This window comes from Qipengyuania sp. GPGPB31 (assembly GCF_038396345.1).
GTDB classification, from domain to species: domain Bacteria; phylum Pseudomonadota; class Alphaproteobacteria; order Sphingomonadales; family Sphingomonadaceae; genus Qipengyuania; species Qipengyuania citrea.
The window spans coordinates 840,884-898,244 of sequence record NZ_CP149572.1 but is presented as its reverse complement, the minus strand read 5'-3'; the positions used below and the strand labels follow the sequence as shown (position 1 = coordinate 898,244).

Genomic DNA, 57,361 nt, shown 5'->3' with positions numbered 1-57,361 from the left:
ATGACGCGATGCTGTGCATTGCCGGCTCGACGCATGTCGATGCGGAGGAACGCGCGCGGTCGAACCCCGAAAGCTATGTGAAGACCTACCACATGATGGAGGAGGCCTTCGCCGACCTGCCCGAAGCGGTGCAAAACACCGTGGTGGTGGCGCAGCGCTGCGCCTATGCGCCGCCCTATCGCAAGCCGATCCTGCCCAGCCTCGCTGGCGACCTCGAAGGCGAGGCGCGCGCGCTGGAGGAAGATGCGCGCAAGGGGCTGGAGGCCCGGCTAGAACCCTATGGCGAGATGAGCGAGGAGGAACGCAAGGTCTATTTCGACCGGCTGCAGTTCGAGGTCGACATCATCAACCAGATGGGCTTCCCGGGCTACTTCCTGATCGTTGCCGACTTCATCAAATGGGCCAAGGACCACGATATTCCCGTGGGACCGGGGCGTGGTTCGGGCGCGGGCAGCCTCGTCGCCTGGGCGCTGACGATCACCGATCTCGACCCGATCCAGCTCGGCCTGCTGTTCGAACGCTTCCTCAATCCCGAACGCGTCTCGATGCCCGACTTCGATATCGACTTCTGCGAAACCCGCCGCGGCGAGGTGATCCGTTACGTCCAGCAGAAATACGGCCACGACCACGTCGCGCAGATCATTACCTTCGGCAAGCTCAAGGCGCGCGCGGTGCTGCGCGATACGGGGCGCATCCTGCAGATGAGCTACGGCCATGTCGACCGGCTGTGCAAGATGGTGCCCAATCACCCGACCGACCCCTGGACGCTGCCGCGCGCGCTCAATGGCGCGGCCGATTTCAAGAACGAATACGACAATGACAACGAGGTGAAGCGCCTCGTCGATTTGGCAATGCAGCTCGAAGGCTTCCCGCGCAACAGTTCGACCCATGCGGCGGGGGTGGTGATCGGCGACCGGCCGCTGGCCAAGCTCGTGCCGCTCTACCGCGATCCGCGCTCGGACATGCCGGTGACGCAGTACGACATGAAGAATGTCGAGAGCTCGGGACTGGTCAAGTTCGACTTCCTCGGGCTCAAGACGCTGTCGGTGCTCAAGAAGGCGGTCGACCTGCTCAAGCGGCGCGAGATCGACATCGACCTGTCGCAGCTGCCGCTCGACGATCCCAAGGTCTACGAATTGATGAAGGCGGGCAACACGGTGGGCGTGTTCCAGCTCGAATCGGAAGGCATGCGGCGCACGCTGACAGCGGTGAAGCCGACCAATTTCGGCGACATCATCGCGCTCGTCTCGCTCTACCGCCCGGGCCCGATGGACAACATCCCGCTGTTCGGCAAGCGCAAGGCGGGCGAGGTCGCGATCGAGTTTCCGCATGCCAAGCTCGAAGGCATCCTGGCGGAGACCTACGGCATCTTCGTCTACCAGGAACAGGTGATGCAGGCGGCGCAGATCCTTGCCGGCTATTCACTCGGCGACGCCGATTTGCTGCGCCGCGCGATGGGCAAGAAGGTCCAGGCCGAAATGGACATCCAGCGCGAACGCTTCGTCACCGGGTGCAAGGAAGTCAGCGGGATCGAGAAAGCCGAGGCCAATGCGCTGTTCGATTTGATCGACAAGTTCGCCGGTTACGGTTTCAACAAGTCGCACGCCGCCGCCTATGCGCTGCTCGCCTACCAGACCGCGTGGCTCAAGGCGCATTACCCGGAAGAATTCTACGCTGCCTCGATGTGTTTCGACATGCACCAGTCCGAAAAGCTGGCGGTCTTCGTCGACGATGCGCGCCGCGGAGGGATCACGGTGCTGCCGCCCTCGCTCAATCATTCGGAGGCGGAATATACCGTCGAGCAGACCGACGATGGTTACGCCGTGCGCTATGCGCTGGCGGGGATCCGTAATGTCGGCGAACGCGCGATGGAAGCGATCGTCGAGGAACGCGAGGCGGCGGGTCGGTTCGAAAGCCTCAAGGACCTGTTCGAACGCCTGCCCAAGGGCTCGATGAATTCGCGCCAGCTCGAGGCCTTGATCAGCGCGGGCGCGCTCGACGAATTCGAAGCAAACCGCGCCAAGCTGATGGCCAATGCGGACATGCTCTTGGCGGTGGCCGACGCGGCCGAGCGCGAGCGCTCGAGCGGGCAGGCGGGCCTGTTCGGCGGCGAGGACGCTGCGGTCGATGACGATCTGCGATTGAAGGACGCGGAAGATTGGTCGCTCAGCGAAGCGCGCGCCCGCGAGAAGGAGAACATGGGCTTCTCCTTCAAGCAGCATGCGACCGCTGCCTATCGCGAGATCGCCAGCGCACAGGGGGCCCGTTCGCACGCCTCGCTGATGTCCGGCGGCGTGCCCGGTGGCGGCCGCATGGGCGCGGTGATGGCGGTGCAGGTCGAAGGCGCCAGCAAGGGCACGACCAAGCGCGGCAAGCCCTTCATCCGCGCCGATTTCTCCGACGCCTCCGGCCAGTTCAGCGCCGCCTGTTTCGAAGAGGGGCTGGTCGAGAAGTTCCTCGAATGGGCCAGGAATGGCACCTGCGTGAAGCTCGATGTCGAACTCGACAGCCCGAGCCCCGACGAACCGCCGCGGATCACCGTGCGCGGGGCGGTCCCGCTCGACGCGGTGCGCGGGAGCATGGCGATGCTGCTGACGCTGGAGGTCGAGAGTGTCGAGGCGGTGACCCAGCTGGCGCTGGCGCTGGGCGAGAGCGGGCAGGGGGGCGACGAGGCGGTCGCAACGCTGCTCACCGGCGACCCCACCCCGCCTGTCGTGCGGCTGGGCCGAACATTTTCTATCGACGGCGAGCTCGCCGAACGCTTGGCAAGCGTGCCCGGCCTTGCCAAGGTGCAGTTAACCGCGCGACGAGGGAAGGCAAACCTGCGCCTCGTCGCTTGATCTGGGACCTGATTGGGTGAGAGGAATACATATGTCGCTTGGCGCGATGCAGGACTGGAGCATGCGGATCTCGCATGTGATTGACCACGCAGCCCGGGAAGCCCCGAACCGTGAAATCGTCACCCGCTGGGCGGATGGCAGCGAGACCCGCACCGACTGGGCGGGCGTACGCCAGGATGCGAAGAAGATGAGCCAGGCGCTGCAGGCGCTGGGCCTCGGCAAGGGCGACAAGGTTGCCAGCCTCGCCATGAACCACGCGCGCCACCTGGTCAGCTGGTTCGGCGTCGCGGGGATGGGCGGCGTGCTGCACACCTGCAATCCGCGCCTGTTCGAGGACCAGCTCGAATACATCGTCAATCACGCCGAGGACAAGGTGATGATCTACGATGCGGCGTTCCAGCCGATCGTGGACAAGATGCGCGACAAATGGCCCACGGTCGAGCATTACATCTGCTTCGACAGCGGCGAGCACACCACCAGCTTCGAAGACTGGATCGGCGAGCAGGACGGCGATTTCGAATGGGTCGATGGCGACGAGCGCGATCCCTGCATGATCTGCTATACCAGCGGCACCACGGGCAATCCCAAGGGCGTGCAGTACGAGCATCGCTCGACGCTGCTGCATGCGCTGGCCGGACTGCAGCCGTCGACCTTCAACTTTACCGCGTCCTCGGTGATGCTCCCGGTGGTGCCGATGTTCCACGCGGCCAGCTGGGGCCTGCCCTATGCCGGGGCGATGGCGGGGATCAAGTTCGTCTTCAGCGCGGTCAACGACCCGGCGGTGCTCGACGAGGTGATGAAGACCGAAAAGGTCACCGATTCCGCAGGCGTGCCCACGGTGTGGCTGGCGCATTTCCAGTATTGCGACGCCAACAATCTCGAACTGCCCAAGCTGCGCGCGGCGACTATCGGGGGTTCGGCCGCACCGCGCTTCATGATCGAACGGCTGATGAAGAACGGCACCCGCGTCCAGCATGCCTGGGGGATGACCGAGACCTCGCCGATCGGCACCGTTGGCGGCCCCACGGCCGACTGGGACCAGCTGACCTTCGACCAGAAGGTCGAGAAGACGATGAAGCAGGGTCGCCCGATCTTCGGCGTGGAACTGCGGACGGTGGATCTCGATGATCCGACCAAGGTACTGCCGCGCGATGGTGAAAGCTCGGGCGCGCTGCATATCCGCGGGCCTTGGGTGGTGAAGCGCTATTTCAAGGCCGAGGAAGACGCGATCGATGCGGACGGCTGGTTCAACACCGGCGACGTGGCGATCCTGCATCCCGACGGCACGATGCAGATCACCGACCGGACCAAGGACGTGATCAAGTCGGGCGGCGAATGGATCAGCTCGGTCGAACTCGAAAACGCCGCGGTGGGCCACCCGGCGGTCGCCGAAGCCGCCGCGATCGGCATGATGCATCCCAAGTGGGACGAACGGCCGGTGCTGTTCGTGGTCAAGCAGGAAGGCAAGGAAGTCACCGCGGAAGAGGTGATCAATTTCCTGTCCGACAAGGTCGCCAAGTGGTGGCTGCCCGATGCGGTCGAATTCGTCGACGACATCCCGCACACCGCGACGGGCAAGATCAGCAAGAAGGATCTGCGCGACCGGTTCAGCGACTACGCGCTGGAGATCTGACCATGGCCAGCAGCTATATCGATCCGAGCCCCGCGAACTTCCAGGCGTTCAAGGACCTGCCGCGCGACGAGCCGATCCACATGCTCAACCTGCTCGAATATCGCGAGCAGGCGGAATATCCGGAAGGTCACGAACACGTCGGCAAGGGCTGGAGCGGGCGGCGCGCCTATGAGGAATACGGCAAGACCAGCGGCCCGATCTTCCGCCGCGTGGGTGGCACCATGGTCTGGCGCGGTGCGTTCCAGACCATGGTCACCGGCCCCGATGCCAAGCGCTGGCACGACGGCTTCATTGCGCACTATCCCAATGCCGGCGCCTTCTTCGAAATGATCAAGGATCCCGAATACCAGCAGGCAGTGGTCAACCGCACCGCCGCGCTGGTCGACAGCCGCCTGATGCGCTTCACGCCAGGCGAGGCGGGCGAGGGGTTCTAGCCTCCGCGGATCGGGGAAAATGTCATAGCAACCGCATCTGACCGCCCAACGTGGGCGGCCTGAACTGCGTGCAATCCAGCTCGAACTTCGCCTTGCCCATTCCGGCGCGCTTGCAGGCAAGGCGGAAGCGCGCGCGGAAGAGGTCGGCCCACACGCCGCTGGGCTTCATGCGGGTGTTGAAATCGGGATCGTTGTCGCGTCCGCCGCGGATCGAACGGACGATGCTCATCACCTTGTCGCCGCGCTCGGGATAATGGACCGACAGCCATTCGCGGAACAGCGGGGCGACCTCGTGCGGCAGGCGCAGCGGGATCCAGCCGACGCTGTCGACCCCGAGCGCGGCCGCGCGCTGGACGATCTCCTCCATGAACTCGTCGGTAATCGCGGGAATGATCGGCGAGACCGAGCAATGCGTCGGGACCCCCGCCGCGGCCAGCCTCCCCAGCGCCTGCAGCCGCTTGGCCGGGGCCGCCGCGCGCGGTTCGAGCTTGCCCGATAGTTTCGGGTCGAGCGAAGTGACCGAGATCGCCACCGCCACCAGCCGCCGCTCGGCCAGCTCGGCCAGCAGGTCGAGATCGGCGAGCACGCGGTCGGACTTGGTGGTGATCGTAACCGGATGGCGCGCGTCGAGGCACACTTCGAGCACCTGCCGCGTGATCCGGTAGCGCGCCTCGATCGGCTGGTAGGGATCGGTATTGGTCCCCATCGCCAGCGGGCGCGGGCGGTATTTGGGCTTGGCCAGCGTGGCACGCAGCAGCTCGGCCGCATTGGGCTTCGCGAACAGTCTGGTTTCGAAATCGAGCCCGGGCGAGAGATCGTGATAGGCATGCGTGGGGCGCGCAAAGCAATAGACGCAGCCATGTTCGCAGCCACGATAGGCGTTGACCGAGCGGTCGAAGGGCACGTCGGGCGACTGGTTGAAGCTGAGGATGGTCTTGGGGAATTCCTCGGTCACTTCGGTGCGCAGTTTGGGCGGAGCATCGCCCTCCAGTACGGCGAGCTGCTCCATATGATCGCGCCAGTCGCCGTCTTCGTCGCGCGTGGCGAGGCCGAAGCGCGTAGGCACCGACGCGCCCTGTGCGCCGCGGCCTGATATAGCAGGGGCGAGTCGTCGTTCCATATGTGAGAACATATATAGAACACGAGTGGTGCGCCAGTCGGAATTGGTGGGCGGCAGCGGGCTAGCGCGGCAACCTACCGCGCTCTTACTATTATTCCGTCATCCCCGCGAAGGCGGGGATCCCGCTGCTGTTTGGCATCCCCAAGGTTAGCGGGACCCCCGCCTTCGCGGGGGTGACGGGGGTGGATGGGGTTCGAAGCGTCCTGGTCGGGCCCGTGCCCCTCTGGTTGCGGCTGCTAGCCTCAGCCATCTCCCATTTGGCGGACGCAGAACGGGGAGGATACTTGGTGCCTATCGTTCCCTGAGCCGCGGCATCAGTTCGACGAAATTGCAGGGGCGGAACCGGCTGTCGAGCTGGTGGTGGAGGATCTTGTCCCAGCCGTCCTTCACCGCGCCGTTCGATCCGGGCAATGCGAAGATATAGGTGCCGCGCGCAAGCACGGCGCAGGCGCGGCTCTGGATGGTGCTGACGCCGATCGTTTCGTAGCTGAGCCAGCGGAACAGCTCGCCGAAGCCGGGAATGTCCTTGTCCTTCACGCGGTCGAGTGCTTCAGGCGTGACGTCGCGCCCGGTGAGCCCGGTGCCGCCGGTGGTGATCACGCAATCGACCATTTCATCGTCGATCCAGCGGTGCAGGTGTGCGGCGATCTCGTTCTTGCTGTCGCGGCTGATCTCGCGCGCGGCGAGTTCGTGCCCGGCATCGGCGATGCGCGCGGCGAGGATGTCGCCCGAGCTGTCGTCGGCCAGCGTGCGCGTGTCGGAGACGGTCAGCAGCGCAATACGCACCGGCTGGAACGGGCGGCTCTCATCGATCGGCATCAGCGCACCTTCGGGAATTGCGGCCAGTCGTTCTCGGCCAGGTCGATCCGGCTGGGCGCGGGGGCATCGGCCTGCCGCAAATACATCCAGTAATTGCGCATAACCACCGCGACATAGCCGCGCGTTTCCCAATAGGGGATGCTTTCCATGTAGAGTAGCGGGTCGCCCGCATCGCGGATTTCGCTTTCCCAGCGCGCCACGGGCGAGGGACCGGCATTGTAGGCCGCCATGATCTTGGGCAGCCGCCCCTGCGTATAGCCCGCGGTCGAAAGCGATTCGAGCGTGCGCTGGCCGAAGGCGAGATTGACCGCGGGGTCCTTGAGATCGGCATCGCTGCTCATGTTGATCGAGGCGGCATATTCGCGCTGCGTGATCGGCATGATCTGCATCAGCCCGATCGCGCCCGCGGGGCTAACTACGCGTTCGCGGAAATTCGATTCCTGCAGCGCATGCGCGAAAGCAAGCGCCGGGTCGACGCGCCAGCCACCCACCGGGGTGCGGAAGGTGACGGGGTAGCGCAGGCTGGGATGCGCGCCTTCGCCGCGCGGCGCGTTATAGGCCATGAAGGTCTGCGCGCCGGTCAGCCCGAGTGCGCGCGCCAGCCGCGACAGCGCGGGGTAATCGTCGGGATCACCCGTGCGAACCAGCCAGACCAGATCGTCCGCCGCCTCGTCGCGCCGCCCGATTTCGGCGAGCATGACTGCCTGCTGGACCGCATCTTCATCGCGCAGCCGCCGCCAGTCGGCTTCGGTCAGGTCGGGCTGGGCGTGCGTTTCGGGCAATTCGCGGCCCAGTTGCTCATACGCGAGCATGCCATAGAGCGTTTCGGGGAAGCGCGCCGCGCCGCGCAATTGTTCGTCGGATTTTTCGGGGAAGCGGCAGCGGATCAGGGCGCGGCTGGCCCAGTAATGCGCAGCGGCAGTGAGGTTGGGATTGGTCGATACGGCGGCGCTGCGCTGGAACGCCTCGGCCGCCTTGTCGCAATCGCCCAGCCGCCATGCCGCGAGCCCTGCGGCCCAGTCGCCCTCGGCGACCCACGGGCCGCTGCCATTGTCGCGCACGGTATCCGCCAGTACCCAGGCCTGCGCATCCTGGTTCTCGATATAATAGCTCCACGCGACGCGGTAGCGCCATTCGGCGCGCGCCTGCGGGCTCAGCGTGGCATCGACCCCGTCGAGCAGCAGCCGGGCGCCGTCGGGATCGTCATTGGTGATATGCTCGAGGATTGCGGCCCGCACGCTGGCGGGCATGGTCCCGTCGTTGATCGTGCCGGGGCGGATGCGCTTGCTCGACCCCGGCTGGCGGACGAGATCGCGTGCGCCGGGTAGGCGCGGCGGATTTTCCAGCCCGCGCGTCTGCCCCAGCCGGACCATCGCCTCGGCCTGCGGCAGCTGCGCATAGCGCGCCAGCCAGGCCTCGATCCGCGGCAGTTCGACCCGCGGGCTTTCGGGGTGCAGGTAATAGGCCGCCAGCGCGGCGCCATGCAGCGGCCCTTCGCTGCGGCCGGCAAGCATGACTTCGACCCGGTCCCAGTTGCGCGCCTCGATCGCGGCGAACAGCGATGCGTAATAGCCGCGCTCGTCAGCCGACAGCAGCTGCGGCAGAGCGGCGGCGTGCGAGCGGGTAAAATAGTCGACGCTGTTGCCCTGGCCCATCACGGGCGCGGCCGAGGCGAGCGCGGATGCCGCTAGAGCAGCGGCGGCGAGGGGGCGTAGGATCATCGGGTCCAGTCCAGCCAGCGGTTCCAGAAATTCTCCCGGCGCACGGCCGAGCGGGCGAGATTGCGCAGGTCGGGTGCGGCCAGCAGCGCATGGGGCGAGCCGTTGCAATCGACCGACAACGGCTCTCGCGCCTGTTCGGGCGCGATGCCGAACAGCGCGAGCTGCGCGCGGCCGCAAAGCAGGACTCGCTGCGGCGCGGCGAGCGCGATGTGGTGTCGCAGGACCTGGCCCAGCCCGGCCGCAGCCAGTCGGTCCCATTCGGGCATGGCCATCGGCGCGGGCAGCGCGCTGGCGAAATAGACCTCGTGCTCGGCGATCCCCATTGCGCGCAGCATGGCCGCGCAGAAGGGGCGGCGCCGCCGGTCAGCAGGCCATCGCCATCGTCGTCGAACGGCTGCGGCAGGACAATCATCAGCCGGGCTCCGGCGACCCCGCGCGGCGGCACGCGGCGGTCGAGCGCGCCCTCGGCCAGTGCGGTGTCGGTCATCCACCATTCGCGAAATTTTTCGAGCGTGGCGGGCAGGGCTGCGGGGTCGATTGCGAGCGAGGGGGCGCCGGGCTGTTCGAGCGCGCGTTCGAGTGCGGTCTTGCGCTGGATCGGCGGCGGGGCGGGCGGGGGCGGGGCCGCTACGGCATTCTCGCTCTCGGGCTCGACCAGCCAGCCGCTCGCCTCATCCGCGAAATCGGCATCGACCCCGGCCTCGCGCCACCAGTCGAGCGCGCCTTCGAGGCTCTCCAGCGCGGTGAAATCGCGTGTGTTCAGGGGATCGGCGTGCATCATTCCTCGGTCCGCAGGTCTTGACCTCAATAGCGCCACCAATCAAGGCACTCTCACAAGTTACGCGACGAAAAGAGAGAGTCATGAGCGAACGCGAATCGATGCCCTGCGACGTCGTCATCATCGGCGGCGGTGTCGCCGGCCTGGCAGCGGCAATCCGGTTGAAGCAGATCAACGAGGACCTCGAGGTCGTGGTGCTCGAGAAGGGCAGCGAAATCGGTGCGCACATCCTGTCGGGCGCCGTGGTCGACCCCCGGGCATTGGACGAACTGCTGCCCGAATGGCGCGACATGGACTGCCCGATGGCGGAAACCCCGGTGACCGAGAACCACCACTGGGTGCTGTCCGAAACCGGCCAGTCCGACCTGCCCGAATTCCTTCTTCCCCCCTTCATGGGCAATCACGGCAATTACACCGGTTCGCTGGGCAATCTGGCGCGCTGGCTGGGCGAACAGGCCGAGGGCCTGGGCGTGATGGTCTTCCCCGGCTTCCCCGCTGCCGAAGTGCTGTTCGACGAGCAGGGCGCGGTTACCGGCGTGGTAACGCAGGACATGGGCATCGCCGAAGATGGCTCGCAGAAGGGCGATTACCAACCGGGGATGGAGATCCACGCGAAATACACGCTCTTCGCCGAGGGTGCGCGCGGCAATCTGACCAAGAAGATGAAGGCGAAATACGACCTCGAGGCCAATTGCGAGCCGCAGGTCTACGGCCTCGGCATCAAGGAACTGTGGGATATCGATCCCGCCAAGCACGAGCCCGGCCGCGTGATTCACACGCAGGGCTGGCCGCTGAGCGAGAGCGGCACCTGGGGCGGCGGGTTCCTCTACCACCAGGCCAATGGCCAGGTCGCGCTCGGCTTCGTCACCGCGCTCGATTACAGGAACCCCTACGTTTCGCCTTACCAGGAATTCCAGCGCTGGAAGCACCATCCGGCGATCGCGGCGATCCTCGAAGGCGGCAAGCGCGTCGCCTATGGCGGCCGCGTCATCAACGAGGGCGGCTGGCAGTCGGTCCCCAAGCTGGCGTTCCCCGGCGGCGCGCTGATCGGCTGCGCTGCGGGCTTCGTCAACGTCCCGCGGATCAAGGGCAGCCACACCGCGATGAAGAGCGGGATGCTGGCGGCCGAGAGCATCGCTGCGGCGATTGGCGGCGGCGCGGAACATAGCGAGCTGATGGATTATGACGACGCGGTCCGGTCGAGCTGGATTGCCGAAGAGCTCAAGATGGTGAAGAACGCGCAGCCCGCGGTGGCCAAGTGGGGCGAAGACCTCGGCACGGTGCTGGCGGGCATCGACATGTGGATGCGCACGCTCAAGATCGGCCTGCCGATCACGATGAAGCACCACCGCGACCACGAGATGCTGCAGCGCGCCGACCTGCATCAGAAGATCGCCTATCCCAAGCCCGACGGGAAGCTGAGCTTCGACAAGCTGACCAATGTCGCCTTCAGCTACACCAACCACGCCGAGGACCAGCCGGTCCATCTGAAGGTGTGCGACTGGGAGCTGCAGAAGACCAGCGAACTGGCCGAATACGACGGCCCGTCGAACCGCTATTGCCCCGCTGGCGTCTACGAATGGCTTGCCGACGAGGACACGGGCGAGATGAAGTTCCAGATCAACTCGCAGAACTGCATCCACTGCAAGACCTGCGACATCAAGGATCCGAACCAGAACATCGAATGGACCACGCCTGAAGGCGGGGGCGGCCCGAACTACCCGAATATGTGATCGCCGGCGTCGCTTGCTCTGTCATTGCGAGGAGCGAAGCGACGCGGCAATCCACGGCAGCGCCCTGGATTGCTTCGCTTCGCTCGCAATGACGTGGGAGCCTGCGGGTGGCCATTGCTGAGACCGCCTACGCCAAGATCAACCTCGCGCTGCATGTCCGCAGGCGGCGCGAGGATGGCTATCATGAGCTCGAGACGCTGTTCGCTTTCGTCGATACGGGCGATGTGCTGACGGCGCGCAGTGCGGCTCAGGACAGCGTCACCGTCTTCGGTGAATTCGCCGGCGGGCTCGACGATCCGTTCGACAACCTCGTCGCCAAGGCGCTGGGCAAGCTCCCGCGCGCCGATGGGCTGGCGGTTACGCTTGAGAAGAACCTGCCCGTCGCGGCGGGGTTGGGGGGCGGATCGGCCGATGCCGGCGCGGTCTTCCGCATGGTGCAGGCGCGCTTCGGCCTGCCCGAGGACTGGCACGCGCGCGCCGCCGCGCTCGGCGCCGATGTGCCCGCCTGCGTCGAGAGCCGCACCTGTGTCGGCCGGGGGACCGGAACCGAGCTGGAGGCGGCGGACGACAGCCTTGCCGGCACCCCGGTGTTGCTGGTCAATCCGCGCCTCCCGCTCGCCACCGGTCCGGTGTTCGGACACTGGGATGGCCAGGACCGCGGCGCACTGCCTGCCGGGGATGCGCGGAGCGTGGCAATCGCGGGCCGCAACGACCTCGAGGGGCCGGCAATTTCGCTATGTCCGCAGATCGCCGGGGTGCTGGCGGAATTGGGCGGAACATCGCCCATCCTCGCCCGTATGTCGGGCTCGGGCGCGACGTGTTTTGCGCTCTACGAAAGCGTCGCGGCGCGTGACGCGGCAGCTTCGCAGATCGGCAAGCTCCACACGGGCTGGTGGCAGATGAAAGGGCTCCTGCGATGATGATCGACAACCTCCCCTACCGCCAGGTCGCGGCTGACGACCTGCGTCCGGGAGGGCTGCTGTGCGTCGCCGACCACGCCTCCAACCACGTCCCGGAAGACATAGAGCTGGGCATCGACCCGGCCTTGCTCGACGTGCATATCGCGGTCGATATCGGCGTCGAGGGCATTGCCGACCGGTTGGCCCGGCGCCACGGCATGCCCGCGCATATCGCCACGGTCAGCCGCCTCGTGTGCGACCTGCATCGGCGCGAGGACGATCCCGCAGCGGTGCCGAGCGAGAGCGACGGGACGCTGATCCCCGGCAATATCGGCTCCAATGTCGAAGCCCGGCTGGACCGGTTCCACCGTCCGTATCATGCCGCGCTGGCCGAACTGATCGCGCGGGCCCAGCCGCGCCTGATCCTGGCGCTGCACAGCTTCACGCCGAAAATGGCGACCAGCGACGAACAGCGCCCGTGGGAAGTCGCGCTGCTTTACAACCAGGACGACCGCGCGGCGCGGCATGCGATCCGCCTGTTCGGCGAGCAGGGCCTCAATGTGGGCGACAACCAGCCCTATTCCGGCAAGCAGCTCAATGCGACGATGGACCGCCACGCCGAGGCGCAGGGCATCCCCTATTGCACGGTCGAAATCCGCCAGGACCAGATCGGCACCGCCGCTGGACAGGCGCGCTGGGCGACGCTGCTGGCCGATGTGATGGGCCGCGTCGCGCTCGAGGTCTGAGGAGGCGCTTCGTCGCTCGCGGTTTGCGGAGCGTCGATATCGCACCCCAGACGCGAAGACAGGTTTCCTTCCGCTTTCCCGTCATCCCCGCGAAGGAAGGGATCCAGCTGACGCGGCGTTAAAGAACGAAGGGCATCTGGGCTACTGCCTCCGCAGGGGCGACGCGGCGGATGCGGGCCCGAAGGTTCCTCCGGACCCCAGCGCGCAAATCCCGCATCTAGCTTCGCGTAAAGATTTTCCGCTTCGACCCGCACCCGCGATCCTCTAGTCTGTCCTCCTCCCCGAAGCCGACCGGACCAATATCATGCCTGCCTATCGTTCCCGCACCACCACCCACGGCCGCAACATGGCCGGCGCGCGCGGATTGTGGCGCGCCACGGGCATGAAGGACGGCGATTTCGGCAAGCCGATCATCGCGGTCGTGAACAGCTTCACGCAGTTCGTCCCGGGCCATGTCCACCTCAAGGACCTCGGCCAGCTGGTCGCGCGCGAGATCGAGGCCGCGGGCGGCGTGGCCAAGGAATTCAACACCATCGCGGTCGATGACGGCATCGCCATGGGGCATGACGGCATGCTCTATTCGCTGCCCAGCCGCGACCTGATTGCCGATAGCGTCGAATATATGGTCAATGCGCATTGCGCCGATGCGATGGTCTGCATCTCGAACTGCGACAAGATTACGCCGGGCATGCTGATGGCCTCGATGCGGCTCAACATCCCGAGCGTGTTCGTCTCGGGCGGGCCGATGGAAGCGGGCAAGGTCGTGGTGAAGGGCAAGGAAGTCGCGCTCGACCTGGTCGATGCGATGGTCGCGGCGGCGGATGAGAGCTACACCGACGAGGAAGTGACCGCGATCGAGCAGAACGCCTGCCCGACCTGCGGATCGTGCAGCGGCATGTTTACTGCCAATTCTATGAACTGCCTGACCGAAGCGCTCGGCCTTTCGCTGCCCGGCAACGGGTCCACGCTGGCGACGCATGCCGACAGGCAGGGGTTGTTCGAACGCGCGGGACGGCTCGTGGTGGCGCTCGCCAAGCGCTATTACGAGGAAGACGACGCAAGCGTCCTGCCGCGCACCATCGCCAGCTTCGAGGCGTTCGAAAACGCGATGAGCCTCGATATCGCCATGGGCGGGTCGACCAACACCGTGCTGCACTTGCTGGCCGCCGCGCATGAAGCCGGGGTCGATTTCACCATGAAGGACATCGACCGGTTAAGCCGCCAGGTGCCCTGCCTGTCGAAGGTCGCGCCTGCCAAGGACGATGTCCACATGGAAGACGTGCACCGCGCCGGCGGCATCATGGCGATCCTCGGCGAACTCGAGAAGGCGGGGCTGCTCCACACCGCGCTGCCGACCGTCCACAGCCCGACCATGGCCGATGCGCTGGACGATTGGGATATCGGCCGCACACAGAACAACACGGTGCGCAATTTCTTTGCCGCCGCGCCGGGCGGGGTGCCGACGCAGACCGCCTTCAGCCAGTCCAACCGCTGGCCCGAACTTGATCTCGACCGCGAAAACGGGGTGATCCGCAGTGCCGAGCACGCCTTCAGCAAGGATGGCGGACTGGCAGTGCTTTACGGCAATATCGCGCGCGACGGGTGCATCGTGAAGACGGCGGGTGTCGACGAGAGCATTCTGAACTTCTCGGGTCCGGCGAAGGTTTACGAAAGCCAGGACGATGCGGTCACCGCGATCCTCACCGGGCAGGTGGTCGAAGGCGACGTGGTGGTGATCCGCTACGAAGGGCCGCGCGGCGGGCCGGGCATGCAGGAAATGCTCTATCCGACCAGCTACCTCAAGTCGAAGGGGCTCGGCGCAGGCTGCGCGCTGCTGACCGACGGACGCTTTTCGGGCGGCACATCGGGGCTGTCGATCGGCCATGTCTCGCCCGAAGCCGCCGAGGGTGGGACCATCGGCTTGGTCGAAGAGGGCGATCTGATCGAAATCTCGATTCCCCAGCGTACGATCACCCTGGCCGTGCCCGACGACGTGCTGGCGGAGCGGCGCGCCGCGATGGAAGAGCGCGGGTGGCAGCCGGTCAAGCCGCGCGACCGGCGCGTCTCGCCCGCACTCGAGGCCTATGCCGCCATGACCACCAGCGCCGCACGCGGGGCCATCCGCGATGTCGGGCAGCTGAAAAAGCGCTGACACTTGCCCCGCGGCCGCGCGCGTGGCAGCGGCGGCGGATGGTCAAACCAAGATCCCTCTCATGCGCGCCGCTGGCGGCGCTGGCGCTGGCCGCCTGCGATGTATCCCCCGGGATCGAGAGCGAGGGCGGCACCAGCGTCGCCTGCGCGCTCGGCGGCGCGAGCGACTTTGCCAGCGAATGCCGCCTGGTCCAGAGAGGCGAGGGCACAGGCGCGGTGTATGTCATGCGGCATCCCGATGGCGGTTTCCGGACGCTGGTGCCTGCGGACACCCCCGCCGGCCTCGCCGAATCCGACGGGTCGCAGATCGCGACGAGCAAGCGCGAGGGGGGCGACATTGTCCTGATGATCGGCGACGACCGCTACCGCTGGAAGGAACCCGGCCGATGAGTGAGCCCGTGTTAACGGTCGAGCAGATGCGCGCCGCCGAGCGTGCCGCAGTGGATGCCGGGACCAGCGAATGGGAACTGATGCAACGCGCCGGTCGCGGCGCGGCGCTGTGGGTCATGCGCGCCGCTGCCGGGCGCGGCGTGACGGTGCTGTGCGGGCCGGGCAACAATGGCGGCGACGGCTATGTTATTGCGCAATGCCTGCTTGGCGCAGGCTATGCGGTCGAGGTGATCGCGCCGCGCGAACCCTCCAGCACTGCGGCGCGCACCGGGCGGGCGCATTACGAGGGTCCCGTGAGCGAAGCGGCCCGGCCGCAGCACCCCGTGGTGGTTGATTGCCTGTTCGGCTACGGGCTTTCCCGCACAGTCGAGGGCCCTTTTGCCGAACTGCTCGAAGATCTAAAGGCAAATGACTGTTATCGTATCGCAATCGACGTACCCAGCGCGGTCGAAAGCGACAGCGGCCGGGTGCTCGGACCGCTCCCCCGCTACGATCTCACGCTGGCGCTCGGGGCATGGAAACAGGCGCATGCATTGATGCCGGCGGTTGCCCGGATGGGGGCCCTGCGACGTGTTCCGATCGGGATAGAGACCGGGGGCGGAACGGCGGCGTTTGCCGCGCCGCCGCATCTCGGCGCTCCGGCCGCCGATGCCCACAAATACCGGCGGGGCCTGCTCGCGATCGTCGCGGGCGCGATGCCCGGCGCACCGTTGCTGTCGTCCGAGGCGGCAATGCGCGCGGGGGCGGGCTATGTGAAATTGCTCAGCGAACACGCGCATCCCGATGCCCCCGCCGAACTGGTGATCGAGCAGGGGGATTTCGCCGGGGCCATTGCGGATGAGAGGATCGCGGCGCTCCTGGTCGGCCCCGGGCTGGGACGCGACGGCGCTGCCCGTTCAAGGCTCGCGGCGGTCCTCGGCCGGGGGCTGCCGGCGGTGCTCGACGCCGACGCGCTGCATCTGCTCGATGCGAAGCTACTGGCGGAGGCCGATGCTTCGAATCTGTGCGTTACCCCGCATGAAGGCGAACTGGCGGCGCTGTGCGAGGCGTTCGGCGTCACGGCGGAGTGCAAGCTCGACCGCGCACGGCGGCTTCATGACGTCACCGGGATAACCGTGCTGGCCAAGGGCGCAGACACGATACTCGTGGCTGGCGGCATGACGTCATTCTTCCCGCGCGGGTCCAGCTGGCTTTCGGTCGCGGGCACCGGCGACGTCCTTGCCGGCATCTTCGCTTCGCGGCTCGCGGTACACGGCAATACGCGCCGCGCTGGCGAAGAAGCGGTGTGGTTGCATCACGAAGCGGCGCGGCGCGCGGGCCCTGCCTTTACTGCCGGCGAGCTGGCCCGGGCGGTCCGGACCGCAATGGAGACATTCCTGTGAGCGACAGCGAGATCATCGAACGGATCGCCGCCCGCGGTGACGGCATCACGGCATCGGGCCGCCACGTCGCGGGCGCTGTACCCGGCGACGCGGTTGCCGCCGATGGGACGCTGGTTGCCGGGCCGCATCATGTCACGCCCCCGTGCAGCCATTTCCCGGAATGCGGCGGCTGCCAGTTGCAGCAGGCCGATGAAACCGCGCTGCGCCAGTTCGTTACCGACCGGGTCGTCCATGCCGCCGAAGGGCAGGGCATTGCCATCGGCGAGGTGCTGCCGACGCATCTCTCGCCAGCCAATTCGCGGCGCCGCGCGACGCTGCACGCGCTGCGCACCGCTCGGGGTGCAGTGCTCGGTTTTCGCGAAGGCGGGGCGCATCGCATCGTCGACATGCGCGAATGCCATATCCTCGTTCCCGAGCTTTTCGCACTGGTGGGGCCGCTGCGTTCGCTGGTTGCCGAACATGGGGCACGCCAGCCGGTCGATATCGAACTCACGCTGGTCGACGAAGGCGTGGACTGCACGCTCAAGGGGATCGAGGCGGATGGCCTCGCGGCGACCGAGGCGCTGCTCGATTTCGCGCGCGCCAATGCGCTCGCCCGGCTCTCGCTCGATCGCGGTTTCGGCCCCGAGACCGTGTGGGAACCGCAGCCGCTGACGGTCACGCTCGGCTCGTTCCCGGTGCCCTTCCCGCAGGGCAGTTTCCTGCAGCCCACCAAGGATGGGGAGGGCGTGCTGGTCGGCGATGCACGCGCCTTCCTCAACGGGGCGACGACGATTGCGGATCTGTTTTCGGGTCTCGGGACCTTTGCGTTCGCGCTGGCGGGGCCGCGCAAGGTGCTGGCGGTCGAGGCCGCGCGCGACGCGCATCTGGCGTGCAAGGCCGCAGCCAACATCCGCGGTGTGCCCGTGCTCGCGCTGCACCGCGACCTGTTCCGCAATCCCTTGCAGCCCGAGGAAGCCGGGCGCTTCGGCGCGATCCTGCTCGATCCGCCGCGCGCGGGTGCGCGCGACCAAGTGGCGCAGATTGCTGCCAGCGATGCCACGCGCGTGGCATATGTCAGCTGCAACCCTGCCAGCTGGGCGCGCGATGCGAGGACGCTGGTCGAGGCGGGGTTCAGGCTCGAAAAGCTACGTCCCGTGGGCCAGTTCCGCTGGTCGACGCATGTCGAGCTGTCGAGCTACTTCACCCGGTAGGCACGCAGCGTTTCGAGCAGGCGGGCGCGCAGCCAGGCGCGCGCTTCGCCATCCGAAAAGGCGTGATCCGCCCCCGGGCACCGCGCGATCCGGTCATCGTCTGCATCCCAGCGCTCGGCAAAGACTTGCGCAGTGCGATCGGCTTCGGCGAGCAGGAAGCGGACCGGCCCGCCAAAGCCGTCGAGCCCACTCTTCATCTGGTCGGCGAGCGACGAGGGGGTGCTGCGCGGGCGCATCGCCTTGACCATCCCGCGCGACAGTTTCTTTAGGTCGACACCGCCTGAAAGGAGCCGGGCAAGTTCCTGCGGGTTCTTGAGTTTTTGTGCATAGCGCGAACGGATGGCCGCGGGCGGCGGGGTGCTGTCTTCGCTTTCGTCAATCGTCCACGGGTTGCTGAGGACCAGGGCATCGCATTCCGCGCCCCCGGCCAGCATGAGGGCGCTGGCAGCATCGCAATTGCCGAATGCCACCACGCGCTGGACCTGCGGAGCGATTGCGCGGAAGGCGAGCAGCGCGGCCGCGATATCGCGGCCCGAGCGGCGGAACCCGCGATTGATGCCCTCACTGTCGCCGATCCCGCGCCGGTCGAAGCGGAACACCGGGAAACCGGCGCGCGCGATCGAGGCGGCAAGCTGCGACTGGCCGTTGAACGCGCCCGCGCGTATCTCGTTGCCCCCGCTGACGATCAGCAGCCCGGTGGTACCCGGGGCGCTGTCCAGCGTGGCACCGCAGCGCTGCTCGCGGCATTCGAAGGTAAGATGCAACCTGCTCATCGGTCGGCCATTTCTGCCATCACGATCGCCGCGAGCGTGTCGGCCTGCGCGGCATCGAAATCGTTTTCGGCGCGCAGCCACAGCGGCCGCCCGCCAAGCTCGGCCTGTTCGACGACCCGGTGCCGCGGCGAAGGATCGTAAACTGCCGTTTCCAGTTCGCCGACCAGCTCGGCGCCGAGCTGCCAGCCCGCGAGCACGATGCCGTTCGACCGCGCATCGTCGAGCAGTGCCTCGGCGGTTTCCGGATGCCCGGTTTCCTTTGCGGCCAGCACCCGTGCGCGCAGCATGTTGCGCAGGACCTGTGCAGGCTTTGCAGGAGCATGGAGCGCGGCGGGCATGTCATCGGGCACCAGCCAGCAGCCCGAACGCATCGCAAGGACATGCGCGGCACCGAAATGCGCGGCAGCTGCTCCGACCGCCTGCCGCCAGCCGGCGAGCGTCTGCGCCTGTAGCGGCGCCATGCTTTCGTTGCAGCCGGGCAGGTCGGGGAGGAAACAATCCACGCCGCCTTCATCGAGTCTGCGCATGATTTCAGAGAATTGATGGCGGAACTTGTTGGCTTCATCGAACAGCGGGGGAATCACCAGCAAGCGCCGGGACCGCCGTTGTTCGAAGCACAGCGCCATTTCCTCGCCCGACGTGCCGTCCGGCAGCGGGCAAGGCCATGTGACATACATGTGCGCGGTCAGCTTTCGACGACCTTGGCTTCGGCGAAAGCCAGCAGGCCGCTGTAGGTTTCGAGCATTTCGCCATCGACGTCCTCGTCTTCGATGACGATGTCGAGCCGGTCTTCCATTTCGGTAAGCAGGCCCGCGACGGCCATCGAGTCGAGTTCGGGAAGGTGGCCGAACAGCCCGGTATCGCCATCGAAGCCGTCGACCTGCGCCTGGTCGAGGCCGAGAACGTCGCGCAGGATCGCGCGCAGCGTCTGGTCGATGTCGCTGCGGCTCGGCCCGGTCGGTGCGGCGTGTGCGGTTTCGGCGTTCATTTCCTCGGCTTCCCCTGCCTTTGGCCCTGGTTTGGAGGCGCTGCCCTTAGCTGGGCCTATTGTGCGGTGCAAGGTGGCGGACCCAAGCCCTGGCGATGGCCGGCCAGGCCCGCGGTTGGCGCCAGTCGAGACAATCGAGCCGGTAGCGCGGCCGGTTCGCTTCCATCCAGTCGCGCTTGTAGGCATCAGCGCCGGTACCGAAATCGACCAGCGACACGCCATCCGTATCGATAACCCGCTCGAACAGCGCCGCGCTCAGCGTCGTCCCCGCCGAAAGCGGTTTGGCCGCCTCGATATGCGCCAGCTTGTGGATATAGGCGGTACCGCCTTCCACCGTCCAGAACTGCGCCGCGACCGGCTCGCCAGCGGCATAGGCGAGCCCCAGCCGGATCCGGCCGGCAGCGCCTTCCGCGCGGGCAAACGCCTCGAGGATATCCGCGCGTTCCTCCCGCGGCTTCCAGCTTTGTGCATAGACCGCTTGATAGTCGGCCCAGGCCGCCTCGTCGAACCGGGTGAGGATCTTCACCTCGACCTTGCGCGCCTTGCGCTTGAGCGTGGTCCGCATCTTGCCCGGGCGCGCGGCCCAGTATTCGGCAAAGCTGCGGCCTTCGACCGGGAGCACGTGGTTTTCATCGCATGCGCTGCGAAAGACCAGCCAGCCGGCCTCGCGGAACGCCTGATCGAGCGCGTCCGCACTGCCGTCCTCGCCGGGAACGGGGGCAAGCACGATGCGGCCGGCCTGTCGCCGCAGGTCGCGGGCGAGGGCGGTGAGCAGGGCTTGCGAACGGCCCAGCGGGCGCCAGCTGAAGCTGAACCAGTAGGTCAGGCTGGCGAGGTGTTCATGTTCGCGCCGCAGCGGCAGCAGCACGCGCTCATCCCCGCGCTCGGCCATGGCGGCCAGCACGGGGCCGAGCAGGCCGAACCACTCCAGCCTGTCGAAAGGACCGTCCTGCGGCCAATCCAGCGCTTGCAGTTTGGTAAGGCTCTCGTGATAGCTGACCGCGATGTCCACCGGATTTCCCTCACTCAGGAGCGTTAATGCCTGATCCCACGCCGCAGCCGCTCGATCGACTGGCCGAGCGCGGGCGAGACGATGCGCCTGCGCTCGTTCTGCGCGAGCGTACGCTTACCCATGCCGAGCTGAGAAAGCGAGTGGGCCTGCTTGCAGGCTGGCTCGCGGGCCGTGTGCCGGCGGGCGCGCGTGTCGCCAGCTGGGCGGCGAAGGGGGAATTGACCTGCCTGCTGCCGCTCGCCGCGGCCCGCGCGGGCGTGGTGCACGTCCCGATCAACCCGTTGCTCAAGCGCGCGCAGGTCGCGCATATCCTTGTTGACAGCGGCGCGGTGTTGCTGATGGGGACCAGGGCACGGTTGGCCACGCTGGAGGACGCGGACCTGCCGCCAGCGTGTTCGCCGATCGACGAAGCCGATGTCTTCGCGCTGGCCGAAGCGCAGGGCGACCATGCAGGGCCATCCGCGCACGATCCGGACGCCTTGGCGGCCATCCTCTACACCAGCGGTTCGACCGGCCGGCCCAAGGGCGTCATGCTGAGCCATGCGAATATGTGGCTGGGCGCGGTCAGCGTGGCGCATTACCTCGGCATGGCGGAGGACGACGTGACGCTGGCGGTGCTCCCGCTGAGTTTCGATTACGGCCAGAGCCAGCTGCTATCGACCTGGTATGCGGGGGGCTGCGTGGTCCCGCTCGATTATCTCTTCCCGCGCGATGTGGCGAAAGCCTGCGCCCGGCATGCGGTGACGACGCTCGCTGCGGTGCCGCCCCTGTGGCTGCAACTGACCGACGTCGAATGGCCTGCGGAGGCGATCGGGAGCATGCGGCGGCTGACCAATTCCGGCGGCGCGCTGACGCTCGACCTCGTACGAAATTTGCGCGGCATGTTCCCGCAATCACAACTTTTTCCGATGTATGGCCTGACCGAGGCATTCCGTTCGACCTATCTCGATCCGGCGCTGGTCGATACCCATCCGACGTCGATGGGCCGGGCCATTCCCTTCGCCGAGATACTGGTGATGGCCGACAGTGGTTCGCTGGCCGGACCGGGTCAGGAAGGCGAACTGGTGCACTGCGGACCGCTGGTGGCGCAGGGGTACTGGCAGGATGCCGAGCGTACAGCCGAACGCTTCAAGCCGGCCCCGGCGATGTCCGAATATGGCGGCACGGCCGTCTGGTCGGGCGACCGGGTCTTGCGCGATGCGGACGGGCTGCTCCATTTCGTCGGACGGCGCGATGCGATGATCAAGAGCGCGGGGAACCGTATCAGTCCGCAGGAGATCGAGAGCGCTGCCGTGGCGAGCGGCTTGGTGGCCGAAGCGGTCGCGCTCGGGGTCCAGGACGAACGCCTCGGTCACGCGATCCATCTCGTCGTGCGTCCTGCCGTAGGCTCGGACGACCCCGAAAACGGCCTTCGCAAGGCCCTGCAGAAGGAACTGCCCAATTTCATGCAACCGCACGTGATCCATTGGCGCGACACGCTGCCGCTCAATCCCAACGGCAAACTCGACCGGACCGCGATCGCCGCGGAGATCGGCGCATGAAGCCGCTGGGACCCATTCCCGCGGGCTATACCGCGATCGGCGGCGAGCTGGCCATCGGCGGCAAGCCCGCCAGTCATTGGGTGGAGGCAGCGGGGCGGACCCCGCTGTTCGTCTATTCGAAGGATTTGATAACGCACCGCCTTGCCGATCTGCGCGCGGCGATGCCCGACCGGATCAAGATCAATTATGCAATCAAGGCCAACAGTTTCGCGCCGGTTCTTGACCATGTCTCGACGCTAGCGGACGGGCTCGATATCGCATCGGGCGGCGAGCTGGAAATGGTCCGGGCAATGGGTTTCGACCTGACGCGGGTGAGTTTCGCCGGGCCGGGCAAGCGCGACAGCGAACTGGAAGCGGCTATTGCCGCAGGCGTCACGCTCAACCTCGAAAGCGAGGCCGAGGCCGACCGCGCGCTGGGTATCGCAGCGCGGCTCGGCAAGACGCCGCGGATGGCGATCCGCGTCAATCCCGATTTCGAACTCAAGGGATCGGGGATGAAGATGGGCGGCGGCCCCAAGCCATTCGGGATCGATGCCGAACGGGTGCCGGCACTGATCGCGCGGATCATTGCGGCAGGCTGCGAATTTCGCGGATTGCATATCTTTACCGGCAGCCAGGCACTGTCGGCCGAAGCGGTGATCGACATGCAGGCGAAAGTGCTCGACTGCGCCGATCGCCTGGCGGGCGAGGCGGGGGTCAAGCTGCCCAAGCTCAACATGGGGGGCGGCTTCGGCATTCCCTATTTCCCGGGTGACGAGCCGCTGGACATAGCTGCCGTAGGGGCCGCCCTGCACGACCGCTTCGCGCACCTGCCCGAGACGCTGGCCGATGCTGAACTCTTTCTTGAACTCGGCCGCTATCTCGTTGGCGAAGCTGGGGTTTATCTCACACGTATCGTCGATCGCAAGGACAGCTACGGCGAAACCTATCTGATTACCGATGGCGGCCTGCATCACCAGCTGGCGGCCTCGGGCAATTTCGGCACGGTGGTCCGGCGCAATTACCCGGTGGCGATCGCCAGCCGCTTCGCCGCCGAACCGGAAGAAACCGCCAATGTGGTCGGCTGCCTGTGCACCCCGCTCGACCGGCTTGCGGACAAGGCGCATCTGCCCCGCGCCGAGGTGGGCGATCTGGTCGCGGTGTTCTGCGCGGGTGCCTATGGCGCGAGCGCGTCACCCAGCGCCTTCCTCGGACAGGGGCCGGCGGCTGAAATGCTGGTGTGAACGTGGCGGGGTAAGGCCCGCGAATCCTGCGGTTTCTGCGGTTCCCGGGCGCTATGGCTAACTGTATGTTCACCTTTCTTGGGCAATAGTCTTCCCAAACAGGGGCCAACGGGCGCAATCGGCGTCCGAAACGGCCGTGGACAGATGCCGGGATAGATACATGCGTTTGAACCGACCAAGCTTGCTTTTTGCCGGATGCGCCGCACCCATGCTGATGCTGGCGGGCTGTGCCGCCGGCGGCAACACCGAGCTTCCCCCGCGACTTTCGTCGCCATGCAGGAAGGCCCGGGCGAGGAATATGTGATCGGTCCGCTCGACCAGCTGACCATCCATGTCTGGCGCAATCCCGAACTGGGTGCGGAAAAGATCCAGGTGCGCCCCGATGGCCGCATCACCATCCCGCTGGTCAAGGACATGCCGGCGGTGGGCAAGACACCATCGATGCTCGAGGAGGATATCCGCCTCCAACTCAGCCAGTATATCGAGGATCCGCTGGTCTCGGTCATCGTCAACGAATTTGCCGGGACCTTCAGCCAGCAGATCCGCATTGTCGGCGCCACGGCGCAGCCGGCCTCGCTGCCCTACCGCGCGAACATGACCGTGCTCGACGCGATGATCGCGGTCGGCGGCCTGTCCGAGTTCGCCGCCGGCAATCGCGCCAAGCTGATCCGCTTCGACAAGCAGCTTGGCCGCCAGCGCGAATATGCGCTGCGCCTGACGGATCTGCTCAAGCGGGGCGACAGCAAGGCCAATGTACTGCTGCAGCCGGGTGATGTGATCATCATCCCCGAAAGCACCTTCTAGGGGACTGCGGGGGCATGCAGGAAGTCGTCGAAGAACTTCGCAGCGCGCTGCATACGGTGTGGAACCGCCGCTGGCTTGCGCTCGCGGTGGCCTGGGCCGTGTGCATCCTCGGCTGGCTGGCGGTTGCGTTCATCCCCAACAGCTATGAAAGCCGGGCGCGGATCTATGTCGAGCTCGAGGATGTCCTGTCCGAGCAGCTGGAGATTTCCGGCGACGGCAAGCAGGCGATCACAAAGGTCCGCCAGACGCTGGTCAGCGCGGTCAATCTTGAGCGCGTGGTACGCAGCACCAAGCTGGGCGAGAAAGTCGCCACCGACAATGAGATGCAGAGCGCGGTGCAGAGCCTGACCGAGAACATCGTGGTCGAGAGCGAGCAGGACAATCTGTTCACGATCACCGCGACGGTCGGCAAGTCGAGCCTGAGCGATGCCGAGAACGCCGCGCTGGCGAAAGACGTGGTCCAGAAGCTGATCGATATCTTCCGCGAATCGAACATCGCGGGCAACCGCGGCGATGTCGCCGATACGATCGCGTTTCTCGACCAGCAGCTCGACGACCGCAAGGCCGAGCTCGAAGCCGCCGAACAGCGGCGCCTGGCCTTCGAGGCGGAACACCCCGACCTGATCGGCGGCACTGGCACCGTGACCGGTCGCTTGCAGACGATGCGCACCGAAATGCGCGGGATCGATGCCGATATCGCCGCGGCGCAAAGCGCGCTGGCGGCCATCAACGGCCAGATCGCCAGCACGCCGCGCAGCATCGTGACCGCCGGGGGCGGGGGCGCACGCGGGGCGTTGATGCAGGCGCAATCGAACCTCTCGGCCATGCGTGCGCGCGGCCTGACCGACAGCCATCCCGACGTGCAGGCGCAGCAGCGCCAGATCGCCTCGCTGCGCGAACAGGCAGCCAGCGAACCGGCGGGTTCGGGCGGTTCGCCCAACCCGGCCTACACTTCGCTGATGTCGATCCGCGCCGAACGCCAGGCCAATGTGCAGGCGCTGCAGGCCCGCAAGGCGGCGGTGCAATCGGACATTTCCGCGCTGATCGCCGCGCAGGCCAACGAGCCTGCCGTGGCGGCCGAAGCCAATCGCATCAGCCGCGACTACGAAGTGCTGAAGGACAAGTATGACGACCTGCTCAACGACCGCGAGGAAATGCGGCTGCGCGGGCAGGTCGAAACCGAACGCAGCGCGTTCCAGTTCGAGGTGATCGACCCGCCCACCGCGCCGCGCAATCCCGCGGCTCCCAACCGGCCGCTGCTGCTGCTGGGCGTGCTGATCGTCGGCCTCGGCGCGGGCGCGGGGGCCGCATTCGTCCTCGGCCAGCTCCGTTCGAGCTTCACCACCGCGGACAAGCTCGAGCGCTCGCTCGACCTGCCGGTGATCGGGACGATTTCGCGTTCGGTCACCGAAGCGGCGCGCAAGCACCAGAAACTCCGTCTGAAGCAATTCTTCGCCGGTGTCGGTGCGCTGGGGGCGGTATGCTTCCTGCTGCTGGTCGTCGAAATCGTCCAGGTCGGATCGGTGGCCTGAGGGAACATGGCAGTGAACAAACCCACGCAGATAGAGCCGTCGAACGATGACGATGGCAAGCCCAAGCGGGCATCGCTTCTCGAACGCGCCAGCGGCACCTTCGGCTTCGACCGACTGATTCCCGCCGCGGTTCCGGCCAAGCTCGACAGCGACAAGGCGAAGAAATTCGCCCCGCGGCGGACCATCGAGGTGACGCCGACGCCCGCGCCGGCGCCCGTACCGCAGCGCCGCGCGAGCGATGCGCATGCGTCCACCGTTCCCGAGCCAGCCGCGGCTCCACCCGCCGATGTGGAACCCGACCACCCGGTGGTCGCCTTTACCGGGCCAAAACGTGAAATCGTGCGCGCCATGCTGCGCGAGCAGGGCCTGATCGATCCCGATGGCGGGGCATCGACGCTGCTCGAGGAATTCCGCATCGTGAAGCGCCAGGTGCTGGCCACCACCAAGACGGAGGGCAGCCAGCTGGCGCGCCGCGTGCTGGTCTGTTCGCCGCACCCCAACGAGGGCAAGACCTTCTGCGCGCTCAATCTCGCCATCGCGCTGGCGGGTGAACGCGACATGGAAGTGCTGCTGGCGGATGCCGATTTCGGCAATCCGTCGGTCATGGAGAAACTCGGCCTGCAGGAATCCGCGGGCTTCATGGACGTGCTGTCCGACCCTGCTGCGCAGGTCGCGGATTTCGTCGTCAGTACCGATATTCCCGGGCTGTTCGTCCTGCCTGCAGGCAAGCGCACCGGACGTGACAGCGAATATCTTTCGAGCGAACGCACCCGCGATGTGCTCGACCAGCTCACGCGCGGCGCGCGCAACCGGATCATCGTGTTCGACAGCCCGCCGGCACTCGCCGCGACGCCGGCTGCCGAGCTTGCCAAGCAGGTGGGCCAGGCATTGCTGGTCGCCCGCGCCGATCTGACCGGGCGCGCGGCGCTGGAAGATGCGGTCGACCTGCTTTCGGCCTGTCCCGACATCAAGCTGCTGCTCAACGATGCGACCTTCAGCCCCAGCGGGCGCAGGTTCGGAACCTATTACGGATATGGCGAGTAAGCCCATGATCTACCGAATGAAAACACCCTATCTGGCAAGCGCCGCGACGGCTGTTGCGCTGTTTGGCGCCGTGCCGCTGCAGGCCCAGTCCTACCAGGGGGCCGACAGCGGTTCGGCGGGCAGCGCGGCCGAAGGCGTGTCCACTGGCCGCGGGCGCACCAGCATCGATCCCTATATCGAGGCCAATTCGCTGGCGAGCTGGCAGATATCGCCGGGCAGCGACGTGCTAACCTACACGCAACTTGCCGCAGGGGTCGACGCCTCGATCGCTGGGCGCAACAACGGCGGCAGCGTGTCGGTGCGTTACGAACGCAATTTCGCGCACCAGTCCAACGGCGCCGATTCGGATACGATCACCGGCGTGGCGCGCGGCTATGCCTCGATCATTCCGCGCGTCCTGACGGTGGAAGCGGGCGCGCTGGCCAGCAGCACGCGCGTGGATGCGCAGGGCCGTTCGGTGATCAATCCGATCGTCGACGATACGCTTTCGACCCAGACATACTCCGCCTATGCCGGACCCACACTGCAGACGCGCGCGGGCGATGTCGAAGTGAACGCGAACTACCGTATCGGCTATACGCGCGTCGACAGCCCCGATTTCATCACCGCCACAGGCACCGCTGCCGACCTGTTCGACGAAAGCGTTTCGCACAGCGCCAGCGTGCGCGCGGGCACGCGTCCCGGCCAGCCGCTCCCGGTCGGCCTCGGGGTCGGTGCCGGCTATTACCAGGAAGATGTCTCCAACCTCGATCAGCGCGTGCGCGATGCCTATGTCCGCGGCGACGTGACCGTTCCCGTCACGCCGACGCTGGCAATCGTCGCGGGTGCGGGCATCGAGGACGTCGAAGTGTCGAGCCGCGATGCGGTGCGCGATGCCGCGGGCAACCCGGTTATCGGCGAAAATGGCCGTTTCATCACCAATGAAGCCAGCCCGCGGATCATCGCCTATGAAGCCAGCGGCCTCATCTGGGATGTCGGGGTCGTATGGTCGCCCAGCAGCCGGACGCAGCTCGAAGCGCGGTTCGGCCATCGCTATGACAGCGAAACCTTCTACGGCAGCTTCAGCTGGCGGCCGAGCAGCCGCAGCAGTTTGCAGATCGGTGTCTATGACGGCATCCAGGGCTTCGGCGGCCGGCTCAACAATTCGCTCGCTGCATTGCCCACGGATTTCACCGTCTCGCGCGATCCGGTCACGGGCGAGCTGACCGGCTGCGTCAATTCGATCGACGGCGGCGGCTGCCTCGACGGCCTGTTCGGTTCGCTCCGCTCTTCGGTCTTCCGGGGCCGCGGCGTGGTCGGCAGCTACAGCCGCCAGATCGGCCGCATGACCGCCAGCATCGGCGCGGGCTACGATCGCCGGACATTCATCGGTGCGCCCGGCACGGTGCTCGAACTGGCCGACGGCCTCGTGGATGAAAGCTACTACGTGACGGCCGGCTTGTCCGGCCCGGTCGGCCAGCGCGGCCGCTTCTCGGTCAACAGCTATGCCAACCGTTTCGAAAGCGGAACGGCGGGCGCCGAAGATGTGACCGCGATTGGCGGATCGGCCAGCTACAGCGAAGAGGTCATCCGCAATCTCTCGGCGCGCGCGGCGGTGGCGATCTCGATGCTCGACAGCGATATCGCGCCCGACAATTTCACCACTGCATCGGCCCTGCTCGGCCTGCGGTACGATTTCTGATAGGACTGCGCAGATGTACGAAGAATATTACGGTTTCAGCGAGCGTCCTTTCCAGCTCACGCCCGACCCGGCGTTCTATTACGAAAGCGTCACGCACAAGAAGGCGCTGAGCTATCTCGGGTACGGCCTCAACCAGGGCGAAGGCTTCGTCGTCATCACCGGCGAGGTCGGTTCGGGCAAGTCGACGCTGGTGGCCCATCTCAAGCAGAAGCTCGACAGCGACCGCATGACCGTGGGCGAAGTGGTGACCAGCGCGCTCGATGGCGAGGAAATGATCCATGTCGCAGCGCGCAGCTTCGGGCTCGACGCGGGCGGCGACAAGGCCGCCGACCTCGCAGCGATCGAGATGTTCCTGCACGAAGAGGCGCGCAATGGCCGCCGGGCGTTGCTGATCGTCGACGAGGCGCAGAACCTGTCGATCGGCGCGCTCGAAGAACTGCGGATGCTGTCGAACTTCCAGCTCGGTTCGCACCCGCTGCTGCAGACGCTGTTGCTCGGCCAGCCCGAGTTCAAGCAATTGCTGGCCCATTCGGACGAGCTCGAGCAGCTCCGCCAGCGCGTCATCGCCGCCCACCATCTCGAACCGATGCAGCCGGGCGAGATCGAACCCTATGTCGAGCATCGCCTGCGCCATGTCGGCTGGGACAACCATCCCGAACTCGACGGGAGCATGTGGGTCAAGCTGCACAAGGCGACCGGCGGTATTCCGCGCAAGATCAACCAGGTCATGACCCGGTTGCTGCTGCTCGGGTCGGTCGAGGAAAAGTCCCGGCTCGATGTCGAGATGCTCGACACGGTGGTCGAGGAGATGTCCGGCGATGCGGCACCGGCCGAAGACCATGTCGCGAAGCCGCGACCCGACCGCGATGGCCGCGCGCTCGAAGCGATCGCCCGGGCCAGGCAGGAAGCGCGGCAGGCCGAAGCCACCGCGGCGACAGGCGGCGCGAAGGATGGCAAGCCTGCGACGGATGAGGGCACCGGTGCGGCTCCGCAGCAGACCGGCTTGCTCGATCACCAGATTCAGGCGATCGAAGCTGCCTTCGCCGAACGCGACAAGCATCTGCGCGCCATGCGCGAGGAAGTGGACAAGCTCGCCAAGGCGCCTACGGCAGGCGAAGCATCTGCTGACACCGGCGAGCGCCTGTCGGCCATTGAGGCGCGCCTCGACGAGCAGGAACGCTCGCTGCGCCATGTGCTCGCGATGATGATCGACTATTTCGAATCGCAGGGTTCGCGCGCCGCAGCGTGATGCCGGGGAGGGTGCGTTGAACGAGATTACCGTCGTCAACGGCCTGTCGGTCGATGTGGAAGACTGGTTCCAGGTCGGCGCGTTCGAGAACACCATCGCGCGCAGCGACTGGGACGCGCTCGAACTGCGCGTGGGCGACAATGTCGCGCGCATCCTCGACCTGTTCGATGAAGCCGGGGTCAAGGCGACCTTCTTCACGCTGGGGTGGGTCGCCGAACGCAACCCCGCCGCAATGCGCGCCATCGTCGATCGCGGGCACGAACTTGCCAGCCATGGCTATGACCACACGCGCGTCTTCACGCTGAGCCGTGATGAATTCGCCGCCGACCTCATGCGCGCCCGCGCCATTCTGGAGGATGCGGGCGGGCAGGCGATCACCGGATACCGGGCGCCGAGCTTCTCGATCGATTCTGCGCAATGCGTGGGCGCATGACGTGCTGGCGGAACACGGCTATGCCTATTCGTCATCGGTCGCGCCGGTGGTGCACGACCACTATGGCTGGCCCGAGGCGCCGCGCTTTGCCTTCGCGCCGGTTTCCGGAAGCGATCTCGTCGAAATCCCGGTGACGACCGCAATGCTGCGCGGGAAACGTCTGGCGGCGGGCGGCGGCGGCTTTTTCCGTGTCCTGCCCTATGGATTCAGCCGCTGGGCGATCCGGCAGGTGAACCGCGAAGGACACCCCGCGGTGTTCTATTTCCACCCGTGGGAAATCGATCCCGGGCAACCGCGCGTAGCGGGCGCGCCGCTGCGATCGCGACTGCGCCACTATACCAATCTGTCCAAAATGGCGGGCAAGCTGTCCGGCCTGCTGGGCGATTTCGAATGGGGGCGGATGGACGCGCTGGCCGCGCGCGAACAGGCGCGGAGCCTGGACTGGGCGGCATGAACGCCCCGATGGTGCACACTCCCGTCATACGCGAGGCAGACCTTGCCGATCGGGGCGAAGCGGAAGCGATCGAGGCATTCGTCGCGGCGAATGAGGGGGACGTCTTCCATCGTCCGTTGTGGCTGCAGGCCATCGCGCACGGCACGGGCAACAGCGCGCGCGGCCTGATCGCCGAACGCGGAGGCCGCCTGGCGGGCTGGCTTCCACTCAGCGACGTGCATTCACCGCTGTTCGGCCGCGCGCTCGTTTCCAGTGGCTTCGGGGTCGGTGGCGGCGTGCTGGCAGCGCGGGACGACGATGCACGACGCTTGTGCCGCGCGGCAGAGGAACTGGCCGGCCGCCTTTGCGCGGCCAGCGTCGAACTGCGCGGGGGAAGCGCGCCGGCGGACTGGACCACGATAAGCGGCAAGCACGCCAATTTCGCCGCCGAGCTGGCGGCCGATGACGAGGCGCAGCTGCTGGCCATCCCGCGCAAGGCGCGCGCCGAGGTACGCAAGGGCCTCAAGCACGATCTGACGGTTACCACCGGCACCGCCGAGACCGACCGCGCCGCGCATTATGCGGTCTATGCACAGAGCGTCCGCAACCTCGGCACGCCCGTGTTTCCGCGGACACTGTTCGATGCCGTGCTCGACCGGTTTGGCGACGACGCCGATATCCTTACCGTCCGTCAGGGGGAACTTCCCGTGGCCAGTGTGCTCTCGCTCTATCACCGGGAAACAGTGATGCCCTTCTGGGGCGGCGGCACATGGAGCGCGCGCGGACTGAGGGCAAACGAGCGCATGTATTACGAACTGATGACCCATGCCCGGCGGCGGGGGTGCACGAGGTTCGATTTCGGCCGCTCGAAAACCGGCAGTGGGCCCTATGCGTTCAAGAAGAACTGGGGCTTCACGCCCGCGCCGCTGACCTATTACGAATGGTCGCCGCCGGGCACCGCGCCGCGCAATATCGATCCGACCGATGCCGGCTATTCGGCGAAGATCGCGCTGTGGAAGCGGCTCCCCTTGCCGGTGGCGAACCGCCTGGGGCCGTGGATCGCCCGCGGGCTTGGCTAGCATGGGCGAAACACTGTTCCTGGCGCACCGCGTGCCGTTCCCGCCCGACCGCGGGGACAAGATCCGTTCGCACCATCTGCTGCGGGCATTGGTTAAGCGCGGGCCGGTCCATGTCGGCACCTTCGGCGAGACCGAGACGGACCTTGCGCAGAAATCGGCGCTCGCCGCGCTGGCGCGCACCCATGCGCTGATCGAACGCAAAAAGCCGCTGGCGCTCGCCGGGGCCGAGGCAGTGCTGAAACGCAAGCCGGTCAGCCTCACCGCATTCGACGATGCCGCGATGCACCGCTATGTCGCCAAGACGCTGGGCAATCACCGGATCGAGACGATCTTCGTCTTTTCGGGACAGATGGCCCAATATGTGCCCGACAGCTTCACCGGACGGGTGATCGTCGACCTCTGCGATGTCGATAGCGCGAAGTTCGAAGCCTATGCCGATGCCGGGCGGCGCGTCTGGCTCAACCGGCGCGAGGGCCGGCTGCTCGCGCGCGAAGAGGAACGCATTGCCGCGCGCGCCGACCGGGTGCTGCTCATCAGCGGGCACGAGGTGGAACTGTTCACGTCGCGGCTGGTCGATCCCGGCGCAGCCACCTGCCTGGCCCTTGGCAACGGCATCGACGCGCAGATATTCGATCCGCAAACCGTCGCCCGGCAGCAGGATCTCGACGAGGGCGAGGATCCGCAGCTCGTGTTCACCGGGCAGATGGACTACGCTCCCAATGTCGCGGCGGCCCAGTGGCTGATCGACAACGTCATGCCCAATCTGCGCCGTGTCTACAGCCGTGCGCGGTTGCATGTCGTCGGCCGTGCCCCGGTGCCGGCGCTCACCAGACGGCATGGCGAAAACGGCGTCCGGGTCTGGGGCGAAGTTCCCGACGTGCGACCCTTCCTCAAATCGGCCGACCTCGTCGTCGCGCCGCTGCTGATCGCGCGGGGGGTACAGAACAAGGTGCTCGAGGCGATGGCAATGGCGCGCCCGGTGGTGCTGACGCCGGGGGCCGCGACCGGCATAGAGGCACGGGACGGATGCCATTTCGCAATTGCTCCTGCCGAGGGCGCAGCGATGCTCGCCCGGATCACGGGCCTGCTGGGCGATCCGCCCCGGGCCGAGCAGATGGGACAGGCGGCCCGCAAGTTCGTGATCGACGAGATGAGCTGGGAAAGCGTGGAACGGGCATTGAGCGAAATCCTGGCCTGCGCGGGCGCGCCGCACGATGCTCAGTAGTCCGGCCGCAGCTGCCACGCGCAGGGGCGCGTTCGCCATACCCGGGGCCATGCTGGCGCTCGCCGCGCTCGTGCTGGTGGCGCTGACATTCGCGGAATGGCGCGCGATGGCGCATCAGTGGTGGAACATCGACACCTACAGCCATATCCTGCTGGTCCCGCCGATCATTGCGTGGCTCGGGTGGATCCGGCGCGACGAACTGGCGCGGGCCGGGCTGCGGGGCTGGTGGCCCGGGCTCGCATGGCTGGTGCTGGGCCTTGCCGTCTGGTTCGTGGGCCGCGAGATCGCGATCAACACCATCGCGCAGGGCGGAGCGGTGATGGCATTGCAAGGCGCCGTGCTGGCGCTGTGGGGCCTGCGCGCCGGGCTCGTGCTGGGCTTTCCGCTTGCCTATGCCTTCGTGCTGGTGCCGTTCGGCGACGAAATCATTCCCCCGTTGCAGATGGTCACTGCGGAAATCGCCACCGCGCTGACCCGGTGGAGCGGTATCGAAACGGTGGCGAGCGGCATTCTCATCGATACACCCGCGGGCTTGTTCATCGTTGCCGAGGAATGCTCGGGCGTGAAGTTCCTCGTCGCCATGCTCGCATTGGGGCTGCTGGTCGCGCATACCTGTTTCGCCAGCTGGAACCGCAGGGCGTGGTTCCTGATCGCCTGTGTCGTCGTTCCGATCATCGCCAATGGCATCCGCGCCTGGGCGACGATCTTCCTTGCGCAATATGTCGGCGCCGAAGCCGCTGGCGGGTTCGACCATATCGTCTACGGCTGGTTTTTCTTCGCGCTGGTGCTGGCGCTGGTGCTGGGGGTGGCCTGGCGCTGGTTCGAGCGCGAACCGGAAGAGGCTGGCTGGACCGCCGCCGGGATCGCCGCGCTGCCGCATGTCGCGCGGTGGGAAGGGCCGGGCGCAGACCGCAATCTCGTCCTTGCCGCGATCCTGCTTGCCGCAGGATGCTTTGCCGTCGCCGCGCGGCTGGTCTAGGCAGCCCCGCATGTGCGGCATCGCGGGGATTTTCCATTACGAAACGGTCAAGCCGGTCGATCCCAGGCGGGTCGAACGGATGGCCGATGCGCTTGCGCATCGCGGACCCGACGGCAGCGGGGTATGGACCGCGCCCGGAGTGGGGCTGGGACATCGCCGGCTGTCGGTCATCGACCTCGAAGGTTCGCCGCAGCCGATGCATTCCGCCGACGGGCGCGCGGTTATCGTCTTCAATGGCGAGATCTACAATTACCGCGAACTGCGGCGCGAACTGATCCAGGACGGCGCGCAGTTCCATACCGATGGCGATACCGAGGTCATTCTTGCCGCCTGGCGGAAATGGGGCCCCGATTGCCTCCACCGCCTCGAGGGAATGTTCGTCTTCGCGCTCTATGACTGCGACCGGCGCCAGCTGTTCCTCGCGCGCGACCGGCTGGGGGTCAAACCGCTTTATCTCGCGCGGCTCGAAGGCGGGGCGCTGGCCTTCGCGAGCGAGCTCAAGGGCCTGCTTGCCCATCCGCTGCTGCGTCGCACGATCGATCCGCTGGCGATCGAGGATTACATGACCTGGGGCTATGTCCCCGATCACCGCAGCGTCCTGAAAGGCGTCGAGAAGCTCGCTGCGGGCCATTTCCTGCTGCTCGAACATGGGCGTACGCCGGAGCCTCAGCGGCAGTGGTGGGACGTGTCCTTCGCCGAGCGTGAAAAGGGCGGCACGCGCGACCTGTCGGCGCAGCTGCTGCACCGCATGCGCGAAGGCGTGGGCAGCCGGATGGTCGCCGACGTGCCGTTGGGGGCATTCCTGTCGGGCGGTGTCGACAGCTCGTCGGTCGTCGCGCTGATGAGCGAGGCCAGCAACAGCCCCGTGACCACCTGCTCGATCGGTTTCGATGTCGAAAGCGTGGATGAGACCCGATACGCGCGGCAGGTGGCCGAGCTGTTCGCCACCGATCACCACGAACGCATCGTATCGGCCGACCAGTTCGATGCGATCGACAGCATCGCGGCAATCTTCGACGAACCCTTCGCCGACGCCAGCGCGCTGCCGACCTTGCGCGTATGCCAGCTGGCGCGGGAGCATGTCACCGTGGCGCTGTCGGGCGACGGGGCCGACGAGGCGTTTGCCGGGTACCGCCGGCAGATGTTCCATGCGCGCGAGGAACAGGCACGCTCGGTGCTGCCCAGCGCCTTGCGCCAGCCGCTGTTCGGTTCGCTGGGGAAGGTGTGGCCCAAGGCCGACTGGGCGCCGCGACCGCTGCGCGCCAAGTCCACTTTGCTGGCGCTTTCGGCGGGCGGCGAGGCCGGCTACGCGCGCGCGCTCGCCATTCTGGCGCCCGAGCAGCGCAGGACGCTGTATGGCGATACCATGCTCCGCGAACGCGGGAGGTACCGCGCCGAACAGCCGTTCGAGGAAACGATGCGCGATGCTCCCGTGCGCAGCGGGCTCGACCGGGCGCAATATGCCGATCTCAAGTTCTGGTTGCCGGGCGACATCCTGACCAAGACCGATCGGACAAGCATGGCGGCGGGACTGGAGGCGCGCGAGCCGCTGCTCGATCACCGCTTGATCGAGTTCGCGGCGCGGCTGCCGCAGCGCCAGCGCCTGCGCGGCACCACCGGCAAATGGCTGATGAAGCACACGATGGAGCGCTATCTGCCCGAAGACATCCTCTATCGCCGCAAACAGGGCTTCGTGACCCCGCTGGCGGAGTGGTTCCGCGGTCCGCTGGCGGGCGAGGCGAGGGCGGTCGCCGCGAGCGAATTGCTGACCGGGAGCGGATGGTTCGCCCGCAAGGCGCTGTCACGCCTCGCGGACGACCATATTTCCGGCCGCAGCGACCATGGCCGGGTGCTGTGGCAGCTGTTGATGCTGGAGCGATCGCTCCGCCATCTCGCCCCCAGCGCCTAGCGCGCGTCGACCAGCACGATTTCGGCGTCGTCGATCGCCTCGACCACGATTTCGCTCTCGCCGGTCACGGCGATCCCGTCGCGCGGCTGCGCTTCCCGGCCATTGACCGTGACCCGACCCTTGGGCGCGACCAGATACTGGTGGCGTTCGCCCGAAGTGTTCCAGACCGCGCTCTGGCCTTTCGCCAGCGTCGCCGCGGCGACCTTCGCATCCGTCCGGATCGGCAGCGCGTCATCCGCTTCGGCATCGCCGCTTGCGAGCACTTCGAAGCCGCCTTCGCGCGTGGCCTTGGGAAACTCGCGCTGGCCCCAGCCGGGCTGCTCACCCTGCCGATCGGGAATGATCCAGATCTGGAACAGCGTCGTCGCTTCGTCCTCGAGATTCATCTCGGCATGGGTGATGCCGGTGCCTGCGCTCATCACCTGCACGTCGCCGGCGGCGGTGCGGCCTTCATTGCCGAGGCTGTCGCGGTGCGTGATCGCCCCGCTGCGCACGAAGGTGACGATTTCCATGTTGCGGTGCGGGTGCGGGGGAAAGCCGCTCTGCGCCGCGATGGTGTCGTCGTTCCACACGCGGATGCTGCCCCAGCCCATCCGGTCGGGGTCGTGGTAATTGGCGAAGCTGAAATGGTGCCGCGCGTCGAGCCAGCCGTGGTCGGCGTGGCCAAGCGTGGCGAAGGGTCGTATATCGATCATGGTTCAGTCTCACATCGGCGGGGTGTTGACGCCGGTATGCGGGCGATGTGGGGGCGGCGCGAAAGCCGTCAAGAAACACCCATGTTACTGCCCGGTGCCGGAGGTCAGGCTGCCCCGTGGCCGCGCGCCATGTAATCCGCGCTCTGCATTTCCTTGAGGCGGCTGACCGTGCGTTCGAACTCGAACGCGCCGTCGCCGGCGGTGTAGAGGTCTTCCGGTTCGGCCGCCGCGGTGACGAACAGCTTGACGCCGTTCTCGTAGAGTGCGTCGATCAGCTTGGTGAAGCGGATCGCCTCGTTGCGATTGTCGGGTGACATGGCGGGGACGCCGACCACGATCACGGTGTGATAGGCATGCGCGATCGCGAGATAGTCCGCCGCCCCGCGGTTCTCGCCGCACAACCGCTTGAAGCTGAACACGCCCACGCCCTTGAGGCTCTTGGGCACGTGGATCGTCCGCCCGCCGCCCAGTTCCAGTTCGGCGCTGGGAACGTGTTCGGCATCCTCGGGCGCGTAATCGGTGAGGCGGAAAAAGGCCTCGCGTACCTGCGCGGTCGCCTCCTCGCCCAAGGGGGCGTGCCACGTCGCGATATCTCCCAGCCGGTCGAGCCGGTAATCGGTCGGACCGTTGAGCGGCAGCACGTCCATTTCGTCCTCGACGAGGTCGATGAACGGCAGGAACAGCGAGCGGTTGAGCCCGTCCTTGTAGAGATCGCGCGGCGGGCGATTGCTGGTGGTAACCACGGTCACGCCCTCGTCGCGGATCAGTGCGGTGAACAGCCGCGCCATGATCGCCGCGTCGGCGGTGTTGTTCACCACCATCTCGTCGAAGGCGAGGCAGCGCACATCGGCAGCGATATCGCGCGCGACCTTGCCGGTCGGATCGCCGGGATCGCTGGTCCGCCGCTCGCGCATGCGCCGGTCGACCTCGAGCATGAACTCGTGGAAATGCGCACGGCGTTTCTCGGCGATCCCCAGCGTCTCGACGAACAGGTCCATCAGCATCGACTTGCCGCGCCCGACGCCGCCCCACATGTAGACGCCCTCGGGCCGCGCCTTCTTCGGCTTGAACAGCTGTGCGAGCAGCCCGCCCGAGCTATCTGCCTCGAGGTCCTTCTGCAGCCGGTCGAGCCGCTGGGCGGCACGGCGCTGGTCGGGATCGGCCTGCAATTCGCCCGCCGAGACGAGCCGCTCGTAGCGGGCGAGCATTCCGGTCACGCGGCGGCGCGGGGCTTGATCTTCTTGACGATGCCCGAGAAGCTGGCGACCGCGTGGTCTTCCTGGACCACCGTGCCGCGCACGAACACCATGCTGCCCGTCTCGCGGACGATCTCGCACACCGCGTCGAGCGGCATGTCGGGCTTGCCGCCGCCCACGAACTGCGTCGACAGCTCGACCGTCACCGAGGGTCCGGCATTGCCGCTGCCGATATTGTGCATCGTGGTGAACAGCGAAATGTCGATCAGCGACAGCGTCACCGCGCCGTGGATGATGCCCTGCAGGTTCTGGTGGCGCCGTTCGGGGAACATGCGCAGCCGCGCCTTCCCGTCATCGTCCACCCGGGTGATGAGCTTGCCCATCACCGCGCCGTTGAACAGCGTTTCGTCCTTCAGGTTCCAGTGCCGCCAGCCGGGGTTTTCCGGGTCGGGGCCATGGTCGAATACCTCGTCGCGCAGAGCCATCAGATCGCGCGTTCGGCGATCATCTTCTTGGTTTCGGCGATTGCCTTGGCCGGGCTCAGGCCCTTGGGGCAGACATTCGCGCAGTTCATGATCGTGTGGCAGCGATAGAGGCGGAAGGGGTCTTCCAGCTGGTCGAGCCGTTCACCGGTCATCTCGTCGCGGCTGTCGGCCAGCCAGCGATAGGCCTGCAGCAGGATCGCCGGGCCGAGGAACTTGTCCGAATTCCACCAGTAGCTGGGGCAGGCGGTCGAGCAGCAGGCGCACAGGATGCATTCGTAGAGCCCGTCGAGCTTCTCGCGCTGTTCGGGCGACTGCAGCCGTTCCTTGCCGCTGGGCGTGGTCGAGACGGTCTGCAGCCAGGGACGGATGCTGGCGTATTGCGCATAGAAATGCGTGAAGTCTGGCACGAGGTCCTTGATCACGTCCATGCTCGGCAGCGGGGTGATGCGGATCTCGCCCTTGAGATCCTCGATCGCGGTGGTGCAGGCGAGACCGTTCTTGCCGTTGAGGTTCATCGAGCAAGAACCGCAGATGCCCTCGCGGCACGAACGGCGGAAGGTCAGCGTCGGGTCGATCTCGTTCTTGATCTTGAACAGGGCATCGAGGACCATCGGCCCGCAATCGTCGAGGTCGAGCTCGAAGGTGTCGTAGCGCGGATTCTCGCCGCTGTCGGGATCGTAGCGATAGACCTTGAACTTGCGAATGCGCGCGCCGCCTTCAGCCTTGTGAGTGCGGCTCTTGCCGGTGATCTTCGAATTCTTGGGAAGGGTGAAGGTCGCCATTACGCTGTCAGTCCTGTTGCTTTGCGAAACCCATCTAGCGGTTCGGGCGCTTGGTGCAAGGCCATGTATGACGCAAATCCTGCAACGGGTGTCCTACAACATGGACCGGGTGTTACACGGTGCAGGGCGACAACACTTTCTTGCGCCAAAAGCCCGGTAATCGGGTGAATTCGAGGGAACCACGAGCGGTTGCCGGAGGTCTAGATCGGTATGATGAATGTAGGAAACCCCTTTCGGCGTGCCGCGATCTTCGGCGCCAGCGGCGGTATCGGCGCCGCACTGGCTACGAGGCTGGCGGAAAGCGGCGTCGAGGTATGGGCAGGAAGCCGTTCGGGCACGGCAGCCGACCCCGCCCTGCGCGCCTTTCGCTTCGATCTGTCCGACGAAGCCTCGATCGCCGCTGCCGCTGGCGCGATGGCCGACGCGCCCCCCGATCTGGTGGTGGTCGCGAGCGGTGTGCTGACACTGGCCGATGGCTCGGGCCCCGAACGCAGCTACAAGCAGATCGACGGCGCGGCGATGGACGAGGTGTTCCGGCTCAACACTATCGGCCCCGCGCTGGTGGCCAAGCACGTGCTGCCCCTATTGCCGCGCGACCGCCGCAGCGTCTTCGCCGCGCTGTCGGCGCGGGTCGGATCGATCGGCGACAACCGCATCGGCGGGTGGCACAGCTACCGTGCCAGCAAGGCCGCGCTCAACATGCTGCTCAAGAATTTTGCGATCGAGCTGGGCCGGACGCACAAGCAGGCGATCGTGGCAGGTCTGCATCCGGGCACGGTGGATTCGGCGCTGTCCGAACCCTTCCAGGCCAATCTGCCCGCGGGCCAGCTGACCCGGCCCGCCGATGCGGCGGACAACCTGCTGGATGTCATCGACGGGCTGACGGTGGCGGACAGCGGCGGCGTGTTCGACTGGAAGGGCGAAGCCGTCCCGGCCTAGGCGGCCAACGCGCCCGCCCGCCCGGTTTCGGCACGCTCGAGATTGAAGGCGAGCAATTCGCCATAGCGCTGGCCTGCCAGACCCTTGCGGCCGCTGCGCTGCGGCATCAGCACCCCGGGCTTGGCATTGCCTTCGACCACCATCGGCCCGTCGGGCGTGAACGCGATATCCCAGCCGATAAGCGTATATTCGGGGAACGCCGCGGCATGCGCGCGGCAGGCGAGCGCCACGGCCTTTTCCCAATCGGGCAGCTGCAGATCCCCAAAGGCCGCGCCGCTGACCGGATGGCATTCGTAATCGCCGCCACCATAGCCCTTGCAGGCGGTACCCGCGCGCCCGGTTTCGAAATCGACCGGCATGATCAGCCCGCCCGCCTTCATGTTATCGATCACCGGGCCGCGCAGCGAAGGCACGCGAAGCACGGTGCTGACCAGTTCGGGTTCTCCCGTCTCATTGCGCATCGTGGTGAGCCGCGCAGTCGCCAGCGCATCCATCGCATAGTCCGCCAGCGCTGCGTGGTTGCCCAGTGCGCGCTGGATCACCCACACTTGCCGGTCATCGACATAGGGCGCGATCGCCTGGGCGAAGGCGGCCTGGTCGGTGATATCGGACACGGCATGGGGGAGCAGCGCGACACCGCGGCCGCCTTCGCCGTGCGTGGGCTTGGCAATCAGCGGGTGTCCGCGGGCGGGGCGAAAATCGCGCAATCCGCGATCGTAGACCGCGTGCACGGCGGGATGGGGCAGGCCGTGCGCGGCGCAGCGGCGATAGAACGCCGCCTTGTCGACCAGCACGCAGGCGCGGCTCCATCCCTGCGAGTTGATGATCTTGTTGAAACCCGCATCCTCGAACCGCCGGATATAGTGATCGAGCTCCTCGGGCCGCTCGATCCGGAACAGCGCAATGTCGTTGGGATCGACGAAGCGTTCGCGCGCGATTGCCAGCGCCTGCCGTTCCCACTGCGCATCCATGCCGTACTTGCACGCGACAGCGCGGGTTCGTGATGGCAGCCACGCGGCAAAGCCCCGCGCAATGACCCGGTCGAGCATTGCGCGCGCCGATGACCGGCTGCGGCGGCGGCGCTCGTAATGCGCAGCGAAGGCCGGAGCGCTGGCGGCTTCGGCCCCGCCGGGGAACAGCGCGAACGCCTTCTTGGCGTAATAGGCGAGTTCGGCGGGGTGCATGGCGGGTCAGACTTCGATGGTTTCGCCGCCGACATCCTCGGGCATCATCGCCAGATCGAACGGCACCCGTTCTGCCGTGATCACTCCCTGCCGGTCCATGCTGTAGGCCGCGATATGCTCGATCAGCTGGGCATGCGTCAGCCCGGCCAGTTGCGCCGCGCCCGAGACGGTCTTCTTCGACCACAGGTTGCACGACAGATTGACTTCCATGAACAGCACTTCCCCGGTCGTCGGAGTATAGCGGAACTCGAAACGTCCGTAATCGAACGGCCACAGTTCGGGCAGCATGGCGCGTGTGTATTCGCGGATCTTGCGCGTCATGACCGGGTTTTTCATCGCCACCAGCCGTTCCTTCGGACCTTCGGACAGCCCGCGCTTTTCCTCGTAGGAGCGAAAATTGCCTTCATCGCCCGGCATTTCGAAGCGCATGGTCGACAGCAGGATCGGTTCGGCTCCGCCAAGGACGGGGACCACCACGTCATAGGCACCCTCGTAGCGTTCGACGATCACGTCATGCCCCTCGGCATGCAGCTTGGCGATGTCGTTCTTGGCGGTTTCCCAGTCGGTCGGCATGCTGACTCCCCAGCTGGCGGAAGACGCATTGGGTTTGACCACCAGCCGTTCGAAAGCGAAGTCGGGATAGGGGATCCACTGGCATCCCCGCCGCGCGATCAGCCACGGTGCCACCGGCACGCCGCGCGCCACTGCCACTGTCTTCATTAGATGCTTGTCATCCGACAGGCCGCGCAGGATCGGGGAGGCACCGAGCGCGGGCAGGCCGATGCGCTGCGCAAGCAGCGGGCCGAGCATCTCGCTCATCGGATAGCCGGCCCGGTTGAGCAGTGTGAACAGGTAGTCGTGATCGGTCGGACCGAACAGTGCCGTGAAGTCGCTCGCGGGGGTCACGTCGAGGCCGATGGCGCGCAGCGTCGTCAGCACTTCGTGGTGATAGACCGCATGGTTGCCGTCCTCGCCATGCAGCGATCCGCCGGATTCGGCGTGCTTTGCCAGAAACAGGACGCGCAGCCGCTCCTTGTCGGCGGCGGGGATGCGGAACAGGTCGATCTTGTTGCTCATGCGCCGCGCTTTAGGCGCAGGCCCGGGGCCGGTCACGAATTTTGTGCTTGCCCGATTATCGTTAAGCGATAGCCTTACGGCCGGAAAAGCGGCTGAGGAGCGCGCGATGGGGTTGAAGCGCTGGTACGATGCACATGTGATGCCGCGGCTCATTACGCGCGCCTGCGGCCAGCCGGGGATCGAAGACCGCCGCCGTGCCATCGTCCCGCTCGCTCGCGGCAGGGTGTTCGAACTGGGCTGCGGCGGCGGATTGAACCAGTCGCTTTACGATCACGACAGGGTTACTGCCTTTTCCGGGATCGATCCGCATGGAAAATTGCTCGCCCGGGCGCGCCAGCGCGCCGAAGCGCGCGGATGGCCGGTCGATATCCGCCAGGGCGCGGGGGAAGACATCCCGTTTCCCGATGGCTCGTTCGATACGGTGGTGTGCACCTATACGCTATGTTCGGTCGATGATCCGGCGCGGGTCATGGCCGAAATGCGCCGCGTGCTGGCACCGGGCGGCCGGCTGCTGTTCCTCGAACACGGCCGTGCCCCCGATGCGGGCGTGGCGCTGTGGCAGGAGCGGCTCGAACCACTGTGGAAACCGCTGGCGGGTGGCTGCAATCTGACGCGCCCCGTGGGGGCGGCGCTGCGCGGTGCCGGTTTCGCGGTCGAACCGCTGGGCCAGGCCTATCTCGACAAGGCCCCGCGCGTGCTGGGGTGGATGGAATGGGGCGTGGCGCGCAAGGCCTGAGGGCCGGCAAGCGCAGCGGCTCGCCGACCCTCGAGGTCCTTATTCGTCGCCGAAAGTCCGCTGCCACCAGCCCCGCTTGGGCTTGGGGGCTTCAGCGGCCGGGGCCGGCTGTTCCGTAGCTTCGGGCGCAGGCGCCGGAGCAGGGGCGGGCTGGGGCGCCGGTTCCGCGGGGGCCTCGGCGGCCGGTTCCACTGCGGCATCGGCGGCAGGTTCGGCTTCCGCCTTCTTCTTGCGCGGAGCCCGCTTCTTGGGCGCGGGCTTGGCTTCGGCCTCGGCCTCGCTTTCGCCCGTTGCCGGATCACCGGCTTCGGCATCTGCCTTCTTCTTGCGCGGGGCGCGCTTTTTCGGTGCGGGCTTGGCTTCGGCCTCGGCCTCGCCGGTCGCCGGATCCGCCGCTTCGGTGTCGGCCTTCTTCTTGCGCGGTGCCCGCTTCCTGGGTTTGGGTTTTTCTTCCTCTTCCGCGGCGGCTTCGGCCGTTTCGGGGGAATCGCTCGGACCGGCGACGACTGCCATGTCGTCGACCACGGCTTCCGACACCTGTTCGAGGTTCTGCGCGTCTTCGGCGTTCACCTCGTCCGCGTTCCGGCCACGGCCGCGTCCACCCCGACGGCGTCCACCCCGACGGCGGCGCTTCTTGCCGTTGTCGTCACCGTCGTCGCCATCGTCATTGTCATTGTCCGATGAGGCGTCGTCATTGCCGTCGTCGCCATTGTCATCGTCATTGTCGTCCCGGTCGTCGTCCTGCGAACGGTTCTTGTTGCGACCACGGCCGCCCCGGCGCCGACGACGCTTCTTCCGCGGACGATCATCGTCGTTCTCGCCGTCGCCGTCGTTTTCGGCAGTTTCCTCGGCGGTTTCTTCTTCGTCGTCGTCCTCGTCCTCGTCCTGCTCATGGACGATCGGATCGAAACGCGGCGCGTCCTTCGGCTTGGGACCGTGGCTCGACACCACCATCTTGGCGCCTTCGTCCTCGCCCTCGGGCACGACTTCGACGGTCACGTGGTAGCGCTGTTCGATCTCCATCAGATCGGCGCGCTTCTCGTTGAGGAGATAGACCGCGGCTTCGGTGCTGGCGGCCAGGCGAATGACCGATCCCTTGCCCTTGGCAGCCTCGTCCTCGATCAGGCGCAGCGCCGAAAGACCCGCGCTCGACGCGGTGCGGACCAGCCCGGTGCCATCGCAGTGCGGGCATTCGCGCGTGGTCGCCTCGAGCACGCCGGTGCGCAGGCGCTGGCGGCTCATTTCCATCAGGCCGAAGCTGGAAATCCGGCCGACCTGGATCCGCGCGCGATCGTTTTTGAGCGCATCCTTCATCGCGCGTTCGACCTTGCGCGTGTTCGAATGGTGTTCCTGGTCAATGAAGTCGATGACCACGAGCCCGGCCATGTCGCGCAGCCGCAGCTGGCGAGCGATTTCACGCGCGGCTTCGAGATTGGTGTGCAGCGCGGTCTGCTCGATATTGTGCTCCTTGGTGGAGCGGCCCGAGTTGATGTCGATCGAAACCAGCGCTTCGGTAGGGTTGATGACCAGATAGCCGCCAGACTTGAGCTGGACCATCGGGTCGTACATCGCCTTGAGCTGATCCTCGGCGCCATAGCGCTGGAACATCGGCACCGGGTCGGAATATTGCTTCACGCGCCGGGCGTGGCTGGGCATCAGCAGTTTCATGAACTGCTTGGCCAGCTTGTAGCCTTCCTCGCCCTCGACAACGACTTCCTCGATCTCGCGATTGTAGATGTCGCGGATCGCGCGCTTGATCAAATCGCTGTCCGAATGGATCAGCGCGGGCGCGCTGGAGGACAGCGTGCGTTCGCGGATTTCGTCCCACAGCCGTGCGAGATAGTCGAAATCGCGCTTGATCTCGGTCTTGGTGCGGCTGAGTCCGGCGGTGCGCACGATCAGGCCCATGGCGCGCGGCAGGCTCAGCGAGCTGACGACCTGCTTGAGCCGCTTGCGGTCCGATGCGCTGGAAATCTTGCGCGAAATGCCGCCGCCGTGGCTGCTGTTGGGCATCAACACGGTGTAGCGACCGGCCAGGCTGAGATAAGTGGTCAGCGCGGCGCCCTTGTTGCCGCGTTCTTCCTTGACGACCTGGACGAGCAGCACCTGGCGGCGCTGGATGACGTCCTGGATCTTGTAGCGGCGGCGCAGCGCCATGCGCTTGGCCCGCGCTTCGTCGACTTCCTTGGTCCGCGCGCGGCCCTTGCCGTTCTGGCGGCGGCCACGCGGGCGGCGACCACGGCCGCGTCCGCGCGACTTGTCGTCGTCATCGTCCGAACTCTCGTCATCCGAATCGTCGTCGTCCTCATTGCCGTCGAGATGGCCTTCCTCGATCGTGGCGACATCGTCCTTGTCGGAGGTGTCGACTTCCTCGAGCCCGTCTTCGGCGAGGTCTTCGGCAAGCGCTTCGGAGCTTTCGTCGTCGGCGTCGTATTCGTCGCCGGGCATTTCGCCGCGGTCTTCTTCCTCTTCACGCAGCCGCGCTTCTTCCTCGGCAGCTTCGGCCTCGGCTTCGAGCAGCGCTTCGCGATCTTCCTTGGGGATCTGGTAGTAGTCGGGGTGGATCTCGCTGAAGGCGAGGAAGCCGTGGCGGTTGCCACCGAAATCCACGAAGGCCGCCTGCAGCGACGGTTCGACCCGTGTAACCTTGGCTAGGTAGATATTGCCTTTGATCTGCTTGTGATCGGCAGATTCGAAATCGAATTCTTCAATCCGGTTGCCCTTGAGCACCGCCACCCGGGTTTCTTCCTGGTGGCGCGCATCGATAAGCATGCGCGTTGCCATGTATCTGTCTCCAGCCGCGTCGGGGCAGGGATGACCCTGCAAAAGCGCGGCGATTTATGTTGGAAAATCCGCGGCCCTCCTGGGGCATCGCGGTGTTTGCGAACCGGCCGCGCCCTGCTGGTGCAGGAGGCCGGGTATTCGTGACTGCGGGAGTGGCCGCGCGCTGTTTCTGCGCTGTCCGACCCGACACGGCTGCACGGGCTTGCGCCAGTGCTGCGAATGTCGGGGAGTAACGGGCCATGTCCGGCATCAACCTGTATTGACTTGGGCCTGAGCGGGACTGCCGCTGCGGCCTGAAAAACCACGGTTTTTCCATGTGACCCTCTTCGTCGCGCATTGTTCGCGCCGATCGGAGGCACCGGGAAACCGATGACATGTCGCTAGCACCGTGGGTTTCACACGGCAACCATATTGCGTCATTCGGCAACAAGGCCGTAACCATGCGGCCAATGTCGATACGGGCGCAAATCCTCCTGCTCATTCTCTTGCCGCTCGCCGCAGTGGCGCTGCTGGTCGTTTCGGCGCAGCGCATACCCGTGCCCGAAATGGGGCGTGGCTATGTCCTGCGGGTGGAATTGCCGCGCGTCGACAGGCCGGCCGACCTGCCCGAGGTCGCGGGCCGCGCGGGGCTGCCGCTGGTGGTGATCGATGCCGGTCACGGCGGACACGATCCCGGGGCCTCGGGGCAGGGTTACCGCGAGAAGACGATCGTACTGGGTCTCGCCCGCGCGCTGCGCGACCGGTTGGAGGAAGAGGGCCGGGTGCGGGTCGCGCTGACGCGCGATGACGATCGCTATCTCGTGCATGCCGAGCGCGTCGATATCGCCCGCCGGCTCGATGCCGACCTGTTCCTGTCGATCCATGCCGACAGCGCGGGCGAGGCGGCGGAGGTGACCGGGGCGAGCATCTACACGCTGTCGAACAAGGCATCGAGCGAGGCCGCCGCGCTGTTCGCCGAACGCGAGAACGCATCCGACCGGATAAACGGGACCGATGTCGGCGCGCAAAGCGACGTCGTCAGCACGATCCTGGTCGAACTCTCGCAGCGCCGTACGCAGGAGCAGTCGGACGCCTTCGCCCGGCTGATCCGGCGCGAGGCCGAAGGGGCGATCCGGTTCCATCCGCAAGCGCGCAAATCGGCCGCGCTCAAGGTGCTGCGCGCACCCGACGTGCCATCGGTGCTGTTCGAAAGCGGCTTCATCACCAATGAAGACGACGCGCGCCGCCTGGCGTCGCCCGAGGGGCGGGCGCGTTTCGCCGAAGTCATGGCGCGGGCGATCCGCAGCTATTTCGCCCGCCAGCAAGAAAGCTGATCCCACCACGCTGTTCGTTCTGGCGATTTGCAGAATGACCATGCTAGAGGTCCTCGCACTATCATGCCAGAACAAGCCGCCCTGCAATATTATCGCTACCGTATCAGCCGCGATCCCAAGCGGCTGATCGCGTGGTTCGGTGACAATTGGTCGCACAATCGCAAGCTGCGCGTGCTCAGCTATCTCGGCGGCTTCGCGGTGGTGGCCATCCTGCTCGCCTGGGCGACGCTGGGTCGCAACCTGCCCGATGCCGAATCGCTGCTGGAATATGAAACGCCGCTGCCCACGGTAGTGCGCGGGATCGACGGCGAAATCGTCAGCACCTATGCGCGCGAACGGCGCGTTCAGCTGCAGTATGTGGATTTCCCCGAGCGGCTGACGCAGGCCTTCCTGTCGGCCGAGGACAAGACGTTCTTCAGCCATGGCGGGGTGGATGTCACCGGCACGGCGAATGCAGTGATCGACTATGCGACCAAGTTCGGGTCGGGCGAACGCGCGGTCGGCGGGTCGACGATCACCCAGCAGGTCGCCAAGAACCTGCTGCTGGGCGACGAATATTCGGTGACCCGCAAGCTGAAGGAAATGATCCTCGCCACGCGCATCGAAAGCGTGCTGACGAAGGAGGAAATCCTCGAACTCTATCTCAACGAGATTCCGCTGGGGCGGCGCAGTTTCGGCGTGCAGGCGGCAGCGCGTGCCTATTTCGACAAGGATGTCGGCGATCTCGACCTGCATGAGATGGCCTTCCTTGCCATCCTGCCCAAGGCCCCCGAGCGCTATGGCCGCGAACGGTATCGCGACATGGCGATCGTGCGGCGCAATTTCGTGCTCGACCAGATGGTGGCGAACGATTTCGTCGCGTCGGAAGAGGCCGAAGCGGCCAAGCGGAAGGGCCTGGGGCTGGTCGAACAGCAACGGACGCGTTCGGCCGATGCGGGGTATTTCCTCGAGGAAGTCCGCCGCCAGTTGATCGACCAGTTCGGCGAAACCGCCGACGATGGCCGCAACAGCGTCTATTCGGGCGGGCTGTGGGTGCGCACCTCGCTCGATCTCGAACTGCAGGATGCCGCGCGCGACGCGCTGCGGGCGCAGCTTATCAGCTATCACGGCAATCGCGGGTTTACCGGGCCGATCGCCACGCTCAATCCCGACAATGGCGATCTTACCGCGCAGCTCGCTTCGTCCAACATCGGGATCAACTATCGCGACTGGCGCGTCGGCGTGGTGACAGCGCCGGGGCGGATCGGCTTTTCCGATGGCGAGGAATTCGCGCTGTCGGGCGGGCCCTCGTCGCTCAAGCCAGGCGATGTGGTCGCCGCGGCAAGGTCGGGCGCGGGCTATGCGATCCGCGGCGTTCCCGAGGTCTCGGGCGCGTTCCTTGCCGAAGCGCCGCAAACCGGCCGGGTCCTCGCCATGCAGGGCGGCTTCGACAGCCGGCTCGGCAGCTTCAACCGCGCGACGCAGGCGCTGCGGCAGCCGGGGTCGACGATCAAGCCCTTCGTCTATGCCGCCGCGCTGGACCAGGGAATGACCCCGGCGACGCAGGTGCCCGACCAGACGTTCTGTGTCTGGCAGGGCGCCAATCTGGGCGAGAAATGCTTCCGCAACTTCGGCGGCGGCGGGGGCGGTGTCCATACGCTGCGCTGGGGCCTCGAACAGAGTCGCAACCTGATGACGGTCCACATTGCTGACGATGCCGGAATGGACAATGTGATCAAGACGATCGACCGGCTCGGCATCGGCTCCTACGAACCCTATTATTCCTTCGCGCTGGGCGCGGGCGACACCACGGTGGCGCGGATGGTCAACGCCTATGCCGCGCTGGCCAACTGGGGCCGGCAGAACCCGGGCTCGGTGATCGATTACGTCCAGGACCGCGACGGCAAGGTGATCTTCCGCACGGACACGCGCAACTGTTCGGGATGCAACATGGCCGAATGGGACGGGCAGCCGATGCCGCGCTTCGACGTGTCGGGCAAGCAGGTGCTCGACCCGCGCACCGCGTTCCAGATGGTCCACATGCTGCAGGGCGTGGTCACTCGCGGTACCGCGGTCCGCCTGCGCAGCCTCGACCTGCCGCTGTTCGGCAAGACCGGCACCACCAATGGCCCGACCAATGCCTGGTTCGTCGGCGGCTCGCCCGAAATCATCGCCGGCATGTACGTCGGCTTCGACCAGCCGCGCAATCTGGGCGGCTGGGTGCAGGGCGGCAATACCGCGGCCACGATCATGAAGCGCTTCGTCGAAGCCACTCCGGATCGCTGGCAGGCCGAGGATTTCGTAGCCCCGCCGGGCGTGCGGATGGTCAAGATCGACCGCCGCAGCGGCAAGCGCGTGTTCGAAGGAACCCCGTCGAACGAGCCCACCGCTTCGATCATCTGGGAAGCCTTCAAGCCCGACACCGAACCGCCGCGGGCGACACGCAGCGATGCGATCGCCGCCAAGCGCAACGAGATTCTCGAGCTGATCCGCCGCGGCCGGCAGGGGCGCTATCGGCGCGCGCGCGCGATGGCGGCGACCAGCCCAACGATTTCGTCGAGGACCAGGGCGGCATCTACTGACGCACGCGTCACGCCGCCGCTGCACTTTACAATCGCCCTGCGCATATTAGGGGCAGGTCCAAGCAGATCCGAAGGAATTTCCTATGCGTGCCGAAGGGCAGGCCCATATCGACCGTATCCAAGCCGCGCTGTCGCTGGTGCGCCAGTCGCTCGACTGGGAGCAGGCGCTGCGCCGGCTCGACGAACTCGACGCGCGCGTCCAGGACCCCACCCTGTGGGACGATCCCAAGCAGGCGCAGGCGATCACGCAGGAACAGAAACGCCTCGAAACAGCGATCAACACGGTGCGCGAAATCGAGAGCGAGATGGCCGATGCGATCGAATTCGTCGAGATGGGCGAAGCCGAAGGCGATGCCGAGGTCGAGCGTGAAGGGCTCGATCTCGCTCGCCGGGCTGGCCGACCGCGCCGACCGCGACAAAGTCCAGGCGCTGCTTTCGGGCGAAGCCGACGGCTCCGATACCTATCTGCAGATCAACGCCGGTGCGGGCGGCACCGAAAGCCAGGACTGGGCGGACATGCTGCTGCGCATGTATGCGCGCTGGGCCGAACGGCGCGGCTTCAAGGTCGAAACGGTCGAATATGCCGCGGGCGACCAGGCCGGGATCAAGAGCGCGACGCTGCTGATCAAGGGCGAGAACGCCTATGGCTATGCCAAGACCGAGAGCGGCGTTCACCGGCTCGTGCGGATCAGCCCCTACGACAGCTCGGCGCGGCGCCACACCAGCTTCAGCTCGGTGTGGGTCTATCCGGTGATCGACGACGACATCGACATCGAGATCAATCCCGCCGACCTCAAGATCGACACTTACCGCGCCAGCGGCGCGGGCGGGCAGCACGTCAACACGACCGATTCCGCCGTCCGTATCACCCACCAGCCCACCGGCATCGTCGTCGCCAGCCAGAACGACCGCAGCCAGCACAAGAACCGCGCCACCGCGATGAACATGCTGAAAGCGCGGCTGTTCGAACGCGAGATGGCCGAACGCGAGGCAGCGGCTTCGGGCGAATACCAGGAAAAGAGCGACATCGGGTGGGGGCACCAGATCCGGTCCTATGTGCTGCAGCCGTATCAGATGGTGAAGGACCTGCGCACCGGCGTTCAGTCGCCCACGCCCGACGACGTGCTCGACGGCGCGCTCGACCCGTTCATCTCGGCCGCGCTGGCGCAGCGGGTGACCGGCGAGAAGGTCGAGGTAGAGGATACCGAGTGAGGCACCGCCTCCTCTCGACCCTGCTGGTCGCGGCGGCATTGGCCGGCTGCGAGGGCAATGCGCGATTGGCCGATGACGGCCCGCGCTTTCCCGAACCCGACCGCCCGGTGTCCGAACTGGGATCGAACCAGTTCTCGACCGAAGACCAGCGCGACAGCCGCGGCGAGGCGAGCACGGTGATGGAGCTTGCCGAGATCGCCGAGGGCATGACCGTGGCCGACATCGGCGCGGGCAATGGCTATTACACCGTTCGCCTGGCCGAACGCGTCGGCGATGACGGCCGCGTGCTGGCGCAGGATATCGACGGCGCCGCGCTGACCCGGCTAGCCCGCCGGATCGAGCGCTACCGGCTCGAAAACGTCTCGATCCGCCAGGGCGAACTGGCCGATCCGATGCTGCCTGCCGACAGTTTCGATCGCATTTTCATGGTCCACATGTACCACGAGATCGAAAGCCCCTATGAATTCCTCTGGCGGATGTGGCCCGCGCTGCGCGAGGGCGGGCAGGTGGTCGTCGTCGATATCGACCGGCCGACCGACCAGCACGGGATCGACCCGCTGCTGCTGAGCTGCGAATTCGAAGCGGTCGGTTACGAGCTGGTGGCGTTCAAGGACGCGCCCGAACTGGCGGGGTACTATGCACAGTTCAAGGCAGCCGCTACGAGACCCGCTCCCGGAGAGATAGAGCGCTGCCGCGGCGATCGTGCCGCGCTAGGCGCCAGGGCCGAACGGCCTGCATAAGACAAAAGCAGAGAAAGCGTTGAGTTTATGAGTTTCAAGGGTCTCGAGCCGATCAGCTATGGCGGCAAGGAAGTCTGGCCGCTGGTCGAAGGCGGCAAGGGCGTGTCCGCCACCAATCACCTGAGTTCGGGTGCCTGGGCCGCCGCGGGCGGCATCGGCACCGTCAGCGCGGTCAATGCCGACAGCTATGACGAGGACGGCAACCCGATCCCGCAGGTCTATCCGCAGGCGACCCGCGTCGAACGCTTCGAACAGCTGGTGCGCTACGGCATCGAAGGCGGCACCGAACAGGTCAAGCGTGCGCACGAAATCTCGGGCGGCAAGGGCGCGATCAACATCAACGTGCTGTGGGAAATGGGCGGCGCGCAGCAGGTCCTCGAAGGCATTCTCGAAAACTGCCCCGGCCTCGTCACCGGCGTCACCTGCGGCGCGGGCATGCCCTACAAGCTCGCGGAAATCGCCGCGAAGCACAATGTCCACTACCTGCCCATCGTCAGCTCGGCGCGCGCGTTCCGTGCGCTGTGGAAGCGCAGCTATTCCAAGGTCCCCGACCTGATGGCGGCAGTGGTTTACGAAGACCCCTGGCTTGCGGGTGGCCACAACGGCCTGTCCAACGCCGAGGACCCGACCAAGCCCGAGGATCCCTATCCGCGCGTTGCCGCGCTGCGCGACACGATGCGCAAGGAAGGCGTGTCCGAAGACACTGCCATCGTCATGGCGGGCGGCGTGTGGTTCCTGCGCGAATGGAACGACTGGATCGACAATCCCGAGCTGGGCAAGATCATGTTCCAGTTCGGCACGCGTCCGCTGCTGACGCAGGAAAGCCCGATCCCCAATGTGTGGAAGGACATGCTGCGCACGGTCGAGCCGGGCGACGTATTGCTGCACAAGTTCAGCCCGACCGGTTTCTATTCCAGCGCGGTGAAGACGCCGTTCCTCTACGATCTGATGCATCGCAGCGAACGCCAGATCCCGATCTTCAAGCGCGACGAGGAGGAAGGGACCATTCCGCTGGCCGATCACGGCAAGGCGAAATATTTCTTCGTCCATCCCGGTGACCAGCGCAAGGCGCAGGCGTGGATGCACGAGGGCTTTACCGAAGCGCTCAAGACGCCCGACGACACGGTGGTGTTCACCACGCCCGAAAGCGCCGAGCAGATCCGCGCCGACCAGCAGGCCTGCATGGGCTGCCTGTCGCACTGCCAGTTCTCGAGCTGGAAGGATCACGACAACCACACCACCGGGCGGCTTGCCGATCCGCGCAGCTTCTGCATCCAGAAAACGCTGCAGGACATCGCTCATGGCGGCGACCCGGACGAGAACCTCGCCTTTGCCGGTCACGCGGCCTACCGCTTCAAGCAGGACCCGTTCTATTCGAACAACTACACCCCCACGGTGCAGGAACTGGTCGAGCGGATTTTGACGGGGGATTGAGCGCCTTGGACGGGGATGGCGGCTCGGACACGAAGGCTCCATCGCTTCTGAAATGGATGCGGGAGCCCCTCATGTTCCCGAAGATCGCGCTTGCCCCGTACCGACGCCCCGTGACCACCGAGCCCATGGGGCAAGGGCGTCCTGTCCTTGTCGTGCCGGGAATGGCATCGGGTGACCGTTCAACCGCGTTTCTTCGCTCCTCGCTCGCCGCTGCCGGCTACAAGCCATACGCGGCGGGCCTGGGCCGCAACCTGACGATCTCAGCTGTGAAGTTTATGGCTCTGGAAACGCTGTTGTCGGACATCGTCGATCGGTCGGACCAAAGGGCGATTTTGCTGGGCTGGAGCCTTGGTGGCTTCTACGCTCGCGTGCTTGCCCAACGACATCCGGAGAAGGTCGCGATGGTGCTGACGCTTGGCACTCCGTTTTCGGGGGACAGGAGAGACAATAACGCCTGGCGGCTCTACGAATTGTTTGCCGACCACACAGTCGATCATCCCCCAATACACGATGACCCCGCCACCAAACCCGAGGCCTATACGGTCGCCATGTGGTCGCCCGTCGATGGGGTTGTTTCGCCTCGGAGTGCCAGGGGTGAGGCCACTGAACGGGATGAGGAGGTAAAGTTCCCTTTCCGCCATTTCGAGATGGGGTGTTCGCGTTCCGCCGTAAGGCGGATCGTGGAACTGGTGAACGAACGGATCGGCAAGTTACACTAGCCCGCTAAGCACCTGATCGGGCGGGCGGTGGCCGTCGGCCCACATGCGGATATTGGCGATCACCTTCAGACCGCTGTCCTCGCGCCCCTCGCGCGTGGCGCTGCCGATATGCGGCAGTGTCATCACGTTGGGGTGGGCGATCAGCCGTGCGTCGACATCGGGTTCGTCGGGATAGACGTCGAGCCCCGCACCCGCGAGTTTGCCGCTTTCCAGCGCGGCGATCAGCGCTTCCTGGTCGACCAGATCGCCGCGGGCAGTGTTGATGAGGCAGGCGCCGTCCTTCATCAGGCCGATCCGCCGCGCATCGATCATGTGGTGCGTATCGGGGCCGGCGGGACAGTGCAGCGACAGGATATCGGCTTCGCTCATCAGGTCGTCGAGCTGTTCGACCCAGCGCGCCTTGAACATGCGTTCCACCGCTTCGGGCAGCCGCTTGCGGTTGTGATAGGCGATCTCGAGCCCGAAAGCATGCGCCCGGTGTGCCACCGCCTGGCCGATCCGGCCCATGCCGACGATCCCCAGCACCTTGCCCGCCAGCTTGGTCCCGAGCAGCGCAGTAGGCGTCCAGCCGGTCCACCGGCCGCTGCGGATCAGTTCGACCCCTTCACGGATGCGGCGGGGCACGCCGATAATCCCCGACATGGCGAGATCGGCGGTGTCGTCGGTGAAGACGCCCGGGGTGTTAGTGACCAGGATATTGCGCGCGGAAGCCGCTGCGAGGTCGATGTGTTCGGTGCCCGCGCCGAAATTGGCGATCAGCCCCAATTGCCGGCCGGCAGCGGCGATCATTTCGGCATCGATCCGGTCGGTCACCGTCGGCACCAGCACGTCGTATTCCTGCATCGCGGCGACCAGCTGTTCGCGCGCGAGCGGCTGATCCTCGGTGTTGAGGCTGACGTCGAACAGCTCGCGCATGCGGCTTTCGACCGAAGGCATCAGGTGACGCGTGACGAAGACGCGCGGCGTGCGTTCGAGACGCTTGGCGGGGCGGGTGTCGGGGCTTTCCATGTGTGCAGTAGCGCTAGGACGGCGGCGGCGCCGTGGTCAAGGATCTGCCTGCGATATCGCGCATCAAGGGCGTTGACTGGAAGCGCGCGATGCCCGATTCACCACCGCGATGTTTGCACGCCTATTCATGCCTTTCCTGCTGCTGGCCGGCCTTGCTGCTCCCCTGCAGGCGCAGGACCGCGAAACCCCCTATTGGGCGACGATCCGTGCAAGCGTGCTCAACATGCGTGTCGGCCCGAGCGCGGATTACAAGATTGACTGGGTCTACCGGCTTCCCGGCCTGCCGGTGAAGGTCCTGCGACTGATGGAAGGCTGGCGGCTGATCGAGGATCCCGACGGCGCGCAGGGGTGGGTCGTGGCCCGGCTGCTCAGTCCCGATCGCGGGGCCATTGTCATCGGGGACGGCCTGGCCGAACTGCGCGATGGCCCGTCGCACGACGCGATGCTTAAATGGCGCGTCGAACCCGGCGTGGTCGGCGCGCTCGGAGGCTGCGACGATGGCTGGTGCGAACTTCGCATCGACGATTATCGGGGCTATATCGCGCAGAACCGGCTGTGGGGCGCGGGCGAACCCTGAAGGTTATCCGCCGATCGGGCGGATCGTGTAGCTCTCGCTTCCGTCGTCGCGCGTGCTTGTGAAACTCCCGTCTTCGGCCAAGGCGGAATTCGTCCAGCAGCGTTCCTGCTGATCGGGCCCGTCTCCATCCGGATCGAAGCAGGCGAGGCCGCGCTCGTCCAGCCAGGTTCCGCGTCCGACTTCATTGCCTTCGCCATCGAGATCCGCATAGGTTCCGTCAGGCTTGACGACAGTCTGCGAATAGACCGTTCCGTCACCGCCCTCGATGGCATATCTGCCCGGTCCCATCACATAGGCGGCAGGAGAGGCACGTTCGCTCCCTTCGATCGGCGTTTGCATGTCGGCGTTGGTCTCGTTGCTGCATCCGGCAATCAGCGCCCCAAGCACAACGATCGGCAAAAGCTTGAACGTCATGAAATCCTCCCTTGCGAACGATAAGGGCGGCTAGCGTAGCGCCGCCCTGATCGTTTGTCATTCCGACGGGGCGGCCATCGCTTGGGCTTCGACCTTGCGGACGGAGGACTGGACCGTGCCGTCTTCGCCGCGCATTTCGAAAGCACCGTCTTCTGCCGGCGCACCCCCGGTATAGCATTCCTCGGGATCGTTGCCTTCCGGATCGAAGCACATCGTGCCATTGTCGCCGGTGCGCCAAGTGCCGCCGCCGATGCGGGTGCCATCGGGAGTCGTGTCGACGTAGGTACCATCGGCATTGATGGTCTGCATCGTGACGCTGCCGTCGGCGAGCTTCACCTCATAGGTGCCGGCGACATTACCGGTGGCGGTGCTGTCGAGCGTCGTGTCAGCGGTTTCGATCGGCTCGACCGGAGCCTCTGCCTCGTTGGAACCGCAGGCGGCAAGCGCCACACTGGATGCGGCGACCAGAAACTTCTTCATGGATACTTCCCCTTTCGCCCGCCTCAACGCGCGCGAAAGGGGTAAGTGCCCGAATATCAGACCAGTTCGACTGCGACCGCCGTGGCTTCGCCGCCGCCGATGCACAACGAGGCGACACCCCGCTTCTTGCCCTGTTGCTTGAGGGCGTTGAGCAGCGTCACGATGATGCGTGTGCCGCTGGCGCCGATCGGGTGGCCGAGAGCCGTGCCGCCGCCGTTCACGTTGATCTTGTCGTGCGGGATGCCGATGTCGCGCATCGCGAACATGGCGACGCAGGCGAAGGCCTCGTTGACTTCCCACAGTTCGACCTCGTCCGCGCTCCAGCCGGCCTTGTCGAGGACCTTCTCGATCGCGCCGATCGGGGCGACGGTGAACTGCGCGGGTTCCTGCGCATGCGCGGCCATGGCGACGATCTTCGCTACCGGCTGCTGGCCATTGGCCTTGGCGACGCTTTCGCGGCTCAGAACCACGGCCGCCGCACCGTCGGAGATCGATGACGAGGTCGCTGCGGTGATCGTGCCGTCCTTGGCGAAGGCGGGGCGCAGCTGCGGGATCTTGTCGGGACGGCCCTTGCCGGGCTGCTCGTCATGCTCGACCGTGACTTCGCCCTTGCGGGTCGAGAAGGTGACCGGGACCACTTCGTCGGCAAAGGCACCGCTGTCGATCGCGGCATTCGCGCGGCGTAGCGATTCGATCGAGTATTCGTCCATTTCCTCGCGCGTCATCTGGTAGTCATTGGCGGTTTCCTGCGCGAAAGTGCCCATCGCGCGGCCTTCTTCGTACGCGTCCTCGAGCCCGTCGAGGAACATGTGGTCATAGGTGGTGTCGTGCCCGAGGCGCGCGCCGCTGCGGTGCTTCTTGAGCAGGTAGGGAGCATTGGTCATGCTCTCCATCCCGCCCGCGACGACATAGTCCACCGTGCCGCTGGCGAGCGCTTCGGCGCCCATGATCACCGTCTGCATGCCGCTGCCGCAGACCTTGTTGACGGTGGTCGCCTGGACCGACTTGGGCAGGCCTGCCTTGATCGATGCCTGCCGCGCGGGCGCCTGGCCGAGCCCGGCGGGAAGGACGCAGCCCATGTAGGTGCGGTCGAAACTGTCCACCGGCACGCCCGAGCGCTCGACCGCGGCCTTCACTGCCGTGGCCCCGAGATCGGTGGCCGAGACATCGGCGAGCGCGCCCTGCATGCCGCCCATCGGGGTGCGGGCGTAAGACAGGATGACGACGGGATCGGATGCGCTGAACTGGGTCATGCTTGTGTATGTCCTTCGGTTCTGGAAT

General features: G+C 66.3%; 48 protein-coding genes and 3 pseudogenes (1 of these 51 only partly in view). 32 read left to right on the top strand and 19 right to left on the bottom strand.

What is annotated here, in order from left to right:
- The 3 genes in view from dnaE to WKH79_RS04575 are tightly spaced (at most 31 nt apart) and all read left to right on the top strand, a layout consistent with a single transcriptional unit that may run on beyond the window.
- Positions 1–2,840, top strand: the 3' portion of a protein-coding gene (dnaE, locus tag WKH79_RS04585) for a DNA polymerase III subunit alpha (protein WP_341859744.1). Its footprint begins 652 nt before the window's first position; the window shows 2,840 of its 3,492 coding nt (coding positions 653–3,492); its start codon lies off the left edge, out of view; it ends in the stop codon at positions 2,838–2,840.
- A 31-nt stretch (positions 2,841–2,871) separates the two neighbouring features.
- Positions 2,872–4,473: a long-chain fatty acid--CoA ligase gene (locus WKH79_RS04580; protein ID WP_341859743.1), complete on the top strand. Its 1,602-nt coding sequence runs from the start codon at positions 2,872–2,874 to the stop codon at positions 4,471–4,473.
- Positions 4,474–4,475: 2 nt separating this feature from the next.
- Positions 4,476–4,907, top strand: coding sequence for a DUF1330 domain-containing protein (locus tag WKH79_RS04575; protein WP_063506299.1), 432 nt, complete (start codon positions 4,476–4,478; stop codon positions 4,905–4,907).
- Positions 4,908–4,929: 22 nt separating this feature from the next.
- On the opposite strand, the gene WKH79_RS04570 is transcribed toward WKH79_RS04575, so the two are convergent.
- The 4 genes from WKH79_RS04570 to WKH79_RS04555 all read right to left on the bottom strand — a co-directional run bounded on the left by WKH79_RS04570 (position 4,930) and on the right by WKH79_RS04555 (position 8,902).
- Entirely contained in the window at positions 4,930–6,027 is a 1,098-nt protein-coding gene (locus tag WKH79_RS04570) for a PA0069 family radical SAM protein (RefSeq protein WP_341859742.1), read from the bottom strand.
- 291 nt (positions 6,028–6,318) lie between these two features.
- Positions 6,319–6,846 (bottom strand): molybdenum cofactor biosynthesis protein B, encoded by a 528-nt coding sequence (gene moaB / locus WKH79_RS04565; protein WP_063511111.1) that lies wholly within the window; start codon positions 6,844–6,846, stop codon positions 6,319–6,321.
- Positions 6,846–8,567 carry a lytic transglycosylase domain-containing protein gene (locus WKH79_RS04560; protein WP_341859741.1) on the bottom strand — a complete coding sequence of 574 codons (1,722 nt, stop codon included), beginning with the start codon at positions 8,565–8,567 and terminating at the stop codon, positions 6,846–6,848. Before WKH79_RS04560 ends, moaB begins: the two co-directional genes overlap by 1 nt.
- Entirely contained in the window at positions 8,564–8,902 is a 339-nt protein-coding gene (locus WKH79_RS04555) for a hypothetical protein (protein WP_341859740.1), read from the bottom strand. The genes WKH79_RS04560 and WKH79_RS04555 overlap by 4 nt, the downstream gene beginning before the upstream one ends.
- On the opposite strand from WKH79_RS04555, the gene WKH79_RS04550 reads away from it, so the two are divergent.
- The 8 genes from WKH79_RS04550 to WKH79_RS04515 all read left to right on the top strand — a co-directional run bounded on the left by WKH79_RS04550 (position 8,890) and on the right by WKH79_RS04515 (position 17,839).
- Positions 8,890–9,369, top strand: a complete 480-nt coding sequence (locus WKH79_RS04550) for a hypothetical protein (protein ID WP_341859739.1) — start codon at positions 8,890–8,892, stop codon at positions 9,367–9,369. The genes WKH79_RS04555 and WKH79_RS04550 overlap by 13 nt on opposite strands.
- 59 nt (positions 9,370–9,428) lie before the next feature.
- Positions 9,429–11,078, top strand: coding sequence for an electron transfer flavoprotein-ubiquinone oxidoreductase (locus WKH79_RS04545; RefSeq protein ID WP_341859738.1), 1,650 nt, complete (start codon positions 9,429–9,431; stop codon positions 11,076–11,078).
- A gap of 107 nt (positions 11,079–11,185) precedes the next feature.
- Positions 11,186–11,998: a 4-(cytidine 5'-diphospho)-2-C-methyl-D-erythritol kinase gene (locus WKH79_RS04540; protein ID WP_341859737.1), complete on the top strand. Its 813-nt coding sequence runs from the start codon at positions 11,186–11,188 to the stop codon at positions 11,996–11,998.
- Positions 11,998–12,723: an N-formylglutamate amidohydrolase gene (locus tag WKH79_RS04535; RefSeq protein WP_341859736.1), complete on the top strand. Its 726-nt coding sequence runs from the start codon at positions 11,998–12,000 to the stop codon at positions 12,721–12,723. Before WKH79_RS04540 ends, WKH79_RS04535 begins: the two co-directional genes overlap by 1 nt.
- A 304-nt stretch (positions 12,724–13,027) precedes the next feature.
- Positions 13,028–14,875, top strand: coding sequence for a dihydroxy-acid dehydratase (ilvD, locus tag WKH79_RS04530; RefSeq protein ID WP_341859735.1), 1,848 nt, complete (start codon positions 13,028–13,030; stop codon positions 14,873–14,875).
- Between the two features lie 38 nt (positions 14,876–14,913).
- The gene (locus WKH79_RS04525; RefSeq protein ID WP_341859734.1) at positions 14,914–15,264 is read left to right on the top strand and encodes a hypothetical protein; all 351 of its coding nucleotides are present in this window, start codon (positions 14,914–14,916) and stop codon (positions 15,262–15,264) included.
- Positions 15,261–16,646 (top strand): NAD(P)H-hydrate epimerase, encoded by a 1,386-nt coding sequence (locus WKH79_RS04520; protein ID WP_341859733.1) that lies wholly within the window; start codon positions 15,261–15,263, stop codon positions 16,644–16,646. Before WKH79_RS04525 ends, WKH79_RS04520 begins: the two co-directional genes overlap by 4 nt.
- The gene (locus WKH79_RS04515; protein WP_341859732.1) at positions 16,643–17,839 is read left to right on the top strand and encodes a class I SAM-dependent RNA methyltransferase; all 1,197 of its coding nucleotides are present in this window, start codon (positions 16,643–16,645) and stop codon (positions 17,837–17,839) included. The genes WKH79_RS04520 and WKH79_RS04515 overlap by 4 nt, the downstream gene beginning before the upstream one ends.
- Here the strand turns inward: WKH79_RS04515 and WKH79_RS04510 are convergent.
- Genes WKH79_RS04510 through WKH79_RS04495 form a run of 4 tightly spaced genes read right to left on the bottom strand, consistent with a single transcriptional unit; the run spans position 17,824 to position 20,612 of the window.
- Positions 17,824–18,612, bottom strand: a complete 789-nt coding sequence (locus WKH79_RS04510; RefSeq protein WP_341859731.1) for a hydrolase 1, exosortase A system-associated — start codon at positions 18,610–18,612, stop codon at positions 17,824–17,826. The genes WKH79_RS04515 and WKH79_RS04510 overlap by 16 nt on opposite strands.
- On the bottom strand, positions 18,609–19,289 hold the full coding sequence (locus tag WKH79_RS04505) for a hypothetical protein (RefSeq protein WP_341859730.1): 681 nt from the start codon (positions 19,287–19,289) through the stop codon (positions 18,609–18,611). The genes WKH79_RS04510 and WKH79_RS04505 overlap by 4 nt, the downstream gene beginning before the upstream one ends.
- Before the next feature lie 8 nt (positions 19,290–19,297).
- Positions 19,298–19,600 carry an acyl carrier protein gene (locus WKH79_RS04500; RefSeq protein WP_050601193.1) on the bottom strand — a complete coding sequence of 101 codons (303 nt, stop codon included), beginning with the start codon at positions 19,598–19,600 and terminating at the stop codon, positions 19,298–19,300.
- A 46-nt stretch (positions 19,601–19,646) separates the two neighbouring features.
- A complete protein-coding gene (locus tag WKH79_RS04495) occupies positions 19,647–20,612 on the bottom strand; it encodes a GNAT family N-acetyltransferase (RefSeq protein ID WP_341859729.1) in 966 nt (321 codons plus the stop codon).
- Between the two features lie 26 nt (positions 20,613–20,638).
- Here WKH79_RS04495 and WKH79_RS04490 point away from each other — a divergent pair, with 26 nt between their 5' ends.
- The 12 genes and pseudogenes from WKH79_RS04490 (at position 20,639) to WKH79_RS04435 (ending at position 35,744) form a co-directional block, all read left to right on the top strand.
- Positions 20,639–22,153, top strand: coding sequence for an acyl-CoA ligase (AMP-forming), exosortase A system-associated (locus tag WKH79_RS04490; protein WP_341859728.1), 1,515 nt, complete (start codon positions 20,639–20,641; stop codon positions 22,151–22,153).
- On the top strand, positions 22,150–23,376 hold the full coding sequence (locus WKH79_RS04485; protein ID WP_341859727.1) for a pyridoxal-dependent decarboxylase, exosortase A system-associated: 1,227 nt from the start codon (positions 22,150–22,152) through the stop codon (positions 23,374–23,376). The genes WKH79_RS04490 and WKH79_RS04485 overlap by 4 nt, the downstream gene beginning before the upstream one ends.
- A gap of 208 nt (positions 23,377–23,584) precedes the next feature.
- A pseudogene (locus WKH79_RS04480) lies at positions 23,585–24,180 on the top strand (XrtA/PEP-CTERM system exopolysaccharide export protein).
- Between the two features lie 14 nt (positions 24,181–24,194).
- Positions 24,195–25,712: an XrtA system polysaccharide chain length determinant gene (locus WKH79_RS04475; protein WP_050601198.1), complete on the top strand. Its 1,518-nt coding sequence runs from the start codon at positions 24,195–24,197 to the stop codon at positions 25,710–25,712.
- A 6-nt stretch (positions 25,713–25,718) separates the two neighbouring features.
- Positions 25,719–26,756, top strand: a complete 1,038-nt coding sequence (locus WKH79_RS04470; RefSeq protein ID WP_341859726.1) for a capsular biosynthesis protein — start codon at positions 25,719–25,721, stop codon at positions 26,754–26,756.
- A 16-nt stretch (positions 26,757–26,772) separates the two neighbouring features.
- Positions 26,773–28,437 (top strand): preprotein translocase subunit YajC, encoded by a 1,665-nt coding sequence (locus tag WKH79_RS04465; RefSeq protein ID WP_341859725.1) that lies wholly within the window; start codon positions 26,773–26,775, stop codon positions 28,435–28,437.
- A 13-nt stretch (positions 28,438–28,450) separates the two neighbouring features.
- Positions 28,451–29,686 (top strand): AAA family ATPase, encoded by a 1,236-nt coding sequence (locus WKH79_RS04460; protein ID WP_341859724.1) that lies wholly within the window; start codon positions 28,451–28,453, stop codon positions 29,684–29,686.
- 25 nt (positions 29,687–29,711) lie between these two features.
- A pseudogene (locus WKH79_RS04455) lies at positions 29,712–30,573 on the top strand (XrtA system polysaccharide deacetylase).
- Entirely contained in the window at positions 30,570–31,631 is a 1,062-nt protein-coding gene (locus tag WKH79_RS04450) for a FemAB family XrtA/PEP-CTERM system-associated protein (RefSeq protein WP_341859723.1), read from the top strand. Before WKH79_RS04455 ends, WKH79_RS04450 begins: the two are co-directional and overlap by 4 nt.
- A gap of 1 nt (position 31,632) precedes the next feature.
- Positions 31,633–32,856, top strand: a complete 1,224-nt coding sequence (locus WKH79_RS04445; RefSeq protein WP_341859722.1) for a TIGR03087 family PEP-CTERM/XrtA system glycosyltransferase — start codon at positions 31,633–31,635, stop codon at positions 32,854–32,856.
- On the top strand, positions 32,846–33,835 hold the full coding sequence (xrtA, locus tag WKH79_RS04440) for an exosortase A (protein WP_341859721.1): 990 nt from the start codon (positions 32,846–32,848) through the stop codon (positions 33,833–33,835). The genes WKH79_RS04445 and xrtA overlap by 11 nt, the downstream gene beginning before the upstream one ends.
- A gap of 10 nt (positions 33,836–33,845) precedes the next feature.
- The gene (locus tag WKH79_RS04435; RefSeq protein ID WP_341859720.1) at positions 33,846–35,744 is read left to right on the top strand and encodes an XrtA/PEP-CTERM system amidotransferase; all 1,899 of its coding nucleotides are present in this window, start codon (positions 33,846–33,848) and stop codon (positions 35,742–35,744) included.
- Here WKH79_RS04435 and WKH79_RS04430 read toward each other — a convergent pair.
- The 4 genes from WKH79_RS04430 to WKH79_RS04415 form a co-directional block, all read right to left on the bottom strand.
- Positions 35,741–36,439 carry a pirin family protein gene (locus tag WKH79_RS04430; RefSeq protein WP_341859719.1) on the bottom strand — a complete coding sequence of 233 codons (699 nt, stop codon included), beginning with the start codon at positions 36,437–36,439 and terminating at the stop codon, positions 35,741–35,743. The genes WKH79_RS04435 and WKH79_RS04430 overlap by 4 nt on opposite strands.
- A gap of 104 nt (positions 36,440–36,543) precedes the next feature.
- Positions 36,544–37,656 carry a cell division protein ZapE gene (gene zapE, locus WKH79_RS04425; RefSeq protein WP_341859718.1) on the bottom strand — a complete coding sequence of 371 codons (1,113 nt, stop codon included), beginning with the start codon at positions 37,654–37,656 and terminating at the stop codon, positions 36,544–36,546.
- Positions 37,653–38,120, bottom strand: a complete 468-nt coding sequence (locus WKH79_RS04420; protein WP_063511146.1) for a PaaI family thioesterase — start codon at positions 38,118–38,120, stop codon at positions 37,653–37,655. Before WKH79_RS04420 ends, zapE begins: the two co-directional genes overlap by 4 nt.
- Positions 38,120–38,902 carry a succinate dehydrogenase iron-sulfur subunit gene (locus tag WKH79_RS04415; RefSeq protein WP_050601208.1) on the bottom strand — a complete coding sequence of 261 codons (783 nt, stop codon included), beginning with the start codon at positions 38,900–38,902 and terminating at the stop codon, positions 38,120–38,122. The genes WKH79_RS04420 and WKH79_RS04415 overlap by 1 nt, the downstream gene beginning before the upstream one ends.
- Positions 38,903–39,112: 210 nt before the next feature.
- Between WKH79_RS04415 and WKH79_RS04410 the strand changes: the two genes are divergently transcribed.
- Entirely contained in the window at positions 39,113–39,841 is a 729-nt protein-coding gene (locus WKH79_RS04410) for an SDR family NAD(P)-dependent oxidoreductase (protein ID WP_341859717.1), read from the top strand.
- Here the strand turns inward: WKH79_RS04410 and WKH79_RS04405 are convergent.
- Together WKH79_RS04405 and WKH79_RS04400 are read right to left on the bottom strand one after the other, a co-directional pair.
- A complete protein-coding gene (locus tag WKH79_RS04405) occupies positions 39,838–41,025 on the bottom strand; it encodes a sugar-transfer associated ATP-grasp domain-containing protein (RefSeq protein ID WP_341859716.1) in 1,188 nt (395 codons plus the stop codon). The genes WKH79_RS04410 and WKH79_RS04405 overlap by 4 nt on opposite strands.
- 6 nt (positions 41,026–41,031) lie before the next feature.
- Entirely contained in the window at positions 41,032–42,102 is a 1,071-nt protein-coding gene (locus tag WKH79_RS04400; protein WP_050601211.1) for a hypothetical protein, read from the bottom strand.
- Between the two features lie 106 nt (positions 42,103–42,208).
- Here WKH79_RS04400 and WKH79_RS04395 point away from each other — a divergent pair, with 106 nt between their 5' ends.
- Positions 42,209–42,838, top strand: coding sequence for a class I SAM-dependent methyltransferase (locus WKH79_RS04395; RefSeq protein ID WP_341859715.1), 630 nt, complete (start codon positions 42,209–42,211; stop codon positions 42,836–42,838).
- Positions 42,839–42,877: 39 nt separating this feature from the next.
- Here the strand turns inward: WKH79_RS04395 and WKH79_RS04390 are convergent, their stop codons facing one another.
- Positions 42,878–45,622 carry a ribonuclease E/G gene (locus WKH79_RS04390; protein WP_341859714.1) on the bottom strand — a complete coding sequence of 915 codons (2,745 nt, stop codon included), beginning with the start codon at positions 45,620–45,622 and terminating at the stop codon, positions 42,878–42,880.
- 449 nt (positions 45,623–46,071) lie between these two features.
- Here WKH79_RS04390 and WKH79_RS04385 point away from each other — a divergent pair, with 449 nt between their 5' ends.
- The 6 genes and pseudogenes from WKH79_RS04385 (at position 46,072) to WKH79_RS04360 (ending at position 53,601) form a co-directional block, all read left to right on the top strand.
- Complete coding sequence (locus WKH79_RS04385) at positions 46,072–46,935, top strand: N-acetylmuramoyl-L-alanine amidase (RefSeq protein ID WP_160767054.1); 864 nt, start codon at positions 46,072–46,074, stop codon at positions 46,933–46,935.
- Between the two features lie 63 nt (positions 46,936–46,998).
- A pseudogene (locus tag WKH79_RS04380) lies at positions 46,999–49,496 on the top strand (transglycosylase domain-containing protein).
- An 83-nt stretch (positions 49,497–49,579) separates the two neighbouring features.
- A protein-coding gene (prfB, locus tag WKH79_RS04375) for a peptide chain release factor 2 (protein ID WP_341859713.1) occupies positions 49,580–50,708 on the top strand; the annotation gives its coding sequence in 2 pieces (ribosomal slippage) (positions 49,580–49,873 and positions 49,875–50,708; 1,128 coding nt in all).
- A 38-nt stretch (positions 50,709–50,746) separates the two neighbouring features.
- The gene (locus WKH79_RS04370) at positions 50,747–51,448 is read left to right on the top strand and encodes a class I SAM-dependent methyltransferase (RefSeq protein ID WP_341860092.1); all 702 of its coding nucleotides are present in this window, start codon (positions 50,747–50,749) and stop codon (positions 51,446–51,448) included.
- 27 nt (positions 51,449–51,475) lie between these two features.
- Positions 51,476–52,882: a nitronate monooxygenase gene (locus tag WKH79_RS04365; RefSeq protein WP_341859712.1), complete on the top strand. Its 1,407-nt coding sequence runs from the start codon at positions 51,476–51,478 to the stop codon at positions 52,880–52,882.
- Between the two features lie 71 nt (positions 52,883–52,953).
- Complete coding sequence (locus WKH79_RS04360; RefSeq protein WP_341859711.1) at positions 52,954–53,601, top strand: alpha/beta hydrolase; 648 nt, start codon at positions 52,954–52,956, stop codon at positions 53,599–53,601.
- On the opposite strand, the gene WKH79_RS04355 is transcribed toward WKH79_RS04360, so the two are convergent.
- Positions 53,593–54,609, bottom strand: coding sequence for a D-glycerate dehydrogenase (locus WKH79_RS04355; RefSeq protein WP_341859710.1), 1,017 nt, complete (start codon positions 54,607–54,609; stop codon positions 53,593–53,595). The two genes, WKH79_RS04360 and WKH79_RS04355, sit on opposite strands and share 9 nt — an antisense overlap.
- A 109-nt stretch (positions 54,610–54,718) precedes the next feature.
- On the opposite strand from WKH79_RS04355, the gene WKH79_RS04350 reads away from it, so the two are divergent.
- Positions 54,719–55,186, top strand: a complete 468-nt coding sequence (locus tag WKH79_RS04350; RefSeq protein WP_063506588.1) for an SH3 domain-containing protein — start codon at positions 54,719–54,721, stop codon at positions 55,184–55,186.
- A 3-nt stretch (positions 55,187–55,189) separates the two neighbouring features.
- Here WKH79_RS04350 and WKH79_RS04345 read toward each other — a convergent pair whose 3' ends face one another.
- Genes WKH79_RS04345 through WKH79_RS04335 form a run of 3 tightly spaced genes read right to left on the bottom strand, consistent with a single transcriptional unit; the run spans position 55,190 to position 57,333 of the window.
- Positions 55,190–55,600 carry a hypothetical protein gene (locus WKH79_RS04345; protein ID WP_341859709.1) on the bottom strand — a complete coding sequence of 137 codons (411 nt, stop codon included), beginning with the start codon at positions 55,598–55,600 and terminating at the stop codon, positions 55,190–55,192.
- 57 nt (positions 55,601–55,657) lie between these two features.
- Entirely contained in the window at positions 55,658–56,080 is a 423-nt protein-coding gene (locus WKH79_RS04340) for a hypothetical protein (RefSeq protein ID WP_341859708.1), read from the bottom strand.
- A 56-nt stretch (positions 56,081–56,136) separates the two neighbouring features.
- Positions 56,137–57,333, bottom strand: coding sequence for an acetyl-CoA C-acyltransferase (locus tag WKH79_RS04335; protein ID WP_160766760.1), 1,197 nt, complete (start codon positions 57,331–57,333; stop codon positions 56,137–56,139).
- Between the last annotated feature and the right edge of the window lie 28 nt (positions 57,334–57,361).

Bases quoted from the DNA above. Each gene is read 5' to 3' on its own strand.
- WKH79_RS04580 (WP_341859743.1), top strand. From the start codon at position 2,872: ATGTCGCTTGGCGCGATGCAGGACTGGAGCATGCGGATCTCGCATGTG.
- WKH79_RS04575 (WP_063506299.1), top strand. From the start codon at position 4,476: ATGGCCAGCAGCTATATCGATCCGAGCCCCGCGAACTTCCAGGCGTTC.
- WKH79_RS04570 (WP_341859742.1), bottom strand. From the start codon at position 6,027: ATGGAACGACGACTCGCCCCTGCTATATCAGGCCGCGGCGCACAGGGC.
- moaB (WP_063511111.1), bottom strand. From the start codon at position 6,846: ATGCCGATCGATGAGAGCCGCCCGTTCCAGCCGGTGCGTATTGCGCTG.
- WKH79_RS04560 (WP_341859741.1), bottom strand. From the start codon at position 8,567: ATGATCCTACGCCCCCTCGCCGCCGCTGCTCTAGCGGCATCCGCGCTC.
- WKH79_RS04555 (WP_341859740.1), bottom strand. From the start codon at position 8,902: ATGCTGCGCGCAATGGGGATCGCCGAGCACGAGGTCTATTTCGCCAGC.
- WKH79_RS04545 (WP_341859738.1), top strand. From the start codon at position 9,429: ATGAGCGAACGCGAATCGATGCCCTGCGACGTCGTCATCATCGGCGGC.
- WKH79_RS04535 (WP_341859736.1), top strand. From the start codon at position 11,998: ATGATCGACAACCTCCCCTACCGCCAGGTCGCGGCTGACGACCTGCGT.
- ilvD (WP_341859735.1), top strand. From the start codon at position 13,028: ATGCCTGCCTATCGTTCCCGCACCACCACCCACGGCCGCAACATGGCC.
- WKH79_RS04525 (WP_341859734.1), top strand. From the start codon at position 14,914: ATGGTCAAACCAAGATCCCTCTCATGCGCGCCGCTGGCGGCGCTGGCG.
- WKH79_RS04520 (WP_341859733.1), top strand. From the start codon at position 15,261: ATGAGTGAGCCCGTGTTAACGGTCGAGCAGATGCGCGCCGCCGAGCGT.
- WKH79_RS04510 (WP_341859731.1), bottom strand. From the start codon at position 18,612: ATGAGCAGGTTGCATCTTACCTTCGAATGCCGCGAGCAGCGCTGCGGT.
- WKH79_RS04505 (WP_341859730.1), bottom strand. From the start codon at position 19,289: ATGTATGTCACATGGCCTTGCCCGCTGCCGGACGGCACGTCGGGCGAG.
- WKH79_RS04500 (WP_050601193.1), bottom strand. From the start codon at position 19,600: ATGAACGCCGAAACCGCACACGCCGCACCGACCGGGCCGAGCCGCAGC.
- WKH79_RS04490 (WP_341859728.1), top strand. From the start codon at position 20,639: ATGCCTGATCCCACGCCGCAGCCGCTCGATCGACTGGCCGAGCGCGGG.
- WKH79_RS04485 (WP_341859727.1), top strand. From the start codon at position 22,150: ATGAAGCCGCTGGGACCCATTCCCGCGGGCTATACCGCGATCGGCGGC.
- WKH79_RS04475 (WP_050601198.1), top strand. From the start codon at position 24,195: ATGCAGGAAGTCGTCGAAGAACTTCGCAGCGCGCTGCATACGGTGTGG.
- WKH79_RS04470 (WP_341859726.1), top strand. From the start codon at position 25,719: ATGGCAGTGAACAAACCCACGCAGATAGAGCCGTCGAACGATGACGAT.
- WKH79_RS04465 (WP_341859725.1), top strand. From the start codon at position 26,773: ATGAAAACACCCTATCTGGCAAGCGCCGCGACGGCTGTTGCGCTGTTT.
- WKH79_RS04460 (WP_341859724.1), top strand. From the start codon at position 28,451: ATGTACGAAGAATATTACGGTTTCAGCGAGCGTCCTTTCCAGCTCACG.
- WKH79_RS04450 (WP_341859723.1), top strand. From the start codon at position 30,570: ATGAACGCCCCGATGGTGCACACTCCCGTCATACGCGAGGCAGACCTT.
- WKH79_RS04445 (WP_341859722.1), top strand. From the start codon at position 31,633: ATGGGCGAAACACTGTTCCTGGCGCACCGCGTGCCGTTCCCGCCCGAC.
- xrtA (WP_341859721.1), top strand. From the start codon at position 32,846: ATGCTCAGTAGTCCGGCCGCAGCTGCCACGCGCAGGGGCGCGTTCGCC.
- WKH79_RS04435 (WP_341859720.1), top strand. From the start codon at position 33,846: ATGTGCGGCATCGCGGGGATTTTCCATTACGAAACGGTCAAGCCGGTC.
- WKH79_RS04430 (WP_341859719.1), bottom strand. From the start codon at position 36,439: ATGATCGATATACGACCCTTCGCCACGCTTGGCCACGCCGACCACGGC.
- WKH79_RS04420 (WP_063511146.1), bottom strand. From the start codon at position 38,120: ATGGCTCTGCGCGACGAGGTATTCGACCATGGCCCCGACCCGGAAAAC.
- WKH79_RS04415 (WP_050601208.1), bottom strand. From the start codon at position 38,902: ATGGCGACCTTCACCCTTCCCAAGAATTCGAAGATCACCGGCAAGAGC.
- WKH79_RS04410 (WP_341859717.1), top strand. From the start codon at position 39,113: ATGATGAATGTAGGAAACCCCTTTCGGCGTGCCGCGATCTTCGGCGCC.
- WKH79_RS04405 (WP_341859716.1), bottom strand. From the start codon at position 41,025: ATGCACCCCGCCGAACTCGCCTATTACGCCAAGAAGGCGTTCGCGCTG.
- WKH79_RS04400 (WP_050601211.1), bottom strand. From the start codon at position 42,102: ATGAGCAACAAGATCGACCTGTTCCGCATCCCCGCCGCCGACAAGGAG.
- WKH79_RS04395 (WP_341859715.1), top strand. From the start codon at position 42,209: ATGGGGTTGAAGCGCTGGTACGATGCACATGTGATGCCGCGGCTCATT.
- WKH79_RS04390 (WP_341859714.1), bottom strand. From the start codon at position 45,622: ATGGCAACGCGCATGCTTATCGATGCGCGCCACCAGGAAGAAACCCGG.
- WKH79_RS04385 (WP_160767054.1), top strand. From the start codon at position 46,072: ATGTCGATACGGGCGCAAATCCTCCTGCTCATTCTCTTGCCGCTCGCC.
- WKH79_RS04365 (WP_341859712.1), top strand. From the start codon at position 51,476: ATGAGTTTCAAGGGTCTCGAGCCGATCAGCTATGGCGGCAAGGAAGTC.
- WKH79_RS04360 (WP_341859711.1), top strand. From the start codon at position 52,954: ATGTTCCCGAAGATCGCGCTTGCCCCGTACCGACGCCCCGTGACCACC.
- WKH79_RS04355 (WP_341859710.1), bottom strand. From the start codon at position 54,609: ATGGAAAGCCCCGACACCCGCCCCGCCAAGCGTCTCGAACGCACGCCG.
- WKH79_RS04350 (WP_063506588.1), top strand. From the start codon at position 54,719: ATGTTTGCACGCCTATTCATGCCTTTCCTGCTGCTGGCCGGCCTTGCT.
- WKH79_RS04345 (WP_341859709.1), bottom strand. From the start codon at position 55,600: ATGACGTTCAAGCTTTTGCCGATCGTTGTGCTTGGGGCGCTGATTGCC.
- WKH79_RS04340 (WP_341859708.1), bottom strand. From the start codon at position 56,080: ATGAAGAAGTTTCTGGTCGCCGCATCCAGTGTGGCGCTTGCCGCCTGC.
- WKH79_RS04335 (WP_160766760.1), bottom strand. From the start codon at position 57,333: ATGACCCAGTTCAGCGCATCCGATCCCGTCGTCATCCTGTCTTACGCC.